The sequence below is a fragment of the Spectribacter acetivorans genome (assembly GCF_031846305.1).
Classification (GTDB): Bacteria; Pseudomonadota; Gammaproteobacteria; order Nevskiales; family Salinisphaeraceae; genus Spectribacter; species Spectribacter acetivorans.
This window is the reverse complement of the sequence record NZ_JAVRHY010000005.1, coordinates 227,200-281,464: the sequence shown is the minus strand read 5'-3', so window position 1 is coordinate 281,464 and position 54,265 is coordinate 227,200. Positions and strand designations below refer to the sequence as shown.

Genomic DNA, 54,265 nt, shown 5'->3' with positions numbered 1-54,265 from the left:
ATGTTTGTGAACCGTACCCCCGGACCGCTTGTCCCCCGGTCAGCGCCGCAGCGCTGACCGGGGGATTCCCGCCCGACCGCCGGGGCATGAATCGGGCCGTGCCGACAGGACGTCGTGTCCTGAACGGCACTAAACGGGCCATCCGTGGCCCGTTTACCCGATGCCCCGGCGATCGGGCGGCAAGCGCTAACGGGCGGGAAGAGGCGACCCCACCCGGCTATGGCACCTCTTCATTCCCGTCGGGACGAGCTGAGCACTGCAGGGCGGCGAGGTTCCCGGCCCGCCAGGGGCGCGCCCGGGACGGGCGCGCGGTTTTCGCCGGCACACGGAGGTGCCGTCGAAACACCCCCTCGCCGACCGAAGCGCACAGGGCATCCTGCCTCGAACCCCGTTCGAGGCAGGACTCGCCCGCCGGGAGCGTTTCTTTGGTGACTTTCTTGTCGCACAAGAAAGACACCCGGCCCGCGTCAGCGGGGCGGAATCTTCTTCTGTCCCAGAACCCTGGAAACGCCGCGTTACCGGCAAGCTCCGATGCCACCCAGAAGAAGTGCGACCATATCTCCATGCACATCGCTCTATACCAACCCGAAATCCCGCCCAACACCGGCAACGTCATCCGCTTGTGCGCCAATCTGGGCGCCACGCTGCACTTGATCGAGCCGCTGGGGTTCGAACTGGATGACGCCCGCCTGCGCCGGGCCGGCCTGGACTATCGGGAACTGGCCTGCCTGCGGACCTGGCCCGGCCTGGAAAGCCTGCGCACCGCCCTGCCGGACCACCGGTTGCTGGCCTGCTCGACCCGCGGCCGGCAGCGCTACGACCAGGTTCATTACGGGCCGGACGACCTTCTCCTGTTCGGGCCGGAAACCCGGGGGCTACCGGATACGCTGCTATCGACCATGCCACCGGCACAGGTTCTGCGCATTCCCATGCGGCCGGGCAATCGCAGTCTGAATCTGTCGAATGCGGTATCGGTGATCGCCTTCGAGGCCTGGCGGCAGGCCGATTTCGACGGTGCGGGTCTGACGCCTGATTGATTGCATTATCATCGTTCCATGAACGCGACACCGCAGACAGGTATCCGGGTATTGCTGGTCGACGACCACGCAGTGGTGCGGGCCGGCTACGGGCGGTTGCTCAAGAGCGCGCCGGATATCGTGGTCGCCGGCGAAACCGATACCGGCGAATCGGCCTATCAGCTGGTCAGTCAGACGCATTTCGACGTGGTGGTGATGGACCTGTCACTGCCAGGCATGAGCGGCATAGAGGCCTGTTCGCGCATCCGCAAGCGCCGTCCCGACACCCGGGTGCTGGTGTTTTCGGTGCACGAGGAAGAGATCTTCGTGAAACGGGCGCTGCAAGCCGGGGCGGATGGTTACCTCACCAAGCGCGCGGTGGCCGAGGTGCTGGTGGACGCGGTGCGCGAGGTTGCGGTCGGCAAGCGCTATCTCGACCCCAATCTCGCCATGGCCGGTGCCGGCGTCGATCCGCTGGCCTGCCTGTCGCGGCGGGAGTTCGAGATATTCCGGCTGCTGGCCGAGGGCCATGCGGTGCCGGACATCGCCAACGCGCTGTTCCTGAGTCCGAAGACTGTGTCCAACCACGCCAGCCGTATCCGCACTAAGCTGGATGCCGGTTCGGCGGCGGATCTGACCCGGCTGGCGATCCGTCGCGGCGTGATCGCCGCCTGACCGGTGGCTGCCGGCCGCCACGGACCGCGCCGATCGCCCCGGCTGGGTCTGCGGGCGCGGTTGATGCTGTTCATCACCCTGCTGCTGGCAATGGTCCTGCTGGCCGCTACCGCCCTGGTGATCCAGAACGCGCGCATCGCAGTCAGCGACGAAACCGAAGCCACCGTGTCGCTGGCCGCGGCACTGCTGGGGCGCACCCTGCCCCGGCATACCGACAGCAACAACCTGTTGCGCCAGTTCACCCCCGGGGAACAACTGCGTCACCTGTGTCTGCGGCTGATTCTGCCGCGCACCCCCGCCCCGACCTGCTCGGATACCACGCCGCCCGGCACGCCGGCCTGGTTCTCTGCGCTGACCCGCCCGGAACAGGCGGCCGAGACCGTGCTCGATATCGAGGGCCAGCCCGGGCGCATCCTGATTCATGCCGATCCGGCAGACGAGATTGCCGAAGCCTGGCGTGACGTGCGCGGCCTGCTGGTGCTGATTCTCCTGTTCTATGCGGTCTCGCTGGCAGCCGTATTCCGTTCGCTGGGCCGTATCACCCGACCGGTCGAGACCATTGGCGCCGCGCTGGCCGGGGTCGAGCACGGCGAGTTCGAGCGCCGCCTGCCGGCGTTCGACATGCCCGAGTTCGACCGTCTTGCCGCCCGTTTCAACCTGATGGTGGCCACGCTGGAACGCACCCGCGACGAGAACCAGCGCCTGCACCGCCATTCGCTGCGCATCCAGGAAACCGAGCGCCAGCGGCTGGCCCGTGAGCTGCACGACGAGCTGGGTCAAAGTCTCACCGCGATCCGCGCGGATGTGGGCGGTATTCTCGCCCGCGAGGACAGCCTGCCGGCGGACGTGGCGGAATCGGCCCGGGCGATCAGCGACGTGGCCGGCCGCATCTATGACCAGGCCCGCAGCATGATGCGCCGGTTGCGCCCGCCCGGTCTCGACGAACTGGGTCTGGCCCCGGCGCTGGAGGAAACCGTGGCCGGCTGGCAGCGACAGAATCCGGACATCACGTATCACCTGACACCCGCCAGCGACCTGTCCGGCCTGGACCCGGAGATCGCCATCCACGTGTTCCGTATCGTGCAGGAGGCGCTGACCAACGCCCACCGGCACGCCTCACCCGAAACCATCCGTATCCGGCTGGCGGGCGAGGCGGAACAGGTGACGGCCACCATCGAGGACGATGGCGACGGGTTCGACCCGGCGCGCATGTCCACCGGCGTGGGCATCTCCGGCATGCGTGAGCGGGCCGAACTGCTGGGCGGGCAGTTGCAGATCGACAGCCGGCCCGGACGCGGCACCCGGGTTCACGCCAGCCTGCCACGCACCCCACCGAAAAATCGGGAAGTATTCCCATTGAGCGACTAGCAGCCCCGGTCGACGATGCTCCCTCACGTCATACTCATAAATCGCCAAGGGGAGACATCCGGATGCCAAACGCCACACGGAGGCTGGCACTTGCGTCGGTACTGATTGCCGCGAGTGCCGGGGCGCAAGCGCAGAACAAGCAGGAGGAACTGGAGCAGGTCGACGTCATCAGCACCACCCCGTTCGAGGGCAGCGAAGTCGACGCCAACCGCTACCCGGCCAACGTGCAGTCCAGCACGGCCGAGGACATCGAACGCACCGACCCGGTCAACATGGTCGAGTTCCTGAACACCGAGCTGGGAAGCGTCCACATCAATGATGCCGTGAACAACCCGTTCCAGCCCGACCTCAAGTACCGCGGCTACGTCGCCTCGCCGCTGCTGGGACTGCCCCAGGGCATCTCCGTGTATCAGGACGGCGTGCGCGTCAATGAACCCTTCGGCGACACCGTCAACTTCGACCTGATTCCCCAGGCGGCGATCGCCGATATCGATCTGCTACCCGGCTCCAATCCACTGTTCGGCCTCAACACCCTGGGCGGTGCGCTCAACATCAAGACCAAGACGGGCTTTTCTCATCCCGGCCTGCAGGCCGAGGCCTACGGCGGCGACTTCGGGCGTTACGGCGGCCACGTCTCGGTGGGCGGCAACAGCGGCAACTTCGGCTGGCTGTTTCTGGTGCAGGGCATGGAAGAGGACGGCTGGCGCGACTTCTCGGATTCCGAGGTCCTGCAGCTGTTCTCCAAGCTCAGCCACATCGACGCAGGCGGGGAAACCCATCTGTCGATCACCGCTGCCGACAACACCCTGCGCGGCAACGGCGCCGTGCCGCGGCGGCTGGCCGAAGAGCGCGGCCGCGAGCAGGTCTTTACCTATCCGGATGAAACTTCGCCGGAAATGCTGATGGTCAACCTGCGCGGGGTGCGCGATCTCGACGACCGGATGTCGCTGGCCTGGGGCGGCTACTACCGCAAGAGCGACATCGACACCTTCAACGGTGACGGCAGCGAATTCGAGGACTGCGCCGAGGAACTCCCGGCCCAGGCCGGCAACCTCTGCGAAGAAGAAGAGGGCTCGGATGAACCGCCCGAGGTGGTGGAAGATCCCAACGGCGAGCCGATCCCGGCCGGCGCCGACACCCTGGGCGGCACCCAGAACACCTCCAGCAACGAGCAGGAGGGCTGGGGCGTGAACCTGCAGCTAAAGACACCGGGCCTGATCGGCGGCGAACTCACCACCGGCCTGACCTATGATGCCGGCGACAGCGACTTCGCGTCGCAGCAGGAAGTGGCCCGGCTGACCGCCGAGCGCGGCACCGTGGGCAGCGGCTTCTTCGTGGGCGAGTCATTCACCCGGGTCAACGTGGACAACAGCAATATCGGCGCCTTCTTCCTGCATCGCGCCCCGCTGACACCGGACCTGGAATGGACGCTGGGCGGCCGCTTCAACCGCACCGAGATCACGCTCAACGACCGGACCCCGGCGTTTGCCACCGAGCCCGGCAACAGCCTGGACGGCGACCACCACTTCTCCCGCCTGAACATGACCAGCGGTCTGGCCTGGGAAGTGTCGCGCCAGCTGACCTTCTTCGGCAGCGTGGGGCAGTCCTCACGGGCCCCGTCCCCGCTGGAACTGACCTGCGCCAATCCCGAGGCGCCGTGCCGCCTGCCCAACGGCTTCGTGGATGATCCGCCGCTGGAGCAGGTGGTGGCCACCACCATCGAGGTCGGTGCCCGCGGCGGCACTCGCAACCTGGCCTGGCGTACCGCGGCATTCCACGCCGTCAACGAGGACGACATCATCTTCATCTCGGCCGGCAACCGTTTCGAGGGCTTCTTCGACAACGTCGGCGACACCCGCCGGCAGGGCGTGGAGCTGGGCATGGAATGGCGGGTGATGCCCACCGTGCGGCTGAGTGCGGACTACACCTATCTCAATGCCGAATTCCGTGACAGCTTCCGCGTGAACTCCCCCAATCATCCCAACCGCGAGCCGAACCCCGCCGAGCCGGATGAAGGCCAGGCGGCTGAAAGTGCCCAGCAGGTCAACTCGGGCGACCGGCTGCCGCTGGTGCCCGAGCACATCTTCAAGCTGGGTGCCGACTGGGAAGCCAGCGACCGGCTACGGTTGGGCGTGGACGTGGTCGGCAACGGCGACCAGATCTTTCGCGGCGACGAATCCAATACCGACAGCGAGACCATCGACGGCTTCGCCATCGTCAACCTTCGCGGCGAGATATCGGTTACCAGTGCGGTTTCCCTGTTTGCCCGGGTCAACAACGTGTTCGACACCGATTACGAGACGTTCGGGGTGTACGGCGAATCGGATGAAGTCCTGGACGGGCCGCAGTTCGAGGACGCCTTCCGTTTCATCGGTCCCGGCGCGCCGCGTGGCATCTGGGGCGGCGTCCGGGTGGCGTTGTAATCACGCCTGGTGTCTCCCTGTCCTGTGTTGAAGCGCCCCGCCCCGGCGGGGTTGTTTCATGCCCGGCGCTCGGCCGGCGGCTGACTGGTCAGGTGCAGGATGGTCTGGCGGATATCCGGCCCGAGCAGTTGCAGGGCGTGTTCGGCCAGCACCCGCATTTGCGGGTCAATGCGCAGGGAACCACCGTTACCGGTGAGCAGTCCGTCGCGCTGCAGCGTTTGCAGATGATTGCGGAACAACCGCAGATCGAAGAACTCGGGGCTGTTACGGCCGGTGAGAATGGCCATGCGTTCGGCCATAAGCTGGCACTGGCGCTCGAAGGCGCCGCGCTCGATATGGCCGCTGTCGAGACTGTTGGCCAGCAGCACCGCGGTCATGCCGTAACGCTCCAGGGTTTCGCGCATGATGCGCGCCAGGCTGATCAGGGCCGCGAATTCGCGGGTCCCAACCGCCGGGCGCCGCAGGTCGCCGGTGTTTCCGTCCTCGGTCAACAAACCCACCGTGAGCATGCCGTCGAGCGCCGTATCCAGCGCCGGCGCCACCCCGTCCGCCGGCCAGCGCAGGAACAGCTCCGCGGCCAGTAGCGGATAGAGCGCTTCGGCGTCGCGCAACACGGCGGCCCGCGAACAGGTCTCGGAATGGGCGAAGAAATTGGCCAGCAACGACGGCAGCGCGAACAGATGCATCACGTTGTTGCGGGTATAGGTCAGCAGCACCGCGTCGCGATCAGCCAGTGTGAGCACATCGCCCCAGGCATGGGGGTGACGTTGCAATCGCACCAGCGGCTCGGCCTCGGCCAGCAGCGCCGCGCCGTCAGCCGACGGCAGGCGGACATCCGGGCTGTAGGGACAGGCCCGTGCCAGCGCCAGCAGCGCTTCCACCCCATGGATCAGCTCGTGTTCGGCCACGGCCTTCTGCGGGCTGCCCAGCAGGATCAGCGATACCAGCCCGGCCGCGTTGAGCGACGCCGTTGCATTGATTCGCACCATCACCGTTTCGGCCACGTCGTCAACGAAACCGGCCAGCCAGTCGGGGCGCGAGGGACCGGGCACCGTCGGGAGTTGGTCGCGCCAGCCGGGCCGGTGGCGGTCGGCCCACTGATCCAGGCGCAGCGGTTCGCCGAACGAGATGTGCGCCCGCCCGTATTTGCGGGACAACACCTTGCGGCTGCTGCGCAACAACCCGCGCACGGACTCCCCCTTCTTCGGGCGGGTGCCGCTGAGCTCCTCGAAGTAGCTGTTGACCTCCATCACCCGGTCATAGCCGATGTAGACCGGCACCAGCGCCACCGGACGCTCCGGATGATGCAGCAGGCCACCGGCCACCATCGCCAGCATGCCGGTCTTGGGCGGTAACAGCCGGCCGGTGCGACTGCGCCCGCCCTCGGGATAGAACTTCATCGGCTGCCCCCGGCCGATGAGCACGTCCACGTAGCTGCGGAAAACCGCGGTGTAGAGCTTGTCGCCCCGGAAACTGCGGCGCAGGTAGAACGCCCCGCAGCGCCGCAGCAGACCGCCGACCGGCCAGAAGTCCAGATTGATGCCGGCGGCAATCTGCGGCAGGGCGAACCCCTCCTGGTAGAGGATGTAGGACACCAGCAGATAGTCCATGTGGCTTCGGTGCGAGGGCAGATACACCAGCGAGGCATCATGGGCGGTATCGCGCAGCCGCTGCAGATGCGCCACCTCGACCCCGTCGTAGATGCGATGCCACAGCCAGGACAGCACCCGCAGCATGAAGCCGATGGCGATGTTGGAGTAGTCGGCGGCGATCTCGTCGGCGCAGGATCGTGCCCGGGCCCGGATGGCGGCGACGCTGACGTTCTCGGCCCGGGCGGTACGTTCGATCACGGCCCGCACTTCCGGGTCGGCCAGCACCGAATTGATCACCTGGCCGCGATGGGACAGTGCCGGGCCCAGCGTGGCCGCGCGCTGTCGCCGGAAATGCACCCGCAGCACCCGGGAGAGCTTGCGCACCGCCACCTCGGGGGCCACATCCCGGCCGGCGAAGGCGCTGTAATCCAGCGGCTGCCCGAAGTGCAGCAGCGTATTGCGCCCCTGGGCCAGGATGATCAGCAGCTTGCGCAGCCGGCCGGGGCGTTCCGTATCCGCAAACAGGATGCGGAACAGCGAGGTCTCCTTGACCGGGTTCTGTCCCCAGAAAATGGATACCGGCACGATCTGGACACCGGATGCCGGTGCCTCCATGCCCTGCTGGATCATCCGCTGCCAGACCGCCCGCCCGCGCCCGGCGGCTTCGGGCAGGGCCAGCACCACCGCCCGGTCATCCGCGGGCAGCCGGTGGCGGACCGGATGCGGCCGCGGCAGGCCGTGGCCGGCTACCGCCATCTCCAGCGCCAGCCAGTCGCTCAGGCCGGCGCCGGCCAGCACGTAACAGATGCGCCGCTGGTCATCCAGCGCCAACTCGTTCAGATCGGTAGGCGTCACCCGGGGGCGGACCCAGGCCCGCAGCGGCCAGCGCACCAGACCCACGAACAGCAACAGGACGCGACCGAAAAACGCGCGCATCTCTAACGCTCCGGCTGGCGCACGAGCAGCCGCACCAGGCGGCGAACACCGACGCCGATCGCCCGGGCAAAACGGGCGGGCCAACCCCGATGCTCGGCGCGACGGGTCTCCTCGGCAGTGGCCAGTTCCGGCGCCCAGCGCAGCTTGAGCTTGGCCAGGGCATTGCGATCAGCCTCGCAGAAGGCGCGAAAGATCGCATTCCAGGGCCGGTTCCAGGGCCGGCCGCGATGCACCCGGGCCACGAAATCCACCAGACAGGGCTGGCCGTCGGCACGCAGCAGGATATTGCCCGAGCCACGCAGATCGCCGTGCGCCACCCCCCGTGCATGGACGTCGGCCAGCAGCCTTTCCAGGCGCTCGTGCGCCGCGGGTGTGGGTTGCGACCGTGACCATTTGGGCGCCGGCAGATACTCGATCAGGATGCCGAGCCCGTCCACCCGGCGATAACACCGGGGAATGCCATCGAGCCCGGCCAGCCGCTGCAGGGCGGTAGCCTCGCGATACACGAACAGCGGCGCGAACCACCGCATCAGCCAGGCACTGTCGGCGTAATCCTTGAACACCGCCTCGGCCTCGCCGGCGACCACTCGGGTCACGCTGGGCTGGGTGCCGCCGCCATCGCGAAAGCGCTCCCGCGCGTGGGCCTGTAGCTGTTCACGATTGAACGCGACCAACCGGTCGAAATCCGATGCCGCGCGGTCGCTGCCCGCCACCGGATTCAGTTGCCCGGAACCTCGCGCGGCGGCTTGCCGTCCGCCACCTTGGCCTCGCGATTCTGCAGATAGGCGGTGCGCACGAAGGCATAGGGGTCAAAGGCATTGCGCACGGTCTGCTCGAACCCCAGCAGGCTGGCGCGCAGATTCAGCAGGTACAGAACCTGCAGTGTCAGCTGGGTGGCGGTTTCGTCGATGTGGTTGGTGGGGTCGAGGAACCAGTCCACCACGTTGCCGGACAGATCACGCCCGGTGCTCGGCCCGAGCAAGGGCAGCATCAGATAGGCGCCCTGCCCCACACCCCAGACGCCCAGGGTCTGGCCGAAATCCTCGTCGCGCTCCGGCAGCCCCAGGTCCGCGGCCACATCGAACAGCCCGCCAATACCCATGGTGCTGTTGATCAGGAAGCGGGCACCGCCCGACAATGCGTGATGCACCTTGCCCTGGAAACCGTCATTGGCGGCGGTAACCGGCACCTTGAGATTGCCCAGCGCATTGCCGATGCCGCGGCGTACCGGCCTCGGCGTAACGTCCCGGTAGGTTCGGGCCACCGGGCTCAGGGCGTAATAGTCGAGGGTGTCGTTGAAGGCATAGACCTGCCGGTTGACCGGCTCCAGCGGATCCCAGGGATCCTCGGGTGGCGAATGGGCGCAGCCAGCAGCCAGGCCCACGGCCAGCATCAGAAACACGCATCTTGTCCGGGCAGTCATAAGAATCTCTCGTTATGGCGTCGGCGCCGCCAGCCAGCGCCGCGCCTACCTGTTACCGCGGTAGAAAGTGAACAACTCGTCGAAGTCGCGAGCGGGCACGAAGTCGAACGTGCGCGCGAAGCGGCTGCCGTCGAGCACCACCGCATACTTGAAGAAATCGGTGAGATACGCCGGGAACGAAAACCGGCCCAGCAGACCAGCCAGGGTGCGCGGCAGCACCGGCGGCAGCGAGGGCAGGAACAACCGCCGGCAACCCGCCAGCTCCAGGGCATCCTGATAGGCAACGTAGTCGTCGGGTGCCACGTTGTACACACCCGGCCGATTGCCCTTGAGGGCGGCGACCACCGCGTCGGCCAGGTCCTCCACGTGGATGAACTGCATCAGCGGCGAGAACCCGCTCAGGCAGGGCGCCACCGACTGGCCCAGCAGCCGGCTGATGGCGTTGGAAACGCCCGGGCCCGCCACGTTGCAGGGCCGCAGCACCGTCATGTGCAGTTCCGGATGCTTGTAGAGATAGATGTTGGCGAGGTTTTCCAGCTCCACCGCGTCCACCAGTTCGCGGTGCAGATTGGCCGCCTGCAGCGGGAAATCCTCGTCGATCAGAGAGGGATTGTTCGGTTCTGCCCCGTAGACGTGATAGGTGGACAGCACCATCACCTGCTCCACCCCGTACTTGCGCGCGAAGCGGAACAGCCGCTCGGTACCCACCACGTTGGCCGAGAAGCGCCGGCCGGCGTTGAGCTGGCTGGACTGGATGCGGCCCAGATGCAGGATGGCGTCGAACTGGTGTTCGCGGAACACGTCCTCGAAGGTGCGCTTGTTGAAATCGACCTCGTAGTCCACCGACTCCGGGTGCATGGCGTGCAGGCCACGGAAATCCACCCCCACCACGTCGTAGTCCCCGCGCAGGCGGTCCATCACCTGCTTGGCCAGGGCACCCGCCGCGCCGGTGACCATCACCTTGCCCCGCCGGCCCGCGGCCGGAATCGGCCGGCTGGCGGCGGCCGGTTGGCGGCGGGCCGGGGCCTTGCGCCGGGCGCGGGTCGCTTTCTGCTTGCTGTCTGCCATGGCGGTTACCGCTGCTGACGGCGGGCGGCCAGCCCCTGCTCGAGCAGATCTCGGATGGCATCCTTGACCTGCTCGACGCGGCGTTCGACCTCGCCTTCATTGCGGGCATCGTTGGGAAATTCCATCGGCGCCCCGAAACTGAGCGTGATCTTGGCCGGCAGCGGCAGCAGCGGCGCCAGCGGGAAGTAGGGCACGTTGAGCATCTTCGCCAGGGGCTTGATATTGGTCAGCGAGGGCATGGTCTCCTCGGCGCCGACTACCGCCACCGGCACGATCGGCGTCTGGTGTTCCATCGCCAGGTGCATGAAACCGTGACCGAAACGCTGTAGCTGGTAGCGCAGCCGGTAGGGCTTGCCGGAGCCGCGGATGCCCTCGGGAAACACGATGATGGCTTCCTCGCGTTCCAGCATCTTGGCGCAGTTGACCGGATCGCCGACCACACCGCCGAGCTGATTGATCAGGTTACCGAGAAACGGCACCGTCGGGAACCAACGCTCGACCATGGTGCGCGGCAGCCGGGCCCCGTGTTCGTTGGTGGCGATGGCGTAGGCCATCATCACCCCGTCCAGGGGCAGTTGTCCGCTGTGATTGCCGATCAGCAGCAGACGGCCGTCGGCGGGAATGTTTTCCAGCCCGCGCGCCTCGACCCGGAAGTAATCCTCGTACAGCCAGCGAATCGCCGAAAAGGCGATCTTGGCGGTGTCCAGATTCAGGCCCCAGGGATCGTAGCCGCAGGAACCGACGTTCTGGCGCGGCAGCGCGTCGATCATGGCGTCGATCTCCGGCGACACCGCGCGCGGCTTGATGTAGTTGCGGAATCGCATCCGGGTTTCGTCCCCTGCTACTGACCACCCGGCCCGGCCGGGCGCAACTGCTATGATCGCCAACCGATCTGGCACTCGAGCTTAGCACGGCATGGCGCAGCCCCCGGAATCTCAGGCGGTCCGACGACTGGCCGTCGACATGATCCACCCGGGCACCTTTCAGGCCCGCCGCCGCTTCTCGGAAACGGCGCTGGCGGAGCTGGCCCACTCGATCGGCGAATCCGGCGTGGTGCAACCGGTGGTGGTGCGCACACGCGGGGATGACGGCTACGAACTGCTGGCCGGCGAGCGCCGCTGGCGGGCCGCGCAACTGGCCGGCCTGCACGACCTGCCGGCGGTGGTACGCGACGACCTCACCGACGCCGAAGCCGCCATCCTGGGGCTGATCGAGAACCTGCAGCGGGAGTCACTGGGGCCGATGGAAACCGCCCGCGGTCTGGAAAGCCTGTGCCGCGAACACGGCCTCACCCACGACGGCGCGGCCGACCGCATCGGCAAGTCCCGCGCCTACGTCACCAACTATCTGCGTCTGCTCAAGCTTGAAGCCAGTGTGCAGACCGCCATCGACGACGGCGAACTGACGCTGGGCCACGCCAAGATCCTGGCCGGCATCCCCCCGGCGGAACAGCCGGTGTTCGCCCGCCACGCGGTCCGCCGGCGGCTGTCGGTACGGGCGCTGGAAACCGCCTGGCGCCGCTCACAGGCCCGCGACGACCAGCAGGTGGCCGGAGATGCCGGTGCCAGCAGAGAAATGGCGGAACTGGAGCGGGCCCTGTCCGAGCACCTGGGTAATGCCGTGCACATCCGCTACGACCCGGACCGCCGCAAGGGCGAGGTGCGGGTGACCTTCCACGACCTGGATGAATTCGACGGGCTGCTGCAGCGTTGGGGCTTCGACAAGGACTGACGCCGGCGCCGTAAGCGCTCATTCACAGTACAGATTACCGTAGGTCATTTTTTGACGCTATTATCATCCATCCATAAGGCATTGCTTATGATCTGCAGTGGCATAAAAATAGATGCGCAAAGCCAAGTATTATTCCGTTACAGTCAAGCTCCCTTCTGGAAAGCATGCGGCTGTGTTTGGCCACCTCGGCGAGCCCTGTCCCACGCTGACAGAATTCGCCCGAATCAGTCAGCGCCACGTCACTCTAAGCTCCAGCAAGGTCTATCTCGCACACCTTCTCCGCTTCGCTAACTGGCTAGTAGAGTCAGAGAACCTCGACGTCGGCGCCTTAAGACCCTTACCAAAACAGCGTCTTCGACAATTAGTTGAAAATTTCTTGCGGGAAAGCTTTAGCTGCCGCATCCGGGATGGCCTTGGTGGCCGCAAGCTCGTGGTTTCGAGGGCATCCAACCAATCTGGCGTATCCACCGCTCTCGCCGCATTAAAACTGTTTTTCCGCTTGGGCTATAAGCAGGCGTGGGTTAGGTCAGACAACCCCCTCGGCCTAGTCACCATCGGGAACGATCAAAAAACAGCGATCTCCGACTACGAATGCATCCCTTCTTCAAAGGGAAGCATGCCCCAAAAGAGTGGCGTGGTGCCGCCACCGGTGAAACGACACACACTCACTGCCTCGTACTTGGTAGTTCAGGGCAAAGACTGGGTTCCGCAGATACTCGATGATGATGACTTTCCGTCTCGGATTTACTCTGCGGGCGAATCCTATGGGTGGAACTTGCGGGACCGACTGGTTACCCGTTTGCTGTTCGAAAGCGGCGCCCGAGTATCGGAAATTTGCTCACTCACGATAAGTGACTGGTCAATATCCGAATATCGGACTGAAGCCAGTTGCAAGAACAAAGGCTCTGGCAATGTTCGGGATAAGTGGATCCGCTTTAGCCATCAGACAGAGCGACTAATGACTAAATACATAAAGCAGGAACGCGCCTCGCTCTGCAATCAGGATGGCAGCCACCACTATAAGTTTTTAAAAACACTACCCTCTGAAGTTGCAAGAACAACACCGATATTTATAACTCGGCAAAAATCCGGATTAACGGCGGATACATATCGATCAACAACATGGTATCCCCTATGCCGCCATGCCGGCATCAAAGCACGAGTGCATCAAATCCGACATTGGTACGTTACTCGAGCAATCAATTTAATCTATCGAAGCAAGCTGAGCGAAACCGAAAGAGAAAGAAGGATTCAGCATTTAATTAGCTATATGGGCTGGCGTTCCGGCAAGAAAACCATGGAAGCGTATGAGCATTTTTTCAATGCAAGAGAGCATCATGAGTTGCAGGATGAATTGCATCGTGTGTTGAACGCCGTCCACTCAAGACCTGTTGAAGCACAAATTGGGAAGCCATCAAATACGACTGCGGGACTTCATTCCGACACTGAATGGGATTATCTAATGAAGCTAGCGGGTGAATAGACCCATGACAACACCCTTCACCCTTAGCGCGAAAAGAAATAATTACGACCTTGCCGACATGAACGGGCTATCTCCTTATATCTTTGAAGCGCCACAAACCGCTTTCGATTTAAGTCGCAGTAAGAAGTTACCGGGCCTTCACGCGAAGTCGATCACTTACTTGATCAAGCACATCAACGAGCAGCCCTGGGCGGACGCCTTGACGCTATGGGCACTGATTGTTTCCGCTCAGAACGTAGCACCCAGTAGTACCTACTCCACCCTTGGGCTGCTCAGCAAGCGTTTCCGGCTTTTTTTTGGTCACTCCCGATACTTGCCGCGACGGCTGACGTCTATGACAGATTTTCAGCCGGACGAGGTGCTTCCCGCATACGCGAGCGGATTGATCGGGCGGGACTCCGCCCGAACACGAACCGACTTTCTTTGGCGTTATCAAGCCGCCGCAACGAAAATGCACCGCTGGCATCAAGCTTTACCCTTCCACCTGAAACCCAATTACAGGCCGCTTTTACTACCTCTCGCCAACCTAACCTCTACCAAAATTTATTTAACTCAAAATAATCTAGACGCACATACAAGGCAGAAGCGCCGAGAGCACGTCGACGTTGTAATGCCTACATACTCAGAATTGAGGGCAGCAGCGTACCAGCGAACCAATGAGTTACAGCGCCTGCTGGGCATCTATCGCGACAACATTCATCTAGCAGAGAAATCTTTTTATAATTTCCCACCTTCTGTCGCATACGAAGAGCATGGCCGAACTATTCAATTACGCTTTTGGACGTGGCCGGCTTTCGTAATAAGACATAGCAATAAGTTCTCGGAAAAGATTCTTGATTTAGCTTGGGCGGCAGCTGCGGACAACGAATATGGGCAGCCGTTCGTCGAGGTATTACGTGACGAAGATCAGGCCGAGCCACCATTCTGGTTTTACGAACTCGCCGAAGCGGGATTGATCGGAGCTTCCAGAAACCCCAATTCAAATGCGGCCCGCAACCTTCTAAGAGATTGGGGCTATCCGGAGACGGCATTCACCACCACTCATAAGGGCCTCCTTTGCTTGAACAAGCCGACGCTACCCCAAGGAATAGCTGCCTCACGGCTAGCCAAGGCTGCCGACGGAGTATTGCTTGACCCGGAGAGTATGTATTTGAGCGCGCTCTTTGGGTTGTTAGCGCTAAATGTTGTCACGACCACAGGCGCGCGAATGTCGGAAGTTTTACAGGTAGCATTGGATCGAGACAGTCTTGTTCGGCTCAACTTTCGGGCGCCTACTGGCAAAAAAGGCACTACGAAAAAAGAGCGGTACATTCTACGTGTAACGCCCAAAGGCGCTAAGTCAGACGAGAAAGCCGATTACTTCATAGGGGACGATACAAAAAAATTGCTATACCGCGTTGCGAGAGCTTTAGCAGAAAATTATGAACTCCCAGCAGGGCAACCGTTGCCCGTAGTCCCTTTCTCAACATATTCCAGTCGATTTTCAGATTTTCTTCCAAGGCGCTATGTTTTCCAGCTACACGGCAGGCACTTGTCGCCGAGCACACTTCAATCTTGCTTGCGATTTATAACTCATGGATGCAGCGGCCGAGCCGTAGACGGCAGCGCAGTCAACATAACCGCCCACCTGCTTCGCCACGTTTTCGCGACTCATGCTGTACAGGTAGCTAAAATGCCTGTAGATGTCGTCGCGGAGCTACTCCACCAAAAAAATGTGGATGTGACCAAGTACTATTCAGGGCCCACGCGCTCGATGGTCGCGCAATCTGCCGACGAGTACTTGTCCAGTGTCGCCCTTGATCTGGATGTCGAAGAGAAGCTAACTCGCTCACCCGCTGAGCTTCAGGAATTGTATCAAGAAGCCCAGGGTAAAGCAGGCACCCTCAGCGAGGTCATCGGGGGAGTCTGTGTGAGCCACGGCTACTGCCAAACAAAGTTCGAGTGCATTGGTTGCGCAGGCAAAGTCCCCGACCCCACGAAGCGCTCGCAAGTCATTAGAAAACTGGACTGGGCAAAGGGTGAGGTCGGCTATGCTACCAACGAAGGCCTATTGCCGGAGGCAGCACGGATGCGACGCCTAGTAGAAGACTGCAAGCTAGAATTACGAGAGATGGATCTGATGGAGGAATGCGAATCGGATGAGAAAAATGAGCAACCTTCCATTAGCATCGATTATCGAACATGAAAGCCAGCAATACACAACAAAAGCCCTGGCTCACACCGATTTACCAGGCAAAGCGCGAGCGGACGGTTAGATTGGTCCGGCTCGCCATAGAGGAATTACAAAAGAAAAAACAACGCGTCACCCTGGCTGCGATCTGCTCGACATCAAAACATTTAGACAGTGAGCATAAAGGGATTAGTCAGTCAGCGATCATTACCAATGAAGATGCGCGACGTCTATTCGATCAAGCGAAGCACATTGGCCGCGTAAACAATCGTCGAGCGCGTAAAAGTGTATCTCGATCGAATCTGGCTCGCTTAGCAGTTGGACGAGATACCCCTGCCGCAAGGAGGCGGCTATTACGTCTGACGAAGAATGAGCTTGTGGATCGTTTAACGTTTATCGAATTAGAATATGCCGATTTACATGATCGCTACGCTCGACTAAGCCTAGGCTTGGTTGGAGAGCCAACACTTAGCGAAGACGGGTAGATAACGCCCTCCACAGGATCGGGGGACAAATTATGGGACAGGCTGTGGATAAATCCCGTCAGGCACAGCCGAGACGCCCCTCCGAGCCTAATTGGTCAGAAAATACACAGCATACTCCTGCCGTTCCTTGTGGATACGGAAGCCCGCAAGTGCAATCTGCTTATTTGTGAACGCAAATGGATTTGCGTAGTCTACCTTCGCAATGACTAGGGCCGTACGCCACTCTCGAAGCTATTTAAACGCTGTTCACTGGCTGGCAGCGTTCATGCTTGGCGTAAGCGCAATTGCTTGGGCTTGGCATGTGGACATACCGATTGCCACCGATGAAGCCGCGCAGGTTGCCAACGGCCATGCGCACGAAGATAACGGTGACGTGGTGGATCGCTGCGACCATTGCTGTCACGCCGGGGCCCATCTGGTGGCCTTGGCCCCCTCATTATTTGACGCCGATTTCGAGTCGACGACAGATCATCGTAGAACGAGCAATCCGGCGCTGACTACGCTCCAGACCGACCCGCCCTTCATACCTCCCATAGCCTGAGTCCCTTCGCGTCAATCGCGCGGGCTGATGCCTGCGCGCCTTTCCAAGCGATGAGGACTCGCAATGCGATTTTTCCTGTTGATCGGCGTGGCCGGACTCTGTCTGCCAGCCGGCGGCCATGCGGCTGAACGCGAACAACTGCCGCAGCCGTTAACCTTGAATCAGGCCCTGTCCTGGGCCGGCCAATACAACCCCACTTTGCGCGGTGCTCGCATCGAGCTTCGTCGCAGCGAGGGCGTGCTCGAGCACGCCGACGTGGCGGTGCCTTCCAATCCGCAACTGCAACTTGGCACAGCCGAGCGCGAAGGGCCCAGCGGCGCCACGTCGACGGACATCGATATCCGCCTATCCCAGACTTTCTGGATTGCAGGCCAGGGCGGTTTACGCGAGGACGCTGCGAAATCCCGCCTGTCGGGCGCGCAGTCGCGGCTGGATTTTCTCGGCAGCGCGACGTTCGCGCGGGTGCGCGCGGCTTTTTTACAGGCCTTGGTGGCCGAACGGGCGGTGGCTACCGCCGAGGACGTGCTGCAGGTCAACCGCGATCTGGAAAACTACGCTAAGCGTCGCCTGGAGGCCGGCAAGGCCACACGGCTGGAAGCCAACACCGCCCGCATCGGGCTGGGCCGCAGCCAAGCCCTGCTCGCGCAGGCCGAGAACCGACAGGCCCAGGCACGTCTGCAGTTGGCTGAGTTGCTCGCCGTCGACCCCGCAAAGTCGATTTCCCTGCAGGGCCGGCTAAACCCGGCGCCTCTAGAGCTGCCGAGTCAGGCGCAATTGCTGCAACGCGCGATTGCCAGACGTGGCGATCTGGCCGCTGCGGCAAGGGAAGTCAGCGCCTCGCAGGAGGAACTCAAGCTCGCGCATCGTCAGATCGTGCCCAACCTCACGGTGTTCGGCTTTTACGGTGAGGAGGAGACGAACGAGATAACCGGCGGCGGTGTGTCCTTCGAGCTGCCGCTACTGCACCGCTTTGGCGGCGAGCGCAAGCAGGCCCAGGCGGAGCTGGACGCCGCGCGTCTGGAGCGCGACGTCCTTCAACTGACCGTACGCAGCCAGGTGCTTTCCGCCGTAGCCGACTACGAGGCCGCGCGCCAGCGGGTCGCTGCACTGTCCGACGAAGTGGTCGATGCCGCCCGGCAGAACTTCGAACTGACTCAGCGTGCCTTCGAAGCCGGCGAACTCGGCGCCCCGGCCCTGACCGCCGCGCAGGACACACTGATCAACACCCGCCGCGACTATCTCGATGCACTGGAAGCGTTGGTTAACGCCGGCACCGATCTGGAACGTGCCACCGGAGGTCTGGTGGTGATGAGCAATACGAGCGCGGCCAATTCCGGCCCGCGGAAATAGACATCTCCCGGAGACTCAGATGCCAAACGTTCATTGGTTGAGAATTTTCTGCCTGCTCGCGGTAGCGACACCGCTTGCCGCCTGCAATCCGCTATCCGGTGACTCGGCAAATGCCGCCGACACCGGCAAGCAGCCGACATCCGATCATCAAGATGAAGGCCAGAATCACGGCAACTCGGAACACGAGGGCGAGCATGAAGGCGAACACACCGGGCAGACATCCGGCGATTCGCATGAGGAAGAGGGCGGTGGACACGACGAGCATGCCGGCGACAAGCGCCGCATCCATCTGACGTCGGATCAGCGCCAGCAGCTCGATCTGAAAATCAGTGCAGCCGGGGCCGGTTCGGCCACCGCCGTGGTGCAGGCGCCGGCTACCGCGCGCTTCGACGCCGACCGGGTCGCCCGGGTCGGTCCCCGCCTTGAGGCCAAGGTGGTCGAGGTCACGAAGGATCTCGGCGACACCGTTGCCGCCGGCGACACCGTCGCGATACTCGATTCGGTGGAACTCGGGCGAGCCAAGGCAAGCTACCTGACGGCACAAGCCCGTTTCGGCGCGGCACTCTCGGAATATCAGCGCGACAAGAAGCTGGCCGAGGACCAGATCACCAGCGAGGCCGAGCTGCTCGAATCGCGCGCCGACTACCAGCAGGCCAAGGCGGAACGCGATGCCGCCCGCGCCGAGCTGCGCCTGTACGGGCTCGACGACGGGGACATCGGCGCGATTTCAGTGGGCGGCGAACAGCCGCTGTCGCGTTATCAGCTGACCGCGCCCCTTGCCGGCACCATCCAGCGTCGGGACCTGGTGCCGGGGCAGACCGTATCCGCTCAGCAGACGCCTATCCACATCGTCAACAACGAAACCATGTGGGTAATGATCGAGGCGTTCGAGAAAGACCTGCCGCGGCTGGGCCTGGGCCAACAGGTGACACTGAGCGTGCGGGCGCTGCCCAACCAGACGTTTGAGGGCAAGACTGACTGGGTCTCACGCGAGCTGGACGAGCAATCACGCACGGTACGGGTACGCGCCGTGGTGCCCAACGACGACGGCAACCTGCGCGCCGGCATGTTCGGCACCGCCCGCATTCAGACCGATGCCGAGCAGCGCTTTGCGCTGGTGCCGGTCGACGCGGTCCAGACCGTCGAGGATGACTCGGTGGTATTCGTGCCCGGTGACGAGGATGGCGCTTTCAGGGCCGTCACGGTGACAACCGGTGACGAGGGCGGTGGTCAGGTGGAAATCCGCAGCGGACTCGCCGCGGGCGACCGGGTCGTTACCACCGGTGCCTTCGACCTCAAGTCCGCATTGACCGCCTCCGGCCGTAGCGCCGCGCACAGCCACTAATCTGGCAGGGAGCACATCATGATCGACGGACTCGTCCGTTACGCACTCAACAACCGCCTGCTGGTACTGGTCGCCGTCGCCGGCCTTGCCCTGGGCGGCTATCTGTCGCTCAAGCAACTGCCGGTGGATGCCTTCCCGGACGCTACGCCGACGCTGGTGCAGATCTATACCGCCAGCGAAGGCCTGTCGCCGGTGGATGTGGAGACGCTGATCTCCTATCCCATCGAGATCAGCATGTACGGCCTGCCGCAACTCGAGAAGGTGCAATCCACCTCGATATTCGGGCTGTCCCGGGTGGACGTTTATTTCGAGGACGGCACCGACATCTACTTTGCCCGGCGACTGGTGCTGGAGCGCCTGGCCGAGGCCCGCCGCGGTATTCCGCCGGGGTTGGGCGAGCCGCAACTCGGCCCGATCACCACCGGACTGGGCCGCATCATGCAGTACACCCTGGAAGGCGAGAACTACTCGCTGATGGAAAAGCGCACCTTTCAGGACTGGATAGTCAAGCCTCAGTTGCGCACGGTGCCGGGCGTGACCGGGGTGCTGTCCATCGGCGGATACGAGAAGCAATACCAGGTAAAGCTTGATCAGAATGCCCTGCTGGCGCGTGACCTGAGCGTGGCCGACGTGCGCGAGGCCCTGGCCGCCAACAACCGCAATGTGGGCGCATCGTTCATCAACCGCGGCGGCGAGGAGTACATCATCCGCGGCTACGGCTGGGTCGATTCCGGTGAGGCGGGGCTGGACGACCTGCGCGGCATCATCGTGGCCGAGCGCAACGGCAATCCGGTCTATGTTGGCGATATCGCGGAAGTGGGTTTCGGCGCCGCCATTCGGCGCGGCGCGCAGGTGGCCAACGGTGAAGAATCCGCCGGCGGCTATGTGTTCAAGTTGATCGACACCAATACGCAAAAAGTTCTCGCAGACGTCGAGGCGAAGGTCGCCGAAATCAATAAGTCTCTACCGGAAGGCTTACAAATATCGCCTTTCTATTCGCAGGGCAGTCTGGTTGAGCAAGCCATCGGCACGGTGCAGGGCGCTTTGTTAACAGGCTCACTGCTGGTGCTGGTGGTGTTGTACTTGTTCATGGGAAATCTGCGCTCGACCCTGATCGTGGTCGCGAGCCTGCCGCTCTCCGTTCTGGTCGCGTTCATTGCGATGAATATCGTCGGCCTATCCGCCAACCTGATGAGCCTCGGTGGCCTAGCCATTGCCATCGGCATGGTGGTAGACGGCTCGGTGGTCATTACCGAGAACATCTTTCGCCACCTAGAAACGCGATCCGCTCAAAACGTTTCCATGCTGCGCCTGGTCAGCGAGGCCTCGCGAGAGGTCGCACGGCCGATTGTGTTCGCGGTAAGCATCATCATCATCGTATTCCTGCCGCTGTTCACACTCCAGGGCGTGGAGGGAAAGCTCTTCTCGCCCATGGCCTACACCATCAGTTTTGCGTTGTTCGGCGCCTTGATTGTGGCGCTGACGCTGGCGCCGGTCATGGTCTCACTGTTGTTCAAAAAGGGGAGCGCGCACGGCGAGCCTAGGCTCGTGGGCTGGATCAAGGCAGGCTACCGGCCGATTCGCGATGCCGCGCTGCAATTTCCGGCGTTGGTGCTCGGCGTCACGGTGGTCCTGTTCAGCGCCAGCGTGCTGACCTTTCCAAGTTTGGGTACGGAATTCGTACCCACCCTGCGCGAGGGCACCATGATGGTTAGGTCCACCCTGCCAGCGGGTGCCAGTCTCGAGTCGGCCATTGAATACGGTAAGCGCATTCAGTCCGTAATCAAAGGCTTTCCCGAAGTAACCGGCACATACTCCCGGATCGGGCGCGCCGAGGTTGGCGGTGACCCCGAACCAGTCAACGTGGTCGCCACGGTCATTACTCTGAAACCCCTGGGCAAATGGAAATCAGGCCGAGATTACGAAGAACTGCAGTCGGCCATGGCCGAGCGGGTTTCGGCACAGATTCCGGGCTTAGCAAATAACTTCTCCCAGCCGATTCAGCTGCGCACCGACGAGCTTCTGTCCGGCGTACAAGCCCAGCTTGTCGCATCCATCTTTGGTGAAGACCTGGACAAGCTCTCCGAGGTGGGCGATCAGGTCGAAGCGCTGGCAAAGAACGTACCCGGTGCCACCGATGTGCGCAAGCAGCAGCAGGGTGGCAAGCGCCAGATAGTGGTCAAGCCGGACCGCGACGCTCTGTCACGCTACGGCATTTCCGTGGATAAGGTGATGGATACGCTTTCGGTAGGCGTCGGCGGCGATTCAGTCGGGCTGGTATTCGACGGCATTCGCCGCTTCGACATCTTCCTGCGGCTGCAGGAGGACCAGCGGGAGCGCCTGGATGTAATCCGGCAACTACCGTTGCAAACCACCGACGGTGCCACGATTCCGCTGTCGCGCGTGGCCGACGTGTCGATCTACACCGGGCCCAAGAAGATATCGCGCTCGAATGCCAGCCGCCGCATTTACGTGCAAATGAATGTGCGGGGACGTGACATGGGCGGCGTTGTCCAAGACTTACGTCAGCGCATTGCTGAAGAAATCGACATGCCGCCGGGCTATTTTGTTGAGTTCGGCGGCCAGTTCGAGAATCAGGAACGCGCGATGAAAAGGCTCACCCTGGTAGTGCCCACCACGCTGGGACTGATCTTTCTGCTGTTGTTTAGTGCTTTTAATAGTCTGCGCTACGCGACTCTAATTTTTCTCAACGTGCCTTTTGCAATAACCGGCGGCATCTTTGCACTCTGGATATCCGGACTCTATGTCTCGGTACCTGCAGCCGTTGGCTTCATCGCAGTATTCGGCGTAGCGGTGCTCAACGGCGTGGTTCTCGTCGAATACATCAACCAGCTTCGCAATGAGGGTATGGAGATGGAGGAGGCAGTTCGCACGGGCGCTGAACATCGCTTGCGGCCGGTATTGATGACTGCATTAACCAGCATTCTGGGCTTGCTGCCACTGCTCCTGGCCAATGGCATCGGCGCCAACGTGCAACGGCCGCTCGCCGCGGTGGTGGTTGGCGGACTCATTACATCCACTTTGCTGACATTGCTCGTGCTGCCGGCGGTTTATAAGTGGTTCGCCGAGCCGCGGCGTGAAGTCGAAATTTAAGGAGGGCAGGATCATGCAGGAAATTAAAGCTTATGTCCGGAAGAACATGCTTGATGCGGTACTTGACAGCCTCAACACGATCGAAGGTCTGCCGGGTATCGCGATCGTCGATGTCCAAGGCTTCGGGCACCACGCCGCAAAAGATGCCCCCCTGACCAAAACAGACATGGCCAAGCTGGAAATCGACGTGCCGGATGAGTTGGTCGCGCCCGTGGTAGAAACCATTCTTGCACAGGCCCGCACCGGGGAGGGCCATCCCGGCGACGGCAAGGTGTTCGTTACCGAGCTGCGCGAAGCCATCCGCATAGCTGACGGCGCGCGTGGCGATATGGCGGTACTGCGATGAGTGGAATCAATTACCGGTGGCACCTTCCGGCGTCGTTACTCAGCGCCATCTTCCGGCTGGCGGCGTGCTCGGTGGGGCAGGCGGCGCACATCTCCTTTCTGCCCATCCGGAAAGCAACTCTCTGCGGGCGATCCCAACGCCGCAAGAATGGAAGCAGCGGGGGAGTGGCGTGACGATACTGCCCCGCATTTCGGCAATGACCGCCAACATCACCTGTCACGTTATCGGCAAGTGTCGGTTTGGCCGCGACATAGATCAGTACAACGACGAACGCCTTGCTTTTCTTTGCAAAAATGATTGCGTCGTCGTAACCAGCTAATGCAGTTATCACCGAATACAAGGCAAAGCCTGGCTGGTCGTTTGGCGTATCCACTGCGCCAATTTGCTGCCTACGAGCCCTCCAGCGGTATCTTGTTGGTGGCGACCGCCATGGCAGCGCTTGCCTGGGCCAATGTCGAAGCCTTGCCCAGTTACGCCGGCTTCTGGAATACGGAACTGGCGATTCGTCTCGGCGACTGGTCCTTATCGTTGTCGGTGCATGATTGGATCGACGATGCGGTGATGACGGTCTTTTTCTTGCAGATCAGCCTGGAAGTTAAGCACGAGTTCGCCCGGGGGTCCCTGTCTTCTTGGCATACCGCGGTGCTGCCGCTGGCCGCGGCTGTGGGCGGCATGTTGGTGCCGGTAGCGATCTACTTGGCGTTCAACGCGAAGGGCGACGCGGCGACAGGCTGGGCGGTGCCTATGGCGACGGATGTGGCCTTCGCCATTGCGTTATTGAGTTTGTTGGGGCGGCGGGTGCCCGTCGGGCTGCGGGCACTTCTATTGGCATTGGCCGTGATCGACGATATCGGCACCATCCTCGTGATCGCGTTGTTCTACAGCAGCAAGATTGCTGCCGGCCCGTTGCTTGCCGCGGGCGGAGGTCTACTGCTGGTTTGGGGGATGCGATCGGCGGGGGTTCGGAGCTTCCTCCCGTACTGGCTAGCGGGCGCGGCAATCTGGCTGGCGATGGAAAAATCCGGCGTTCATCCCACGGTTGCGGGTGTACTGCTGGGTTTGATGACGCCGTTGTCGGTGCCTCGGCACAGGAAGGGACGAAGCCGAGAAGCGGCTGCGCGTATTCCGCACCTACTCCGCAGCCAGGATACGCCGAATTGGCGCCTGAAACGTGAGCTGGCAACCGCTGAGCGCGGGGCGTTGGCACCGTTGGATATCTTGCGTTACCAACTCGAGCCCTGGGTGCTCTACCTGATCATGCCGCTGTTCGCGCTGGCCAATGCCGGTGTTGAACTGGGAGCTGCCGATTTATCTGCTGATGGCAATTTCAGGATATTCGCCGGCGTCGCGCTCGGGTTGCTGGTGGGCAAACCGCTGGGAATCTTGGCCTTCGCCTGGCTGGCCAAGCAACTGGTTAATGCCAGCTTGCCGGCTGGCGTTTCCTGGCCGGCGATGGTTGGCCTGGGCTTGCTAGCAGGTGTCGGCTTCACGGTAGCCTTGTTCCTGACCAGCCTCGCATTTCCCGGGCAGTCGGCTGCTGTCGTGGCACGGCTTGGAATCCTGGCCGGCTCCCTTGCAGCAGCCGTTATCGGATTAGCTATTCTGTGGTGGACACTCCGCGTGCAAAGCCAGCCAGGTTCTGTCAGGGGCGATCGCACATCGACAACAGACTCCAATAACCATCGGAACGAGGAATTGGAGGCTTGAATTGGCATGGTCCAAAGTCGAATTTCGCACCCAGTACACCTGACTGTTCGTCGACAGGGCACGGTTTAGCGTGACCCGCCCGCCAACAGGATTCAGACGCCCGTATTTGCCGCAGCCCTGGAGTTGAACATGCGTAGTCGTATTCTTTCGCTGTTCGTTTGATACGTCGCAAGAAAGCTCGGCGGCAAGACCGTGATGGGCTCGTCCTCACGGGGCGGGGCCAGGGGTTTAAAAGGGTATCCGGAATACAGTGTGGGTTCGATGACAACTCCGCGTGTGACATGTAATCTGTAAAATAGAATGGTATGTGGGCAATCCCTGTGTGAGTGTCGGGTCGTAAACTGGAACACAGCGTGACGTTCAATTCTCCGTCACGGACACTTAAGAAACAGACCACAGTGTCTGAAAAGGACACCCATATCCCTAGCGAACAAGATACAGTCCCGACTTTATGCAAGAAGTCGTTGAGTTGTCCCGTCACGCAGATAGTAATGTGGCCCAGGCCGGATGGGATATCGGCATGCACCTCGATTTACTCAGCCGATGCCGTCGAGAGAGCGATGCACAGGACAAGCTCCGCCTTGAATAGAAGGTAATACCCGACTCTCCGCTGCCATGCCGCGGGAGGGCTCCAGGTTCACGGACGGCAGTCTCGGCATGCGTCAGACCAAAGACTTCAATTCGATATCGGGATCACTCAATGCCTCGGCATCGACGTCTCTGTGCTGGTAGACGAGCTTCTTCCCCACCATAAAAGCGATGGGCAGGTTTACCGCATCCACAGCGACAAGATGGCCTTCGCGCATATAGAACACCGCAAACGCCCCGTCCCTGGGGTTGCCCCGCACCACCCGCTCATCATGATCTTTGGACAGACCCACCATCTGCAGGCGTACGTCGTACTGGTTTGACCAGAACCATGGGACGGCATCGTAGGGCTTGTCGTCCCCCATCAGGGTGGCCGCCGCGGTACGGGCTTGATCGACCGCGTTGGCGACTGACTCCATCCGCTGGGGCTGCTCGAAGAAAACATTCCTGTGGCGGGTGCAGTCGCCAATCGCCAGGATGGCGGGATCGCCGCTGCGCACATACTCGTCGACGAGAATGCCGTCATCACAGGGCAGACCGGCGGATTCAGCCAGGGCGGTTTCCGGCGTGATGCCGACCGCGACGAGCACCACGTCGACCGGCACGGTGCTGCCGTCCGCCACCGCCACGCCGGCCACATGGCCGTCGTCGTCGGCTTCGAAGCCGATTACCGAGGTGTCCAGGCGCACTTCCTCGCCGGCATCACGGTGCTTGGCGAGAAAGAATGCCGAGATTTCAGGGCCTGTGACACGTTGCATGACGCGCCCGGCGGCTTCCAGCACCGTGACCTTGAGGCCACCCTTGACGGCGATGGCGGCCACCTCCAGGCCGATGTAGCCGCCGCCTACGATGACCAAGCGTTGCCCCGGGCTCAATTGACTACGCAGGGCATCCGTGTCTGCTATGTCGCGCAGATAATGAATGCCCTCCAAGTCGGCGCCGGGTGCGTTTAGGCGTCGAACGCGTGCGCCAGTGGCCAAGACAAGTCGATCGTACCCCAGGGTGCTCTGGTCCGACAGCTCAACGGTCTTGTTGACCCGGTCTATGCGCTCGACGCGCTCGCCGAGCCGCAGTCGGTGGCCTGCGTTCTCGTACATCGAGTGCGGCCTCAGGTACAGTGACTCACGTGCCGTTTTGCCCGCCAGGTAGTCCTTGGACAGGGGCGGACGCTGGTACGGCGGAAGGGGCTCGTCGCTTATGAGGACCGCCTCATGCGGCCATTGCTTCTGAATGAGGGTCGTCAGAAGCGTGCCTGCCGCCAACGATGACCGTCGCATCCTTCCCTTTGTTCGCCATGGCCTCTCTCTATTAACCGTGCCTGCGGTTGGCGGACGATCGCGCAGACACTTTCGCCGTGCTGGCGACGACCTCGCATTTACCCCGAAGGGTCATGCAGTAGCCACAATGGCCGCGAAACCCCGTTCGGATGGATCGATCAAGCAACTCTGCAAAACTACTGCGCTCGGCGATGTGCCGGCGGTTTGACGCTTACCCGGCCTACTGCGGATTCGCCGTTAGTTTCACCATCAACCTCGAATAGCCCCGCACGAAGTTGGACTGCACCCGCTCGGGCTCGTCGACGACCTCGATGTTCTCGAAGCGCTTGAGCAGCTCCTCCCAGAGGATGCGCAGTTGCAATTCGGCCAGGCGGTTGCCCATGCAGCGGTGGATGCCGTAGCCGAAGGAGAGATGGTTGCGTGCCCCCTTGCGATCGATGATCAATCGATCGGGATCCTCGAACTTGCGTTCGTCGCGATTGCCGGATGCGAACCACATCGCGACCTTGTCGCCCTTCCTGATGGTCTGGCCGCCCAGTTCCACATCCTGCGTGGCGACCCGTCGCATGTGTGCCAGCGGGGTCTGCCAGCGAATGATTTCCGAGACCATGCTCGGAATCAGCGCCGGGTTCGCCTTCAGCTTGGCGAATTCCTCCGGGAACTCGTTCAGGGCCAGAACACCGCCGCTCATGGAATTTCGCGTGGTGTCATTGCCACCGACGATCAGCAGGGCCAGATTGCCGATGAATTCCATCGGACGATTGATCATGTCCTTCGTGTCGTCGCTGCTCTGCAGCAGGCTGATCAGATCGAAGCTGGCCGGCTCCCCCGCCGCGCGACGGGCCTCCTTGTCGCGCCACAGCTGGGAGAAGGCCCAGGCCATCTCGGCGGCGGCTTCGAACATGTTCTCTTCATCATCGAATTCACCGCCGGTCGCTGCTGTCGTGCCGGCCATTCGATCGGACCAGTCGATCAGCTTGTGCCGTTGCTCGTACGGGAAATCCAGCAGCGTTGCCAGCATGCGCCCCGTCAGCTCCTTCGATACCACCGGCACCCAGTTGAAGGGCTCATCCAGGGGCAGGTTGTCGAGCACATCCCCGGTGCGCCTGCGGATCAGCCCTTCCATTTCCTTGAGGTTCTGCGGCGCCACCACGCCCTGGACCGACCGGCGCTGCACGTCATGCTTGGGCGGGTCCATCGCGATGAACATCTCCACGGGCATCCCTTCCGGGAAGTCCCCCAGCACGATGATCGGCTCGGAGGAAAACAGCTCGTGATGCTTGTCCACGAACAGGATGTCCTCGTAGCGCGTCACCGACCAGAACGGCCCGAAGGGACTGTTCTTCTGGTAGTGCACGGGCGCCTCGTCACGCAGCCGCTTGAAATAGGCGCGCCACTGGTCTTGCCGGTACAGGAAGGGGTTGCTGAGGTCGATGTCCTCGAGCGCCAGCGTGTTGACATCGGGAACGGGCGTTTCAACGAAGTGGACCGGGGGCCTGCGCGGGCCGAAGATCCTCTTCTTCGCCCTCACCAGCAACTTCAGTGCCTGGATCTGCAAATGCATCGGCACCACTCTGGATGTGGCGTTGACCAGCCGGGTCTGGGCTACATCGATTGTTTGCAATTGTGTTGACATGGCGCTCTCCACGCTTACATCTGGAACTCGGGCAGCTGAACGGTCATGCCGTCCATCGCCTCGGTGGTTTGAACCTGGCAGCCCAGCCGCGAGCTTTCTGCACGCTCCGGTGTCATGGACAGCATCTGCTCTTCGTCCGGACCGGGCGTGCCGGTCTTTGCGAACCACTCCTGCGCGAGGATGACGTGGCAGGTGCCACAGGCACACTCGCCCCCACAGTCCGCGTCGATGCCGGGAACGGCGTTATTCACGGCGACTTGCATCAGCGAGGCGCCCGCCTCGAATTCAACAACGTGTTCGGTGCCGTCGTGCTCGATAAAGGTGATCTTGCCCAATGCCCTTCTCCTGCAGTCCTGTCTACTTTGGATGATGGTTGCGTCACGGCATCCCGGCGAGGTCATTTTTTGACAATGCAGGGTCATTTGAAGACACTTGCCGCCAACGTGGAGGAACGCCCATGGCAACGACGCAGCCCGCGGCGGATTCGCAAACCGCCGAACCCGATATTCCGTCGAATTACTCTCGGCTGATCGCTCGTGAACTTGGCCTGTCGGCGCGCCAACTCCCCGAACTGTTGCGCGGCACCGGACTCGACGTTGCACAGTTGCTGAGCCAAGACAGCCTACTAACCGCGACCCAGCAGATCCGGATTCTGCGCAACGCGCTGGAACTGTCGGGCGAGCCGGAGTTCGGATTACGGCTGGGCGCGCGCCTGACGCCGGCAACCCATGGTGCGATGGGCTTTGTCGCCTATAGCAGCCCCGACCTGCTTACCGCGCTACAAGCGTTTCACGAATTCATGCCCACGCGCGCCAGCTTCATCCAGTTGCACCTGCAACAGGTTGAGGATCGCCTGGAATGCCTGGCGAATTTCCAGGTCCCGCTCGATGAGGCTATTGCGCGTTGCCTGGCGGATACAGTGGTGAAGGCATTTCTTGAAATTGGCGAATTCATCGTCGGTCGGCCGATGCATGAGGCCGAGGTCTGTTTCCCTCATTCGGCCCCTATCTACGAGGCTATCTACCCGGATTATTTACCGGGGCCATTTTACTTCTCCTGCGAGCAGTTGAAGGTCACATTCCCGGTGGCGTTGTGTCGGAAACCAAACGCCTCCGCCAACCACGAAAACTATCGCCTGGCCATGCAGCAATGCGAAGCCATGCTCGCGCGCCTCCGGACCAGTAACCCGGACTACCGAACCCGGCTCAAGCAGATGATGCTGTCCCACCCGCCCGGAACGCTCAGTGAAGACGAAGCAGCCGCCGCTTTGTTCATCAGCAAACGTAGCCTGGCTCGCAAGCTCAAACAGGAGTGCAGCGGCTATCGCCAGATCCGCGACGAGATCCTGTCCCAGCAGGCTACCCACTATTTGAGTGACAGCCGATTGTCCGTTGAGGCCATCGCAGCGCTGTTGAATTATCACGACACCGCGAATTTCAGGCGCGCGTTCAAGCGCTGGTTCGGGCAGCCGCCCGAGCAGTACAGGCAAGATGCCGGATTTCGAGGGGTGCATTCACCGGGCTCGTCACCCTAGCCAGACATACTGCCGACTCCCGTTGTCTTCAAATGACCCTTCGTTGTCAAAAAATGACCTTGCGGGTAATCCGCAATCTACCCGAGGCTCCATCGTCGACACGAATCACGCTGCGGTGATCCTGGACTCGGCCGCAGGCGCCACAGCCCTAGAGTGAATCACTGTTTTCATGAATGCAGACACCCACGATTATCTTGCGCCCGGCGAATTTATCGATAGCGATCACGACGACATCCAGGCCTTTGCCCGCAATCGCGCCGGGGATGGCAATGACAGACAGCGCGCCGTCCGGCTCTACTACGCGGTGCGCGATGAAATCCGCTACGACCCCTACAGATTCTCGCTCGACCCCGTCCACCTGCGCGCCAGCACCACCCTGGCCGCCGGCAGCGGCTATTGCGTGCCCAAGGCCGCGCTCCTGGCGGCCTGCGCCCGGGCCGCCGGCATTCCCGCGCGCATCGGTCTGGCGGATGTGAAAAACCACCTGGCCAGCCAACGCCTGCTGGCGCTGATGCAAACCGACATCTTCTATTACCACGGCTATACCGAGTTGTGGTTCGACGGGCGCTGGGTCAAGGCCACTCCGGCGTTCAACATCGAGCTATGCGAACGTTTCGGCGTCAAGGCGCTGGACTTCGACGGTCGCGAGAATGCGCTGATGCACGAGTTCGACACCGTGGGGCGGCGCCACATGGAGTATCTGGTCGATCACGGCCCCCGCGCCGACCTGCCTTTAGCCGAGCTGGAAGCCGTTTATCGCAAGCATTATCCGCGTCTGCTGGCGGCGCACGATGCGCTGAGCGGCGACATGGGGGCGGAGATGGAACAGGAACGGACGCGCAACTGATGGCCGGGGCAAGCGGCTCGCCAGACAATGCCCCCGTCGCTGTGGCGCGCCAATTCGGTGAGCAAGTCCCTCACAGCCGGGACCTGGGCATGCGGGTGGTTGCGGTGGAAGCCGACCAGGTCCGCATGCGTCTGGCCCCGCAGCTATGGCTGCTCGCCGATGACGATGCGGAGGAAATCTGCACCAGCGTGCTGTATTCGCTGGCGGATTCGGCCGCCGGGCTTGCGGTATTCGCCGCGTCTGGGGAGCTGACGCCCATCGCCACCCTGGATCTGCGCATGGATTATCTGCGGCCGGCCGCCAGCGACCGAGCCTTGCTGGCGCAGGCCCGCTGTCTGCATCTCACCGACGATGTCGCCTTCGTCCACTGTGACGTCCTCTCCGAAGGCCAGGAGCAGCCGGTGGCCACGGGCAAGGCGACCTTCATGCGCAATACCCGTGGCAAGCGCTTCCAGGCGGCCGGTGAAGGGGACAACGGCGCATGAGCGGCACCACCCCAGGGCAATCGATGCCACTCGAATATGGCACTGACACCAACACACGGGCCGCCTGGAGGACCCTGCTGGCGCGCATCCCCTATGCCCGCCATCTCGGGCTCGAAATCGGACAGCACCGCACCGGTATCGAACTGCACTTACCGTATCGCGAGGCCCTGATCGGCAATATCATGCTGCCCGCCCTGCACGGCGGCGTGCTGGGGGCGCTGATCGAGATCACCGCGCGTGTTGCCGCGCAAAGCCAGGACGCGGCAGGTCGTCGCCCGCGCATCCTGGACTGCGACATCGACTACCTGCGCTCCGCACGGGCGCAGTCCACCTTTGCCAGCGCCGAGATCGTTCGCCAGGGCCGCCGTACCAGTCTGGTGCAGGTGACCTGCCGGCAGGACGGTACCCGCGCGCCGATCGCCCGCGGCCGAGTGCAGTTACTGTTCGGTGCGCCGGTCGACAATCAAGAGATCGATAATGACGCATGAGCAGACAACCCCGGTGCTGGTCGGCGCCGGCCAGATCACCGCGCGCGAGCCGAATGCCGAGCGCACGCCCATCGGCTTGATCGCCGAGGCCGCTCGGGCCGCGGCCGCGGACTGCGGCGTGGCCGGCGTGCTGGGGCAGATCCAGTCATTGACCTGTCTCAACATACTGGCACCGGCCTATCCCGACGCCCCGGCCAGCCTGGCGCGGCGCCTGGGCATCGATGCCGGCGAGCGCTTCTACACCCCCATCGGCGGCAACATGGGTCAGTGGCTGGTGGGGTATTACGCCGACCGCATCGCCGCCGGCGAGCTCGATTGTGCCTTGATCGCGGGGGGGTGAGGCCCTTGCCACGCAGATGCGCGGCAAGGGCGCCGGCCTGTCCGGGGTGATCGACACCGATACCGGTGAGGGCCCGCGGCTGCTCGGTGACGACCGCGAGCCGACCAATGCGACGGAACAACGCCACGGGCTGGATCTGCCCATCCAGATCTATCCATTGTTCGAGCAGGCCCTGCGCGGCCGCTACGGCCATCGCCCGATCGAGCACCGGCAGATGCTGGGCGAATTGTATGCCCGGCTCAATGCCGTCGCGGTGAGCAATCCGCAGGCCTGGCGCCGCGAGCCGCTATCGGCGGCCGATATCGCCGAGCGCACACCGAAAAACCGCATGGTCGGTGCGCCCTACACCAAGCAGATGAACGCCATCATCGCGGTGGATCAGGCCGCCGCGCTGGTGATGATGTCGGCGGCAAAGGCCCGGCAGCTGGGTATCGACCCCGAGCGCTGGGTGTACCCCCTGGCCGCGGCCAACGCCCACGAGCGCTGGTTCGTGTCCGAGCGGGCGGATCTGTCCCGCTCGCCGGCGATCGCCGCCTGCGGCGAGCGGCTGGTCGCGGCCAGCGGACTCGCCATCGACGAGATCGATCACCTCGACCTGTACAGCTGTTTCCCCAGCGCGGTGCAGATGGCGCGCGACGCGCTGGGCATCGCCGCGCATGACCCCCGGCCGCTAACCGTCACGGGCGGACTGGCTTACCACGGCGGGCCCGGCAACAACTATTGCACCCACGCCATCGCCGAGACCATGAACCACATCCGCGCCGACCGAAGCGCCACCGGGCTGGTCAGCGGCGTGGGCTGGTATATGAGCAAGCATTCGCTGGGGCTCTACGGCGGACGGCCGCCCACCGGCGGTTGGCGGCCGATCGATGCGGCCGGTCTGCAAGCGGAGATCGACGCCGGCCCCGTCGTGGATACGCTGGAGCAGGCCGACGGCCAGGGCCGCATCGAGACCTACACCGTCATGCACGACCGTGCCGACCGGCCGGTTCAGGGCATCGTCCTAGGGCGGCTGGACGATGGCCGGCGCTTTGTCGCCAACACGCCCACCGATATCGACCTGCTCGATGCCATGACTAACGAGGAATTTCTCGATCGGGCGGGCCGTGTGCACAACGACGGCAAACGCAACCTGTTCGCCCCGAACGGCTGACTGCGAGGAGAAGATCATAATGAGCACTGCAACCGACATCGATTTCGACCAGGCCAGCGTCGCCGAGCGCATGCGCGATGTCCGCGAGGCCGCCCGCATCGTGAGCGAAGGCTTTTCCCGGGAATACATGCGCGAATGCATCGATAACCACCGCTTCCCGCAGGAGGCCTGGGAGGCGCTGGGCGAATACGGACTGCTTGGCATTACCATCCCCGAAGATCTGGGCGGCACGGGCGGCGGCCAGGTGGAACTGGTGGCGCTCATGGAAGCGCTGGCCGAGGCCGGATTGGTGCTGCCCATGCTGCTGCTCACCGGCTTTGCGCGGGTGCCGATCATCCGCCACGGCACGCCTGAGCAGTTCGAGCGTTTCGTCGAACCGACGATCAGCGGGGCCGAGAAATTGTGCTTCGCCATCACCGAGCCGGATGCCGGCACCAACAGCTTCGCGATGGCCTCACTGGCGACACGGGATGGCGACGGCTACCGACTGACCGGGCGCAAGGTATTCATTTCCGGCGCAGCGGACGCCGACCGTATGCTGGTCGTGGCCCGCACCCAGAAGGCCGGCGAGGTCGAGCGCCGCACCGAGGGTATGTCACTGTTCGTGGTGGATACCGATGCGCCCGGCGTGGAACTGCAGCCCCTGAATATCGACGTCGGTTGGCCGGAGCGGCAGTACCTGGTTTTCTTCGACGAGGTCGAGCTCGCCGCGGACCGCTTGATCGGCAAGCCGGGAGAGGGCCTGGCCGCCATGTTCGAGGCGCTGAACTCGGAACGCCTGCTCGTGACCGCCATGTCCGTGGGCCTGGGCAACTATGCGCTGAAAAAGGCCGTCGCCTACGCCAACGAACGCAAACCCTTCGGCGTCCCCATCGGCAGCTACCAAGCCCTGCAGCACCGGCTGGCCGAGGCCAAGGCCGAACTGGAGGCCGCACGGCTGATGATGATCCAGGCTGCCGCGACCTTCGACGCCGGCGGCAACGCCGGCGCCCACGCCAACATGGCGAAATTGCTGGGCTCGCGTGCCGCGGTCAAAGCCGTCGAGGCCGCGCTGCAGACCCACGGCGGCTACGGCTTCGACAGGGACTACGACATCATCACGCTATGGCCCTCGGCCCGGCTGATGGAGGTCGCACCCATCAACAACGAAATGCTGCTCAACTACATCGGTGAACATGTCCTCGGCCTGCCCAAGTCCTACTGAGACGCGCGACGTGATCGAGCGCGACGGCTTCACCGCCCCGGACGGCCGGGACATCGTGCAGTGGCGGTGGCCGCAATCGGACGGACGCCCTACTCTGCACTGGGCGCACGCGACAGGTTTCCATGGTCGACTGTACCGGCCGCTGCTCGACGAGCTGGCGGGCGATTGCAACGTGCTGGCCTGGGACATGCGCGGCCACGGGGCCAGCGCCGAGGCCGCGGATATCGCGAAGTTCCGTGGCTGGGAAACCTACTACCAGGATCTTACCGCCTGGTTGGAGGGCCTGGATGCGCCGGTCTGGCTGGCCGGCCATTCCATCGGTGCCACCACCAGCATCATGGCCGCGGCCCGACAGCCGGACAAGGTCCACGGGCTGCTACTGGCGGAGCCCGCGATCATGGATCGCTGGCAGGGCTGGCAGTTGTGGCTGGCCAAGCTGCTTCGCCGGTCGCACCGGTTCTCACTGGCCGCCGGCGCGGCACGCCGGCGCAGGGTATTCGACTCGCATGCCGCGGCGCTTGCCAACTTTCGTGGCCGCGGTGGCTTCAAGACCTGGCCCGAGGCATGGCTTGAAGCCTATGTCCAGCACGGCCTCGTGCAGCGTGGCGATCACGTTCGCTTGGCCTGTGCGCCCGAGTGGGAGAGCACCACCTTCGCCCATACCGAACACAACCCCTGGCCCGGCATCCGTCGGTTGCAGTGTCCGGTGATCGCGTTGGCCGCGGAACGCGCTTCAACGTTCTCGCCAAGGGCACGCCAGCGCCTGCACGCCTTACTGCCCTGCGCCGAAGTGAACGCCCTCCCCGGAACCACCCATTTCCTGCCTATGGAGCGACCCGACACGGTCCGCGAGGCCCTACGTCAGGCTATGGTACCCACGTACCACCCGAAGTGATGACCACCTGGGGGCTATGCACGCCGCGAGCTCGGTTGGAGAACCCAAGTTGGCGGCCACATAAGCCGCCACACCTGGGTCAGGTGTCTCGATAGCGCATTGCAATCAGGCAGCCGAGCGGCAAGAGAGGCGGAATGATGCTCCGAATTAGCGCCCCCATATCGGCTTAGCCTGCAGTTTCAGGTTGTCACCCGTCGCCCCTTGATACGTTCTGGTGGCAGTGAGCCAAGCACTATGCCGGTGAGCGTAGTCTGATCGACGTTATAGATGTGTGCGAACGAGCTGAGATACGGTCCTAAGGAGCCAGAATGATTCAGGACTTCTTGAACCTGCGGCCGCTCCGGGCCTTGGAAATCGATGACTTGGGCGATCATTACCGAGTGCTAGCAGATGGGCAGGCCGAGCCGCCCTGCTGCCCACAATGTCAACATGACGGCATGCAAGGGCACGGGCGCCAAACACAAAAATTCATCGACACACCGATGCATGGCAAGCGTGTCCTGATCGAGATCCAGCGGCGCCGCTATCGGTGCAAGCGCTGCGGGAAAACCACATTCAGTGGATTGCTCAATGTGGATTCGAAGCGTCAAGCGACCTCCCGCCTGATCGCTTACATCGAGCAACATTGCTTGCGCCGCACCTTCGCTGAGATTGCCCGCGATGTCGGCGTGGACGAGCGCACGATCCGGCACATCTTCGACGATTATGTCGAACGGCTCTCACGGGAAGTGAAATTCGAAACGCCCGATGTGCTTGGAATAGACGAACTAAAGATCATCGGCCAGTACCGGGCGATGATCACTAACGTCACCGAACTCGCCCTGTTCGATATGCTGCCGACGCGCAAGAAGGCGGATCTGCTCGCGTATTTTCAGCAGCTCCCGGATAAACATCGGGTGCGGGTCGTCACGATGGATCTGTGGAATGTATATAGACAGGTGATTGATGCGCAGCTACCGGGTCGATTGATCGTTGCTGATCGCTGGCATGTCGTTCGGATGGCAAACGATGCCGTGGAGAAGGTTCGCAAGCTCATCCGCAAGGGCTTGGATACGCGGACTCGCCTCAAGCTAAAGGATGACCGTTTTCTGCTGTTGGCGCGTAAGCGGGATCTTGACGAAGCTCAATGTGAGCTTCTCGATCGCTGGTTTGCACAGTTCCCAGCATTGGGGGCGGCCTATGAGGCGAAAGAGACGTTCCATCGCCTATACGAGCATGATTGTCGCCGGGAAGCTGAAAGAGCGGCCCAGGCGTGGTTAAACGGCATACCTGAGTTGGTGGCGCCTCAGTTCAAAGAGACTGCTACCGCCCTTCGCAATTGGTGGGAACCGGTATTCAATTACTACGAGCATCCCATCTCGAATGGCTATACTGAGTCCATCAACCGCCTCGCGAAGGACATGAATCGAATGGGCCGAGGTTATAGCTTCGATGTGATCCGTGCCCGGTTGGTATACGACGAGAAGGCCCGCCGCCCGAACCGCAAGCCCCTACGACAACGCGCCCGGTCGACCCCTGCGCTACCGGATACCTCCGCGACCGATTACCTGACATTCACTCGTGCTGCTGCTTCCACGACGACAGAGAGCCGGACAATCGAGTACGGCCCCCATATTCCTACCCTCTGTGGGCTTCTGGAAGCAGGTTACTTCGAATAGACGTTCCGAGAACCCACATCCTCGGGACCTGCCGTGACTTGGCACAAACCACGGAAATCCACAAACGTGAGAACGAACGAGTTACAGCGCGGCTTACCCCAGTCCACAGTAGATTCCGGATACCCGTTTAAAAGGCCTAATCCGCCTGTGCCGTGGCGGCCATAATGTATCCATAGCGGTCGATGGTCCCCGCGGTCCGCGCCATCAGGTCAAGCCGGGCGTGTTCCCAATTGCCCGTTTGAGCGGCGGCGTAATCGTGCCGGTTGGGATCGCCTGCAGCCATCGTCATGTCTTCAAGAATTCCTAGAACCGGGCCGTGTTGCCTTGGCCGTTTGCCAAGGTGGTCATATGTTTCGGCTAAGCGCAATGGGCGGATGCTGAGCGTGATCGGGACGCTGACAAGCTTGTTGCCGATAAATTGAAACGACAAAAGGATCTCGCAGCCGATAGTGCTGAAGCCGCATGTTTCGGGGCTTGGCAGCGCGATGAATGAAATCGGCGCGATCCTTCATAGACGTGATTCGCCGCGGTGCAGCTTGATTACACATGAAACTGCACCTGTACAACTGGTATCGAGCACGCCCTGGCGATCTCTGGTCCTCGCCGCGCTCATAGCCGGGCATCGAGGACGTCGTCGATATCTGCCTTGAACGTATCGGGGTCAAGCGCTGGTAGCCGCTGCCAGCGGGCCAGCAGCGTCGTAGCCGGCAATGGGGCGCGCGCCAGGGGGCTGAGTTGGGTGATCGGCTCGCCGTTGCGAGTGACGGTCAATACTTCGCCTTGACTGACTCGCGCCAACACCTGTCCGCCCTGGTTGCGCAACTCTCGAATGGTGACATCGCGGTTCATGCCTTGAATGCATCACTCGTGAGACGCACCGACAATACCGAGTCTTCGGGCGCGGCTCGAGCGCAGCACGCTTGATGCACTAAGGGATTGTCGAGCCGGCCACCAATTCGTGACCCATGCCGCGGGCACCGCTGGATTTCCAACGTGACGTGGATCAAGCTGGGTAGTGTCTCCTGCAAGCGGGCTCGGTAGTGCTCCGGGGTCTTCGGGTCATCCGCCACCAGGGCAACGATGGCGGCGTGGATACCAGGTCCGATGGACCAAACGTGCAGGTCGCTGATGCGTTCGTCGGCGCGGACGCGGTCCTGGCCGAAGGCATGGCCATGTTGCCAGGCTTCGATGTTTTGCCTATGCATGATTGCCCGCCCCGTTTTGTGTTGTCGGCCCGCCCTGCACAATGGCGCCGAAGCGCGAATACAGCGCCGGCACCACCAGCATGTTCAGTGCGGTGGAGGACAGCAGGCCGAACAGGATCACCAGAGCCATGGGCGCCTGGATTTCGCTGCCGGGCTTGCCTAGGCTCAGCGCCAGCGGCACCAGCGCCAAGCCCGTGGCCAGAGCGGTCATCAGGATCGGGGCTAGCCGCTCGTGGGCGCCGCGACGGATGGCGTCCAGCGGCGTGGTTTCCGCGCCGGAGGCATATAGCCGCTGGATATGATCGACCATGATCACACCGTTGCGGGTGGCGATACCGAACAGGGTAATAAAGCCGATGATGGCGGCGATGGAAACCACCCCGCCAGCTAGGTAAACGCCAACCACACCACCGATCAGCGCCAGCGGCAGGTTGAGCATGACCAGCAGCGCATCGCGCGCGGAGGCCAGCGCCACCATGAGCAGAAGGAAGATGCCCAGGATGACCACGATGCTCAGAACCAGCAGCGTGCGGGTAGCCTCCTCGGCGCTTTCGAACTGACCACCGTATTCGATGTGGTAACCGGTGGGCAGATTCAGTTCGGTCTCAAGCTTGGTGCGGATGTCACCCACCACGCTGACCAGGTCGCGGCCGGCCACGTTGGCCGCCACCACCCGCTGGCGTTGCACGTTTTCGCGACTGATGTTGTTGGCGCCACGCTCTTTGCGTATATCCGCCAACGCGTGTAGTGGCACCCGCGCGCCTGATTCGGTGGTAATCAGCGTGGCGCGGATGGCGTCCAGGTCCTGCTTGAAGCGTGGCGGGTAGCGCACCACCAGGTCGAACGCGGCCTGGCCTTCCAGGATTTGCGAGACCTCATTGCCATTGAAGGCAGTCTCCAGAAATTCACCCGCCTCACCGACAGTCAGGCCGTAGCGCGCCAGCGCCTGGCGATCCCAGGTCACGTTCAGGAACGGCACTTCGGCGCGGCTGGCCAGCGACACATCCACCGCGCCGGGCACCTGTTTGGTCAGGCTTTCTGCCTGCTTGGCCAGGCGGTCCAGCTCGGTCAGGTCGTCGCCGAATATCTTGATCGCGATATTCGCACGGGTACCCGAGAGCATGTGATCGATACGATGCGAGATCGGCTGGCCGATAATGATATTGGCCCCGGCGATGGCGCCGAGTTCGTCGCGTAACGCGGCCAGCATGGCCTCTTTGCCGCGTTCGGAGAGTTCAAGACTGACATCGATTTCCGACGCGTACACCGCTTGCGCATGCGGGTCGAGTTCGGCGCGCCCGGTGCGCCGCGCGGTGGCGACCACTTCCGGGGTGTCGAGCAATACCTGTTCGACCCGCTGCGCTACGGCATCGGACTTTTCCAGCGAGGTGCCGGGCAGGGTGACCACGCTCAGGGTTAGGCTGCCCTCGTTGAACTCCGGCAGAAAAGAGCGTCCGGACAGGCCGAGCGCAATGCCCGCGACGACCAGCAGCGCCAGTGCCGCGGCCGCGACCAGCCACCAGAAACGCAGCGCCGCTTCCAGCAAGGGATGATAGCCGCGCTTCAAGGCGGCGATGAGCCGGGTATCGTGGGCCCCGTCAACTGTTTTTGATCCCGGCAGCAGGCTCAGGCTGAGCACCGGTGTTACGGTCAGCGCCACCAGCAAAGAGGCGCCCAGCGCCAGCACATAGGCTAGCCCCAGCGGCGCCAGCAGCCGCCCTTCAACACCGGTCAGGAAAAACAGCGGCACGAACACCAGGATGATGATGAGCGTGGCGAACACGATGGAAGATTCAATCTCGCGCGTGGCTTCGAACACTACGCGGTGGTTGGGCTGGCGCTCGCCCGTATCCAAGGCTTGGTTCTCGCGCAGGCGGCGCACGATGTTTTCCACCACGATGATGGCGTCATCCACCAGCGCGCCCAGGGCGATGGCGATGCCGCCCAGGGTCATGGTGTTGATGGTCGAGCCGCTCGCGCGCAGGATCAGCAGGGTGGCGATGATCGACAGCGGCAGTGCCAGCAGCGTTATCGCGGTCGCGCGCCCGCTGAGCAAAAAGATAAATACGATGGCGACCACCAAGAGGGCGCCGTCGCGGATGGCCGCGGACAGGTTATCGATGGCCAGGCCGATGAAATCCGCCTGGCGGAAAGCGTCGGTTTCGATACGCATGCCGTCGGGCAACGAGGCTTCGATCTCGGCGATGGTCTCGTCCAAGCGTTTGGTCAGTTCCAGGGTATTGGCATTAGGCTGTTTTTGGATACCCAGAATCACCGCGTCCTGGCCGCGGTAGCTGCCGGTACCGCGCCGCGGCGCCGGGCCGATTTTCACCGAGCCCAGATCACTGACCTTGACCGGCACGCCGTCGCGCTGGGCCACCATGGTTTGCTCGATGTCCTCGACGCTGCCCACCCGGCCACGGCCGTGAATCAGGAATTCCTGGTCGTTTTCGGCGTAAAAGCCGCCGCCGGCGCTCTGGTTGGTGGCACCCACGGCGTCGATCACTTTTTGAACGGGGATCCGGTAGGCGGATAAACGTTCGGGCCGGAGCTGCACCTGGTATTGCTTGGTCAACCCGCCGGTGGGTATAACCTGCGCCACGCCCGGCACCGCCAGCAGGCGCCGACGCACTACCCAGTCGGCGGCGGTCTTGAGCGCCATCGGGTCGTGCTGGTCCGAGAGCAGTGCAATGAACATGATCTCGCCCATGATCGAGGTAATGGGCGCAAGCACCGGCGGCGGCACGTCCGGCGGCAATAGGCTGCGCGCGGTTTGCAGCTTTTCGGTGACGATCTGACGCGCCTTGTAGATATCGGTGTCCCAGCCGAACTCCACCGTGATCACGGCCAAACCTACAGTGGTGTTGGAACGCACCCGGCGTACCCCGGCGGCGCCGTTCATGGCGGTCTCTATGGGGAAGGTCACGAGCTTCTCGACTTCCTGCGGTGCCATGCCGTGGACTTCGGCGACGAGGGTGACCGCCGGTGCGGTCAGGTCGGGGAAGACGTCCACCGGCGTGCGCAACGCCCGCCAGCCGCCCCAGGCCAGCAGCAGGGCCGCGGCGGCCAGCACCAGCACGCGGTTGCCCAGCGAGGCGCCGATAATGCGGTCGATCACCAGCGACTCCCGGCGTTAATGGGCATGACCGTGCCCGGCCTCGGCCGGCGAGGCCGCGGCCAAACGCAGGTCGTAGGCGCCCGTGGTCACGACGCGTTCACCGGCCTGCAAGCCGCTCTCCACGGCTACATATTCGGCGCCCCGCAGGCCAAGCCGCACCGCGCGCCGGGTGAAGGTTTCACCGCCGGTCTGTACGTACACTACCGGCTGGCCGCCGTCGTCGATGATCGCCGAGCGCGGCACCGCCAGTGCCTCGATGGTTTCACCGGTATACACGCGCGCGTCCAGGCCCTGGTTGAGCAGCGGGATGGTATCGGCGTCGGTGAACTCGAAGATCACCGGCACCGTGCGGCTGACCGGGTCGATCACCCCGCCCGCGGTAATTAGCCGGGCGTTGTCGCCCACGCGCAGCACTCGGCGCTGGCCGCCGAGTTCGAACCACGCGCCGGTGGGCTGGCGTAGCCGGTCGGCGTCGGCTTCCGGAATGCGCGCTTCCAGCCAGCGCTGATCGCCGCTGGCAATTTGCATCAGTACCTGGTCGGGGGAGACGAATTCGCCCGGCGCCACCGCAACCGCGACGATACGTCCGGCGATCGGCGCGATCACGGGTACGCCGGCATCCTCGGCGCCGCCCTGGTACTGGTGCAGGCGCGCTCGCGCGGCGTCGTGTTCGGCGCGGGCCACGGCCGCGGCATTTTCCGCCTCGCGCACGCGATAGGCGGCTACCGCGCCGTCGTCCAGCAAGCCGCGCAGCCGCTCGAGGTTCTCCCGCGCCAGGTGGTATTCGGCCCGCGTGCGTTCCACCGCCAGCCGCAGGCTGGACAGGTCCACCCCACCGGCCAGGCGGGCGCGCAGCGTACCCAGGCGCTGGCCTTTAGCGACCTCGGCGCCCACCACCGGGAATTGTTCGCCGAAGGCCGCGAACAGGCCCTCCGCCGGGGCGCGCACCCGTGCGCTGCGGTCGCCCGGCGGGCGCAGCTCGGCGGTGGCGTAGACCGAGGCGCGTAGCCGGCGTTGGGTCACCGCCTCGGTACCGAATTCGGCCTGCCACTGCTGTTCTTTCAAATAGCTGATTTCGCCGCCGGCTTCTTCCGGGGCCGGCTCCACCGACTGGGCGTTGGCGTACACGATAACTTCGCCCAACTCGTGCGTTGCTTGAAGGTTGGGCGCATCGACCCGCAAGCTCAGCCGATAAACGCCCGGCTCGCGCGGGCGGATTACAGGGGTAAAAATGCCCGGCCGCGCCGGGGCCTCGACCACAAAGCGGGCGCGGATTTTGCCGTCCTGGGTCAATAGCACGCCGAGCCTGCCTTCGCGCACCGGGCTGTAATCGGCCAGCCGGGTGACGTGCGCCGCGAAACGCGAATCCCGGCCGGCCACCAGCGCGGGGAACTCCACGAACAATTCGCTTTGCTCGGTGTAGTGGGTAAATACCCGGGCGGGCCGCTCGTCGCCATGGTCGGCGTGCTCGCCACCGTCTTGCGACGCGGGGCCGCAAGCCGTCAGCGCCAGCAGCAAGGTCAAGCTGATGGCCGCAGACTTAATGGCTATGGCCATGGTCGCCGTCGTGCTGGTGGTCGGACGGGCTTTCGGCGGGCGCGTTGGCGGCGGCCGGTTTTTCTTCGTCTCCGTAATAGGCCTTCGTTTCGGGTACCTGCTGCTGCTCGCCGTGCGGCTCGTGCGACGAGCCCTCCGCGTGGTCGTGGCCGTGGTCTTCGCCCCGCGGGCTTTGGGCGTCGCTCCCGCAGGCGGATAGCGCCAACAGGGCAGTGACCAGGGCGATCGGTACTAGCTTGTGAGCATGTTTCATGGTTGCGGTACTCCGTGGGTGAGTGCTTGCAAATCGATATGGGCATCGCGCGCCTGCTTTTGCAGTTCCAGCACGCGCAGTTCCGCCTCCAGCGCACTTTCGTAGGCGTCGACCACTTCCAGCACGCCGATCTCGGCGCCGCGGTAGCCGGACTCAGCGGCGCGCAGCAGTTTCCGGGTGGAGGCGGCGTTGCTTTTCCGGTAGGCCTTGGCACTTTCCAGCAACGCCCGCTGTTGCAGCCAGCGGCCGCGGATGTCGCCGCGCAGCTCGGCCAGGGCCAGCCGGTACTCGGCCTCGCTGGCCCGGGCCGCGGCCCGGGCGCTGGCGCGCTTGCCCTGATTGCGGTCGAACAGCGGAATGCTCACGCCCAGGCTGATCAGGTTGCCGTCGAAGCTGCGCCCGAATTCCTCTTGTTCCTTGTAGCCCACGCCGAGGGTGAGGTCCGGGACCGCGGCGCGTCCCTCGGCCTTTGCCGTTAAGGCGCTGGCGCGGGCCTGGGCTTGCAGTTGCTGTATGCGGGGCAAGGTGTCAATGGAGTCGAGCAGGCTGTCCAGCGGCGCTGGCGGGGGCGGTACCAGTTCGCCCGCCAGCCGCTGGGACGGCAAATCGTCCGACGGGTCTCCAAGCAACGCGGCCAGGCGGGCCAGCGACCGCTCGCGCTCGGCCTTCAGAGCGGCCTCGCGGGCGCCGAGCGCGTCGGCGGCGCGTTCCAGCCGCGCCACGTCGTATTGCGCCGCCTGTCCGGCTTGTTCCTGCCGGCGGACCCGGTCGACTAGCTCGGCCAGGCGCTCGCGGCGGGCAGCGACGGCCTCGATTTGCCGCTGGCGGTACAGTTTATCGAAGAACAGCCGGCGCACGCGGGTGCGGATGTCCATGCGGGTGGCGCCGACGGCAAAACCGGTAGCCTCCAGCCGGGCCTGGGCCGCCTCGCGCCGCAGGCCTTGTTCGCCGGAGACGTCGAACTCCTGATACAGCCAGTAAAAACGCTCGCGCGAGGTGGTTTCGGCCAGATCAGTGCTTTCCTGGGACAGCTCGATCGTTGGGTTGGACCAGAGCCCTGCGGTGGTCAGCTCGCCTTGCGCTTGCTGCCGGCGGCTGTCGAGCAACCGGGCAACGTTGTCGCGCTCCAGCGCGCGTTTTTCGGCTTGTTCGAGGCTCAGCGTCCCGGCCGCGACGACCGGCGCCGCCATACTCAGCGCGAAAGCGGCTATCGCCAGCCGCTGTGCGCTGACGTGAATGGGTCTGGTAAAAATCATAAACCGGTGGCGGGGAGCAGATGCTCCATCCAGTGATGTACGGCCGGGCCGGCCAAGGCCAACGCGCCCAAAGCAACGCCGAATACACCCATCAGGGAAAGCGCCGGCGCGGGACCTGAACCGGCGGGCGGGTTGAGCAAGGCACGCACCCGCGCATCCAGTTGACCGACCACCAGATGACAGGCGGGGATCATCAAACGACGCTGGTGCTCTTTTTGCAGGCGCGCGACTCGAATCAGGCAGTCCGCTACGGCCAGCCCGTCTCCGATCTGCCGCGCGACGGACGCGTCGCAGCGCTGTTCCGCCGCAAGCTGCCAGGCCCGCCGGAGGGCGCCGCCGATCATTGGAACATGCAACCTGGACAGGCTGTTGATCAGCGCCGTGGCTAGCATATCGTGACGCCGCACATGGACTTCTTCATGGGCCAGGACGATAGCCAGACTGGATTCGTCCAGTTGCTGTTTGAGTCCCTTGCTGATGTACGTGTGCCCGCGGAATAGACCTGCCGCAAAAGCCAACGGCTCGTTTATGGGCAGGAGAAAATAACGGCCGTCGGCCTGCCCGTCGGCCAAGTGCTGCATCAAGCGCAATCGGTGCTGCGCAGCAATCAGGCGAGCGATCTTGTAGCTGCCGGCGAGCAGCACTGAACCGAGCAACAGCAAAACTGTCAACGTCAACCAGGCTGGTAACGCAATCTGCGGTGCGTGCCACTGACATAGCGCGCCGTGGGTCTCGGGGTGGGCGCTGCAATGGGCCAGCAGCTCGTTACCCGAAAACAGCGAAATAGGCGCTGACATGGATAGCATCAGTGCCAGCGTGGCAATGACGGGACAAAGCAGTAACGCGGTCAACCAGCGCTGCCGCGCCGCGGGCGGGCAGGCACCAATCCAACGCCGGCTGCCGAAATAAAGCAACGCAGCCAGCACAGCCCCGATAGCTATGCCGGCGCAAGCAAGCGCCGCATAGATCGCGATGCTCTCGACGCTGCCCGGTATCGCCAGATCATTCATCCTGGCCAGCCTCCGAGTCACGCTGGCGACGCTGAGCGTCTATCAGCTGTTGAAGGCGCTCCAGGTTGGCCGGGTCATCGCGTTCGGCCAACTCCACAAAAGAAGCCATCAATGCACCGCTATCGCGGGCGCCCAACGTGTCCGCGATCTGTCCCATGGTCTGCACCAGTAGCGCTTCGCGCCCGACGATTGGGCTGTAGATATAGGCACGGCTGCGTTTTTCGCGGCTGAGCAATTGTTTGCGGTAGAGTCGCTCTAGCGTGGACTGAACGGTATTCAAACTCCGCCGGCTGTCTTTACCCACCACCTCGTAAACGGCCTTCACTTCGGCCGGACCCGCGTCCCAGAGGCATTCCATGACCTCAAGTTCCAACTCGCCCAAAGGCAGATGAATTTCTTTGCTGCGCATCACGTTACCGATTTACATTGCGGCTCGCAGTGTGCTCATGCGAAAACCGACTGTCAATCGGATTTAGGGCTTGAGTCCATCCATTGCTTTGACGCGAAGCCGTGGTCTTGCGGTTGACCCGCCTGGGGATGATGGTTCATATGTGAACATATCTTCATATATTTATTGAGTCATGCCCGGCATTCATCTGGAACCCGATCAAGCCACCGAACTCGCTGAGGTGTTCCACCTGCTCGGCGAGCCCAACCGTCTGCGGCTGGTATGCAGCTGCCTCGATGAACCGGTCAGCGTGCATGACTTGGCCGAGCAACTGGGAATTTCATCGTCGCTGGTCAGCCACCACCTGCGGTTACTGAAAGCAGCGCGGTTGATGCGCGCGGAGAAACGGGGCCGGCAGGTGTTCTACCAGGCGGCCGATGAGCACGTGCGCCGCATGCTGCGCGATATGACAGATCACCTGGACGAAGAGTAGTCATGGCCTGGAGCAAAGCCGAATTCCGCGAGCAGTACAGCAAGCTGGCAAGCATCTACGACCCCGGCATGTGGCTGTATCGGGCCGTCGGCCTGCGCATCTCCGCCTACCGGCAGGCGGCGGTCGAGGCGTTGCGCTTGCAGCCGGGCGACACCGTGGTCGATCTGGGCTGCGGCACCGGCCTGAATTTACCGTACCTGCATGCGGCAGTGGGCGACTCCGGCCGCATCATCGGTGTCGATCTCACACCCGAGATGCTGGAACGGGCCGAGCACCGCGCACGCAAGGCCGGCTGGACAAACGTGGAATTGGTGGAAGCGGACATGTCCGCATACCGGTATCCGGCAGATGCGCAGGGCCTGCTGGCCACCCTCGCGCTGGCGACCGTGCCGGACTACGACGACATCCTGGCCCGGGCGGCATTGGAGCTGCCCGCCGGCGCGCGCATCGCCAACTTCGAGCTGCAATGGCCCGAACGCTGGCCGACCTGGCTGGCGCGATTCGCCGCATGGCTTAACCGGCCGGCCGGAGTCACCCCGGATATCGTGGATCGCCGGCCCGCCGACGCCATCGCGCGGCACTTCGTTGAGGTCGAGGCCCGAGAAGTCTATTTCGGCGCTGGGATCATTTGTTCGGGTACCGTGCCAAGGAGTTAAACATGTCTGAGCACAATCATAGCCACGGCAGCGGCAAGACGCTGGCGTTCGCACTGGTATTCACCACCGGCTTCGCCATTGTCGAACTGGTGGGCGGCCTGTGGTCGGGCTCCCTGGCGCTGCTCTCCGACGCCGGACACATGCTCACGGACTCCCTGTCCCTGGGCGTGGGCGCTTTCGCCGCCTGGCTGGCGACCAAGCCGGCCTCGCGCAAGCACTCCTTCGGCTTGCAGCGGGCCGAGGTGCTCGGGGCCTTGTTCAACGTCATCTTCATGTTCGCGGTAGTCGCGTATATCGTCTACGAGGCCATCCGCCGCATGGCCGATCCGCCCGAAGTGATCGGCGGCGCGGTATTGCTGATCGGCGGCCTCGGTCTGCTGGTGAACATCACCGTGGCCTGGCTGCTGATGCGCGGCGAGCAGACCATGAACGTGCGCGGTGCGCTGTTGCACGTGATGGGTGATTTGCTCGGTTCGGTCGCGGCGCTGGCCGCCGGTGCAATCATTTATTTGGGCGGACCGCTGATCGTCGACCCGTTGCTGTCGCTGTTCGTCAGCCTGCTGATTCTGGCCTCGGCCGGGCGTTTGCTGCGCGAAGTCACGCGCGTATTGATGGAGGGGGTGCCGCGGGATGTCGATGCCAGCGAGGTCGCCAGCGTACTGATCGAGGTGACGGGCGTGCGTGCCGTGCACGACATGCACATCTGGACCTTGTCATCCAAAACTTATGCGCTGGCCGCGCATGTCGATCTGGACGCCATGGCCGAGTGGCAACAGGCCCTGCCACAGTTGCAAATGTTGCTGCGGGAACGCTTCGATATTACGCATAGCACCTTGCAACCGGAGGACGAGTCGATTCGAAAGACCTGCGACGCAGCGATTAATTGCGGTGCTCCAAACTCAAAGTCGTCATGAATCAAGTTCGATCTGCGCAATATATCAGCGAATTCTCCGTCCCCAAGATGGATTGCCCCTCCGAGGAGGCCATGATCCGAATGGCACTGGATCGAATGACCGGCTTACGTGGCCTCGCATTCGATCTGGGCGAGCATCAGATCCAGGTGCTGCACGACGCGGGCTTGGGCGAAATTGCACCCAAACTCGAACCCTTGGGCCTGGGGGCGCGCCTGCTGCATACGCGAGATGCGGACGACGACGATCTACAAGCGATGCAACAGAGCGGCGAGGCGGATGCGCAGGAGTCCAGCACGCTGAAATTACTGTTAGCCATCAACGGCTTAATGTTCCTCGCCGAATTCGCACTCGGGTGGCTAGCTAAATCCGCCGGCCTGCTCGCCGATTCGCTGGACATGTTCGCCGATGCCTCAGTCTACGGCGTAGCCCTATATGCCGTGGGTCGGCGCATGCAACTGAAAAACCGCGCAGTGCACTTGGCCGGCTGCCTACAACTGCTAATGGCCTTGGGCGTGATCTTTGAGGTTGGCCGCCGATTTATATTCGGCAGCAATCCTGAATCCTTGTTGATGATCACGGTCGGTGCGGCCGCGCTGGCTGCCAACGTAACCTGCCTACTTCTGATTTACCGCCACCGCCACGGCGGCTCGCACATGAAGGCTAGTTGGATATTCTCGGCCAACGATGTGATCGCGAATCTTGGTCTGATGGTCGCCGCAGTGCTGGTGGCCTGGACCGGATCGCGTTATCCGGACTTATTTATCGGCACCATCATTGGTATCGTGGTGTTACATGGCGCCTGGCGGATACTGAAATTACGAAACTGATAACTATGGTCAAGAATAATCTTTACCCAGGCAATTCACGGACGCTTTTTCCTAAAGTGGATGAGTACAACGATAGCCGGCGTAGTCCTGCCGGCGGCGGTCTTCGCTGCCTGATTTGGTGGTGGCTTGCGCCGCGTGGGGCCTCAGCGTGTTTATCCTTTTATCAGCCCATCGGGTTCCGCGCTGAACTCAGTGCTTCAGCGTCTGCGTTGCGGCATAGGACGTAAGTACGGCTCCCTCACTAAACACGCCCGAAGCGGGCACGTAGCTGGTCCCTCTCAGCGTGCAATCCATGCTCTCTGTTTGCGCAAAAATTCACGGCCTTTGGGCCGAGTCTAACAAAAAGTGTGCAATACAAAACATCAATAAAATTATTTTGTTATAGTTCTTTTTCTGCTCTCGCTAAAAAATTCAACTGGATAAGCCTGTGGATAACCGGGCGGCATCCGCCGCCAGCCGCCATCGGGCCGGCCACGAGAGCAGGTTGGCCAGTCTTTAACCAGCGGCCGGGCGACAGCCCAGCAGGATGTCGCGGTGGCGCAGATCGACCAGGGTCGCCGCGCCGCCCTCGATCACCGCCTCTGGCTGTGGATGCTGCATCTCCCCGGCGATGGCGTTCAGATGCTCGCGCCCCGACCGCCCGGGATCGGACTCGATCAACTGCAGCAGGCGCGCGGTCACCGGATTGATCTTGAGGAAATGTACCCGCTCCTCGCGGGTCCGATCCCGGTAAACCACCAGGCAGGTGGGCTGGGCCGGCGGTTCGGTGGGCGGGTCAGCCGGGTCAATGGCGTGAACCGGGTACTGGTAGGCCAGGTTGTACACCAGCGGTGAGATCACCGGGGCACTTTCCAGCAGATCGCCGTTGGGATCGATCCCGGCCGTGTCCGGCTCCACATCCAGCACGTAGAGCATCATCTCCACCCACTCGTAGTGGGCCAGTTCCAGCAGGAACGGCGGATCCACCGGCCGCGGCTGGTGCTCGTTCTGCAGGAACGCCAGAAATTCCTCGGCGGCCTGGAAGAACTGCGGCTTGTGGCAGTGATGGTTGACAAAGAACTCGCGCACCATCGCGTGCCAGTCGGCATCCGCAAAACAGGCCCGCAGCACCGGAAAGGCCTTGCTGAAATAGCCTTCCAGATTGTTGTAGACCAGACGCTTGTACACCGCCATGCGTTCGGCCGCGACGTCATCCGGCGCCGGTACGGCGCTCGGATTGCGGATGTGGGCGGTAAAGTCGTACTGCAGCTGCTGGAAACGCGGCAGCGCGTCGGCTTCGTGAACTGCGCCGCTCATGCTGTTCAGGCCCCGATGGCGGCGGCGGCACGCGGCTGATGGCGCGCCTGGATGGCCTTGATATGGTCCACTTCACCAAGCAGTTCGGGCAGCGGCGGCAGGTTGAAGTCCCGCTCCAGCAGGGTCGGGAACACGCCGAACCGGGCATAGGCCTTGTCCAGCAGATCCCACACCGGGTCGATCACGTCGGCCCCGTGGGTGTCCACACACAGTCCCGGCCCCTCTTCGTGGTGGCCGGCGATGTGGCAGTAGGCGATCCGGTGTCCCGGAATGGCATCCAGGAACTCAACCGGGTCATAGCCGAAATTCACGCTGTTGACGTAGATGTTGTTGACGTCCAGCAGCAGTTCGCAGTCGGCGCGTTCCAGCACCGCACACACGAAATCGATTTCGCTCATCTGCGCCCCCGGAGTGGCGTAGCAGGACACGTTCTCCACCGCGATGCGCCGTCCCAGAATATCCTGGGCACGGGCGATGCGGGTGGACACGTAGTCCACTGCCTCCTCGGTGAACGGAATCGGCAACAGGTCGTAGAGCGTGCCGTCGTCGCCACAGTAGGACAGATGCTCGGAGTAGTAGCGCACGCCGTGGGTGTCGAGAAAATCCCGCACCTGATGCAGGAAGGTTTCGTCCAGCGGCGCCGGACCGCCCAGCGACAGGGACAGCCCGTGCGAGACGAACGGATAGCGTTCGGTGAACGCACGGAACTTCTTCGCCCGCGCACCGCCGATGCCGATCCAGTTCTCCGGAGCGACTTCGAGAAAGTCCAGTTGCGCCGGCGGCTGGTCCGCGAGCGGGCCCATCAGGGCCCGCCGCAGACCCAGACCGGCGCCATGAACGACGTAGTCTTGAGTCGTGGTCATGACGTCAGTCCTTTGGGCTATCAGCCCTTGGCGCCACCGCAGCTACCTTCGCCGCAGTTGCCTTCACCGTCTTTTTCACCGCAATTGCCTTCGCCATCCTTTTCGCCGCAATTGCCTTCACCACAGTTGCCCTCGGCAAGCTGGGTGTAGCTGCTCGGCGCCTTCAGCTCTTCCACCTGGAAGGGGTTGCTGTCAGCACTGGCAATGCCGGCGAACGAGGACGCCGCGAATGCGGTGCCAAGCGCGATGGCCAACGGTTTGCTATCAGTCTTCTTCGCCATGATGAGTTACCTCCTATGGGTTGGGGCCTTGCCCCGAGTGGTTCGACACCCGACAAGGGTGCCGTTATCGACATCGTCGTCAAACCATACGACCGCCAGGCGGCCGTTTCCATTACAGCGGCACCGCATCGGTTCAAATATTTGCGGATACCACATTACTACCGCCCCAGCCGTTCGGCCAACAGCGATTCAAACCCGGCCACGCTGAACTGCGGCCGCGAACAGCGCTGATCAGCGCAGAAAAATGCAGCGGATTGTTCGAGATCGGGATAGGTCACGTCCGGGTTGGGCAACGCCCCGCGCTCACGGTTCCACCATTCCACCCGGCGGTACCAGCCCGGGACTTCCAGCGCCCGACGGAAAAGGCCCCGGGCCTCGGTATTGTCCGTGCGCGACACCACGGTGACGTGCACCGGGTCGGTCCCCAGCTCGCGGTCGGCCAGCAGAATGCCGGGGTCGCTGATGCGCCGCGCCACCACATCGGAGGCGGCGAGATAGCGCATACCGTGGTCGGCCGCCTCGCGATAGCGCGAATCGCCTGTGTAATGGCTCAGCAGATTGAAAAAGCGCACCGTGGCGATGTTCTCGTCGATATCCGGTACCGGACGCAGCGGGCCGGTGCCCTCGGCGCCGCCGGCAAAACCCCCGGCGTCGTGCCGGAACGTGGCCGCGATGAAATCAGCGGTGGCGGCCGCCCGTCGCAGCCAGGTCGGTTCCCCGGTCACTCGGTGCAGTTCCAGCATCGCGCGGGCCATGAACAGATTGTCGGCCAGATAGGGGCCGTCGTCGGCCGCGGCGTGACCGAATCCGCCGGCCTCATTGCGGCGCACGGCCAGCGCCCAGTCGGCCGCCCGACGGGCCATGGCCAGGGCCTGCTCGTCCCCGGTGGCGGCAAACATCATTGCCAGCCCCTCGATCGCCTGGCCATTGGTCGATGCATACCGGTGCCGGTCGATAGCCGGCATACCCCGGGCGCGGCGGTCGGCGTCATCCAGGGCGAAATAATCGTGCGCCTTTTCCCCCTTGATCAGGTCCGCGTCCTGGCTGACGAAGAACACCCCATCGTCCGAGGAGAGAAACCGCGCCAGATAGTCCCGGATGTCGTTCAACGCCTGTTGGTAAGCCGGGTCGGGAGATTGCTGCTGCGCCAGCGAGAAAATCCGCAGATAGCGCGCCTGGGTGCGCATCAGCTTTTCGTAGTGGGGGTTGTCCCAGTTGCCGTGGACCGAATACTGATAGGCCCCGCCCCAGACCGGATCGATCAGCTTGATCGCCCCGGCGAGAGTCTGCGAGACCCGCTTGGCGGCTGCCGCATCGCCCTGACGTGCCAGCCACAGGTCGTAGGCCACGCTGTCGGCGTCGAGAAACTTCTTCTTGAGATCGAGACCGCCGTGCCCGGGGTCGTAGGCATCAAGGTGACGGGTTGTCAGCGCCTCGCGCTGGGCCGGATCGAGACCGTCGTCACCTGCGATTCGGGGCACCGCATTGGCCGGCTCGGCGTCGACGCTATCGGGATCGTCGGCAATGCGCTGCACCAGCGAACGGAACCGGTCCGGCGGCATGTAGCCCGAACGCTTGGCCAGTTCCCGGCCATCGGCGGTCAGCCAGATCTGCGCCGGCCAGCCCCAGGCCCGGTAGCGGTTGGCGAGATCGGGCATGGCGTCGTGGTCGACTCGCACTGCCACCACCTGTTCGTTGAGCAGATCCGCCACCGCGGGATTGCCGAAGGTCTCGCGCTGCATCACATGGCACCAGTGGCACCACACCGCTTCCAGATACAGGTAAACCGGCTTGTTCTGCGCCCGCGCCTGCTCGAACGCAGCATCGGACCAGACCTGCCAGTCGATTGCGTCCTTCGTCTGCGGTGCTGCCCAGGCCGTCGCGCCCAGCAGCATCATCGCCCCGCCTATTGCCCGCCCGATCGCCATTCCGGCTCCGTGGCATGTGGTTGGTTGATCTACGCGGAATCCGCGGTAGCGGATGCGGCAACCGCAGAGGCGGGTCGGGCGGGCGTTGTCAGTGACCGAAGCCGAAACGCAGGCCGGCGCCGAACACGGTCTGCTCCACCTTGGTGGTGGTACCGCCACCTTCGATTTCGGCATCGGTGTAGCGGCTGTGCAGTAGCAGCGCCACGGCCGGGGACAGGCGATAAAGCAGGTCGAGCGACCAGGACTGGCCGTCGAAATCGGCACCGTTGCCGTCAGTTGCAAACGCCTTCACCGCCGGGGCGATCTCGAAACCGGCCACGCGGTAGCGGGCGCCCAGCGTGGCGCCGGGGCCGTCGAAGACGCCGCCCAGGGTGATGCGCTCGTAGCTGGCCCGGCCGAACAGATCGAGCTCGCCGGCGCCTGCCGCGAACTGCCCGCGCAGCCCCGGTCCGACGCTATACCAGTCGCCGGCTGCATCCTCGGCCTGGCCGGTATTGTTCACGTGCAGCGTATCCACCCCGGCCTCGACGAAGGCGAACTCGCCCAGTGCGGCGGACCCGCGCACCCGCAGGCCGCGGTCGTTATCCGCCCGGGTTTCGATGCCGCCCTGGCGGGTCTCGATCTCGTCGCCGAACAGGTAGACGAACTCGACGAAATCGAACGGGTCCGCATCGGCCGCCTGCGCATCGTCGTCACCACGCGCGATCAGGCCGCGGGGATCGGTGCCGTAATTCCAGCGCACGCCCAGCAGCCAGCGGCGATACTCGATATCCGAACCGCCGGCGGTCAGTACCGCATCCTCATCCTCGATTTCGCCGGCCCGGTAGCCGGCGGTTAGCATCCACTCGGGCGTCAGCGCCAGCCGTGCCGCGACTTCGATCGAGCGATCCTCGAGGTGGGCTTCGCCGGTGCCGGGATTGGCGCGACCACCGACCCTGCCGGCCTCGCCGGTAACCGCCAGCTCCAGGCGATCGGCAAGCAGCCAGCGCAGGCCCGCCGCCGCGCCGTAACCGTCGAAGGTAAGCCCGGCGACACTGTCGCGCCGCAGGTTCAGACGGGCCCAGGGGGCGATCACGGTATTGCCGACCGCCCAGTCGGCCGTCAGCCCAGGACCGATGGCCAGCCGATCGTAGGCGGCGTCGGCCGCGCCGAGCTCGACGTCGGCGGCCTCGAATCCGGCCTGGAAGAAGATATTGTCGCCCAGCCCCAGCGACGCGTTGATGTCCAGACCATCCGCGTCGGCATCGGGCCCGAAATCGGGCTCCAACTCGCCGCCAACCAGGGCCTGCGTTTCCAGATAACTCCAGGCGGGACCGTCAGCCGCCACCGGGGCGGCGGCGAA

At 63.2% G+C, this 54,265-nt stretch carries 49 protein-coding genes (1 of these 49 cut by a window edge); 26 read left to right on the top strand and 23 right to left on the bottom strand.

Going from position 1 to position 54,265, the window contains the following annotated elements; all coding sequences use genetic code 11:
• The first annotated feature begins 563 nt into the window (after nucleotides 1-563).
• From RM531_RS07980 to RM531_RS07965, 4 genes are all read left to right on the top strand, one after another.
• The gene (locus RM531_RS07980; RefSeq protein WP_311658505.1) at nucleotides 564-1,037 is read left to right on the top strand and encodes a tRNA (cytidine(34)-2'-O)-methyltransferase; all 474 of its coding nucleotides are present in this window, start codon (nucleotides 564-566) and stop codon (nucleotides 1,035-1,037) included.
• An 18-nt stretch (nucleotides 1,038-1,055) separates the two neighbouring features.
• Nucleotides 1,056-1,691 (top strand): response regulator, encoded by a 636-nt coding sequence (locus RM531_RS07975; RefSeq protein WP_311658504.1) that lies wholly within the window; start codon nucleotides 1,056-1,058, stop codon nucleotides 1,689-1,691.
• A 63-nt stretch (nucleotides 1,692-1,754) separates the two neighbouring features.
• A complete protein-coding gene (locus tag RM531_RS07970; RefSeq protein ID WP_311658502.1) occupies nucleotides 1,755-3,059 on the top strand; it encodes a sensor histidine kinase in 1,305 nt (434 codons plus the stop codon).
• Between the two features lie 62 nt (nucleotides 3,060-3,121).
• A complete protein-coding gene (locus tag RM531_RS07965; RefSeq protein ID WP_311658501.1) occupies nucleotides 3,122-5,482 on the top strand; it encodes a TonB-dependent receptor in 2,361 nt (786 codons plus the stop codon).
• A 56-nt stretch (nucleotides 5,483-5,538) separates the two neighbouring features.
• Here the strand turns inward: RM531_RS07965 and plsB are convergent, their stop codons facing one another.
• The 5 genes from plsB to RM531_RS07940 form a co-directional block, all read right to left on the bottom strand.
• On the bottom strand, nucleotides 5,539-8,010 hold the full coding sequence (plsB, locus tag RM531_RS07960; RefSeq protein ID WP_311658499.1) for a glycerol-3-phosphate 1-O-acyltransferase PlsB: 2,472 nt from the start codon (nucleotides 8,008-8,010) through the stop codon (nucleotides 5,539-5,541).
• Nucleotides 8,011-8,012: 2 nt separating this feature from the next.
• Nucleotides 8,013-8,723 carry a protein kinase family protein gene (locus RM531_RS07955; RefSeq protein WP_311658498.1) on the bottom strand — a complete coding sequence of 237 codons (711 nt, stop codon included), beginning with the start codon at nucleotides 8,721-8,723 and terminating at the stop codon, nucleotides 8,013-8,015.
• A gap of 5 nt (nucleotides 8,724-8,728) precedes the next feature.
• The gene (locus RM531_RS07950; RefSeq protein WP_311658511.1) at nucleotides 8,729-9,403 is read right to left on the bottom strand and encodes an MlaA family lipoprotein; all 675 of its coding nucleotides are present in this window, start codon (nucleotides 9,401-9,403) and stop codon (nucleotides 8,729-8,731) included.
• Between the two features lie 75 nt (nucleotides 9,404-9,478).
• Complete coding sequence (locus tag RM531_RS07945; protein WP_311658496.1) at nucleotides 9,479-10,501, bottom strand: NAD-dependent epimerase/dehydratase family protein; 1,023 nt, start codon at nucleotides 10,499-10,501, stop codon at nucleotides 9,479-9,481.
• Between the two features lie 5 nt (nucleotides 10,502-10,506).
• Nucleotides 10,507-11,325: a lysophospholipid acyltransferase family protein gene (locus RM531_RS07940; protein WP_311658495.1), complete on the bottom strand. Its 819-nt coding sequence runs from the start codon at nucleotides 11,323-11,325 to the stop codon at nucleotides 10,507-10,509.
• Between the two features lie 91 nt (nucleotides 11,326-11,416).
• Here RM531_RS07940 and RM531_RS07935 point away from each other — a divergent pair, with 91 nt between their 5' ends.
• The 8 genes from RM531_RS07935 (at nucleotide 11,417) to RM531_RS07900 (ending at nucleotide 23,066) form a co-directional block, all read left to right on the top strand.
• Nucleotides 11,417-12,232 (top strand): ParB/RepB/Spo0J family partition protein, encoded by an 816-nt coding sequence (locus RM531_RS07935; protein ID WP_311658493.1) that lies wholly within the window; start codon nucleotides 11,417-11,419, stop codon nucleotides 12,230-12,232.
• 112 nt (nucleotides 12,233-12,344) lie between these two features.
• Nucleotides 12,345-13,715 (top strand): tyrosine-type recombinase/integrase, encoded by a 1,371-nt coding sequence (locus RM531_RS07930; protein WP_311653660.1) that lies wholly within the window; start codon nucleotides 12,345-12,347, stop codon nucleotides 13,713-13,715.
• Between the two features lie 4 nt (nucleotides 13,716-13,719).
• A complete protein-coding gene (locus RM531_RS07925) occupies nucleotides 13,720-15,900 on the top strand; it encodes a site-specific integrase (RefSeq protein ID WP_311653659.1) in 2,181 nt (726 codons plus the stop codon).
• Nucleotides 15,897-16,370 (top strand): hypothetical protein, encoded by a 474-nt coding sequence (locus RM531_RS07920; RefSeq protein ID WP_311653658.1) that lies wholly within the window; start codon nucleotides 15,897-15,899, stop codon nucleotides 16,368-16,370. The genes RM531_RS07925 and RM531_RS07920 overlap by 4 nt, the downstream gene beginning before the upstream one ends.
• Nucleotides 16,371-16,998: 628 nt before the next feature.
• Nucleotides 16,999-18,261, top strand: coding sequence for a TolC family protein (locus tag RM531_RS07915; RefSeq protein ID WP_311658509.1), 1,263 nt, complete (start codon nucleotides 16,999-17,001; stop codon nucleotides 18,259-18,261).
• Nucleotides 18,262-18,280: 19 nt separating this feature from the next.
• A complete protein-coding gene (locus RM531_RS07910; RefSeq protein ID WP_311653656.1) occupies nucleotides 18,281-19,606 on the top strand; it encodes an efflux RND transporter periplasmic adaptor subunit in 1,326 nt (441 codons plus the stop codon).
• 18 nt (nucleotides 19,607-19,624) lie between these two features.
• Nucleotides 19,625-22,720, top strand: a complete 3,096-nt coding sequence (locus RM531_RS07905; protein WP_311653655.1) for an efflux RND transporter permease subunit — start codon at nucleotides 19,625-19,627, stop codon at nucleotides 22,718-22,720.
• 13 nt (nucleotides 22,721-22,733) lie between these two features.
• The gene (locus tag RM531_RS07900) at nucleotides 22,734-23,066 is read left to right on the top strand and encodes a P-II family nitrogen regulator (RefSeq protein ID WP_311653654.1); all 333 of its coding nucleotides are present in this window, start codon (nucleotides 22,734-22,736) and stop codon (nucleotides 23,064-23,066) included.
• 10 nt (nucleotides 23,067-23,076) lie between these two features.
• On the opposite strand, the gene RM531_RS07895 is transcribed toward RM531_RS07900, so the two are convergent.
• Nucleotides 23,077-23,439, bottom strand: a complete 363-nt coding sequence (locus RM531_RS07895; RefSeq protein WP_311653718.1) for a hypothetical protein — start codon at nucleotides 23,437-23,439, stop codon at nucleotides 23,077-23,079.
• Here RM531_RS07895 and nhaA point away from each other — a divergent pair.
• A complete protein-coding gene (nhaA, locus tag RM531_RS07890; protein WP_311653653.1) occupies nucleotides 23,385-24,773 on the top strand; it encodes a Na+/H+ antiporter NhaA in 1,389 nt (462 codons plus the stop codon). The genes RM531_RS07895 and nhaA overlap by 55 nt on opposite strands.
• A gap of 662 nt (nucleotides 24,774-25,435) precedes the next feature.
• On the opposite strand, the gene RM531_RS07885 is transcribed toward nhaA, so the two are convergent.
• The 3 genes from RM531_RS07885 to RM531_RS07875 form a co-directional block, all read right to left on the bottom strand.
• The gene (locus RM531_RS07885) at nucleotides 25,436-26,638 is read right to left on the bottom strand and encodes an NAD(P)/FAD-dependent oxidoreductase (protein WP_240954416.1); all 1,203 of its coding nucleotides are present in this window, start codon (nucleotides 26,636-26,638) and stop codon (nucleotides 25,436-25,438) included.
• A 220-nt stretch (nucleotides 26,639-26,858) separates the two neighbouring features.
• The gene (locus RM531_RS07880) at nucleotides 26,859-28,202 is read right to left on the bottom strand and encodes a cytochrome P450 (RefSeq protein ID WP_432280506.1); all 1,344 of its coding nucleotides are present in this window, start codon (nucleotides 28,200-28,202) and stop codon (nucleotides 26,859-26,861) included.
• 86 nt (nucleotides 28,203-28,288) lie between these two features.
• Entirely contained in the window at nucleotides 28,289-28,609 is a 321-nt protein-coding gene (locus tag RM531_RS07875; RefSeq protein WP_311658491.1) for a 2Fe-2S iron-sulfur cluster-binding protein, read from the bottom strand.
• 122 nt (nucleotides 28,610-28,731) lie between these two features.
• Between RM531_RS07875 and cypR the strand changes: the two genes are divergently transcribed.
• From cypR to RM531_RS07830, 9 genes are all read left to right on the top strand, one after another.
• The gene (cypR, locus tag RM531_RS07870; protein WP_311658490.1) at nucleotides 28,732-29,808 is read left to right on the top strand and encodes a transcriptional regulator CypR; all 1,077 of its coding nucleotides are present in this window, start codon (nucleotides 28,732-28,734) and stop codon (nucleotides 29,806-29,808) included.
• A 169-nt stretch (nucleotides 29,809-29,977) separates the two neighbouring features.
• Nucleotides 29,978-30,655: a transglutaminase-like domain-containing protein gene (locus tag RM531_RS07865; protein WP_311658488.1), complete on the top strand. Its 678-nt coding sequence runs from the start codon at nucleotides 29,978-29,980 to the stop codon at nucleotides 30,653-30,655.
• Nucleotides 30,655-31,140, top strand: coding sequence for a PaaI family thioesterase (locus RM531_RS07860; protein WP_311658486.1), 486 nt, complete (start codon nucleotides 30,655-30,657; stop codon nucleotides 31,138-31,140). Before RM531_RS07865 ends, RM531_RS07860 begins: the two co-directional genes overlap by 1 nt.
• A 23-nt stretch (nucleotides 31,141-31,163) precedes the next feature.
• Nucleotides 31,164-31,628 (top strand): PaaI family thioesterase, encoded by a 465-nt coding sequence (locus tag RM531_RS07855; RefSeq protein WP_349255420.1) that lies wholly within the window; start codon nucleotides 31,164-31,166, stop codon nucleotides 31,626-31,628.
• Entirely contained in the window at nucleotides 31,618-31,968 is a 351-nt protein-coding gene (locus RM531_RS07850) for a hypothetical protein (protein WP_311658483.1), read from the top strand. Before RM531_RS07855 ends, RM531_RS07850 begins: the two co-directional genes overlap by 11 nt.
• A 16-nt stretch (nucleotides 31,969-31,984) precedes the next feature.
• A complete protein-coding gene (locus RM531_RS07845; protein WP_311658481.1) occupies nucleotides 31,985-33,121 on the top strand; it encodes an acetyl-CoA acetyltransferase in 1,137 nt (378 codons plus the stop codon).
• A gap of 19 nt (nucleotides 33,122-33,140) precedes the next feature.
• Nucleotides 33,141-34,325 (top strand): acyl-CoA dehydrogenase family protein, encoded by a 1,185-nt coding sequence (locus tag RM531_RS07840; RefSeq protein ID WP_311658479.1) that lies wholly within the window; start codon nucleotides 33,141-33,143, stop codon nucleotides 34,323-34,325.
• Nucleotides 34,297-35,220, top strand: a complete 924-nt coding sequence (locus tag RM531_RS07835) for an alpha/beta fold hydrolase (protein WP_168149715.1) — start codon at nucleotides 34,297-34,299, stop codon at nucleotides 35,218-35,220. Before RM531_RS07840 ends, RM531_RS07835 begins: the two co-directional genes overlap by 29 nt.
• Nucleotides 35,221-35,531: 311 nt before the next feature.
• On the top strand, nucleotides 35,532-36,878 hold the full coding sequence (locus RM531_RS07830) for an ISL3 family transposase (RefSeq protein WP_168149714.1): 1,347 nt from the start codon (nucleotides 35,532-35,534) through the stop codon (nucleotides 36,876-36,878).
• A 136-nt stretch (nucleotides 36,879-37,014) separates the two neighbouring features.
• On the opposite strand, the gene RM531_RS07825 is transcribed toward RM531_RS07830, so the two are convergent.
• The 9 genes from RM531_RS07825 to RM531_RS07785 form a co-directional block, all read right to left on the bottom strand.
• Nucleotides 37,015-37,308, bottom strand: a complete 294-nt coding sequence (locus tag RM531_RS07825; protein ID WP_311653652.1) for a hypothetical protein — start codon at nucleotides 37,306-37,308, stop codon at nucleotides 37,015-37,017.
• Between the two features lie 179 nt (nucleotides 37,309-37,487).
• Nucleotides 37,488-37,727, bottom strand: coding sequence for a type II toxin-antitoxin system Phd/YefM family antitoxin (locus RM531_RS07820; protein ID WP_311653651.1), 240 nt, complete (start codon nucleotides 37,725-37,727; stop codon nucleotides 37,488-37,490).
• A complete protein-coding gene (locus tag RM531_RS07815; RefSeq protein WP_311653650.1) occupies nucleotides 37,724-38,083 on the bottom strand; it encodes a hypothetical protein in 360 nt (119 codons plus the stop codon). Before RM531_RS07815 ends, RM531_RS07820 begins: the two co-directional genes overlap by 4 nt.
• Nucleotides 38,076-41,201 (bottom strand): efflux RND transporter permease subunit, encoded by a 3,126-nt coding sequence (locus tag RM531_RS07810; RefSeq protein WP_311658476.1) that lies wholly within the window; start codon nucleotides 41,199-41,201, stop codon nucleotides 38,076-38,078. Before RM531_RS07810 ends, RM531_RS07815 begins: the two co-directional genes overlap by 8 nt.
• A 15-nt stretch (nucleotides 41,202-41,216) precedes the next feature.
• On the bottom strand, nucleotides 41,217-42,758 hold the full coding sequence (locus RM531_RS07805) for an efflux RND transporter periplasmic adaptor subunit (RefSeq protein ID WP_311658474.1): 1,542 nt from the start codon (nucleotides 42,756-42,758) through the stop codon (nucleotides 41,217-41,219).
• Nucleotides 42,742-43,011 carry a hypothetical protein gene (locus RM531_RS07800; RefSeq protein ID WP_311658473.1) on the bottom strand — a complete coding sequence of 90 codons (270 nt, stop codon included), beginning with the start codon at nucleotides 43,009-43,011 and terminating at the stop codon, nucleotides 42,742-42,744. The genes RM531_RS07805 and RM531_RS07800 overlap by 17 nt, the downstream gene beginning before the upstream one ends.
• Nucleotides 43,008-44,267, bottom strand: coding sequence for a TolC family protein (locus RM531_RS07795; RefSeq protein WP_311658472.1), 1,260 nt, complete (start codon nucleotides 44,265-44,267; stop codon nucleotides 43,008-43,010). Before RM531_RS07795 ends, RM531_RS07800 begins: the two co-directional genes overlap by 4 nt.
• On the bottom strand, nucleotides 44,264-45,277 hold the full coding sequence (locus RM531_RS07790; RefSeq protein WP_311653645.1) for a M56 family metallopeptidase: 1,014 nt from the start codon (nucleotides 45,275-45,277) through the stop codon (nucleotides 44,264-44,266). The genes RM531_RS07795 and RM531_RS07790 overlap by 4 nt, the downstream gene beginning before the upstream one ends.
• On the bottom strand, nucleotides 45,270-45,686 hold the full coding sequence (locus RM531_RS07785) for a BlaI/MecI/CopY family transcriptional regulator (RefSeq protein WP_311653644.1): 417 nt from the start codon (nucleotides 45,684-45,686) through the stop codon (nucleotides 45,270-45,272). Before RM531_RS07785 ends, RM531_RS07790 begins: the two co-directional genes overlap by 8 nt.
• A 172-nt stretch (nucleotides 45,687-45,858) precedes the next feature.
• Here RM531_RS07785 and RM531_RS07780 point away from each other — a divergent pair, with 172 nt between their 5' ends.
• From RM531_RS07780 to RM531_RS07765, 4 genes are all read left to right on the top strand, one after another.
• The gene (locus RM531_RS07780) at nucleotides 45,859-46,158 is read left to right on the top strand and encodes an ArsR/SmtB family transcription factor (protein ID WP_311653643.1); all 300 of its coding nucleotides are present in this window, start codon (nucleotides 45,859-45,861) and stop codon (nucleotides 46,156-46,158) included.
• Nucleotides 46,159-46,160: 2 nt separating this feature from the next.
• Nucleotides 46,161-46,814, top strand: coding sequence for a class I SAM-dependent methyltransferase (locus tag RM531_RS07775; protein WP_311653642.1), 654 nt, complete (start codon nucleotides 46,161-46,163; stop codon nucleotides 46,812-46,814).
• Between the two features lie 2 nt (nucleotides 46,815-46,816).
• Nucleotides 46,817-47,728: a cation diffusion facilitator family transporter gene (locus RM531_RS07770; RefSeq protein ID WP_311658470.1), complete on the top strand. Its 912-nt coding sequence runs from the start codon at nucleotides 46,817-46,819 to the stop codon at nucleotides 47,726-47,728.
• Nucleotides 47,729-47,808: 80 nt separating this feature from the next.
• Complete coding sequence (locus RM531_RS07765) at nucleotides 47,809-48,555, top strand: cation efflux transmembrane domain-containing protein (RefSeq protein ID WP_311658469.1); 747 nt, start codon at nucleotides 47,809-47,811, stop codon at nucleotides 48,553-48,555.
• Nucleotides 48,556-49,050: 495 nt separating this feature from the next.
• On the opposite strand, the gene RM531_RS07760 is transcribed toward RM531_RS07765, so the two are convergent.
• The 5 genes from RM531_RS07760 to RM531_RS07740 form a co-directional block, all read right to left on the bottom strand.
• Nucleotides 49,051-49,851 (bottom strand): HvfC family RiPP maturation protein, encoded by an 801-nt coding sequence (locus RM531_RS07760; RefSeq protein ID WP_311658467.1) that lies wholly within the window; start codon nucleotides 49,849-49,851, stop codon nucleotides 49,051-49,053.
• 5 nt (nucleotides 49,852-49,856) lie between these two features.
• On the bottom strand, nucleotides 49,857-50,714 hold the full coding sequence (locus RM531_RS07755) for an HvfB family MNIO-type RiPP peptide maturase (protein ID WP_311658466.1): 858 nt from the start codon (nucleotides 50,712-50,714) through the stop codon (nucleotides 49,857-49,859).
• A 20-nt stretch (nucleotides 50,715-50,734) separates the two neighbouring features.
• Complete coding sequence (locus tag RM531_RS07750) at nucleotides 50,735-50,995, bottom strand: hypothetical protein (RefSeq protein ID WP_311658464.1); 261 nt, start codon at nucleotides 50,993-50,995, stop codon at nucleotides 50,735-50,737.
• A 158-nt stretch (nucleotides 50,996-51,153) separates the two neighbouring features.
• Nucleotides 51,154-52,923 (bottom strand): thioredoxin domain-containing protein, encoded by a 1,770-nt coding sequence (locus RM531_RS07745; RefSeq protein WP_311658462.1) that lies wholly within the window; start codon nucleotides 52,921-52,923, stop codon nucleotides 51,154-51,156.
• Nucleotides 52,924-53,011: 88 nt separating this feature from the next.
• A protein-coding gene (locus tag RM531_RS07740) for a hypothetical protein (RefSeq protein WP_311658461.1) crosses the window boundary here: on the bottom strand, nucleotides 53,012-54,265 show its 3' portion. Its footprint extends 33 nt past the window's final position; the window shows 1,254 of its 1,287 coding nt (coding positions 34-1,287); the start codon falls outside the window, past its right edge; its stop codon occupies nucleotides 53,012-53,014.

Bases quoted from the DNA above. Each gene is read 5' to 3' on its own strand.
- RM531_RS07980 (WP_311658505.1), top strand. From the start codon at position 564: ATGCACATCGCTCTATACCAACCCGAAATCCCGCCCAACACCGGCAAC.
- RM531_RS07975 (WP_311658504.1), top strand. From the start codon at position 1,056: ATGAACGCGACACCGCAGACAGGTATCCGGGTATTGCTGGTCGACGAC.
- RM531_RS07970 (WP_311658502.1), top strand. From the start codon at position 1,755: ATGCTGTTCATCACCCTGCTGCTGGCAATGGTCCTGCTGGCCGCTACC.
- RM531_RS07965 (WP_311658501.1), top strand. From the start codon at position 3,122: ATGCCAAACGCCACACGGAGGCTGGCACTTGCGTCGGTACTGATTGCC.
- plsB (WP_311658499.1), bottom strand. From the start codon at position 8,010: ATGCGCGCGTTTTTCGGTCGCGTCCTGTTGCTGTTCGTGGGTCTGGTG.
- RM531_RS07950 (WP_311658511.1), bottom strand. From the start codon at position 9,403: ATGCTGGCCGTGGGCCTGGCTGCTGGCTGCGCCCATTCGCCACCCGAG.
- RM531_RS07945 (WP_311658496.1), bottom strand. From the start codon at position 10,501: ATGGCAGACAGCAAGCAGAAAGCGACCCGCGCCCGGCGCAAGGCCCCG.
- RM531_RS07940 (WP_311658495.1), bottom strand. From the start codon at position 11,325: ATGCGATTCCGCAACTACATCAAGCCGCGCGCGGTGTCGCCGGAGATC.
- RM531_RS07935 (WP_311658493.1), top strand. From the start codon at position 11,417: ATGGCGCAGCCCCCGGAATCTCAGGCGGTCCGACGACTGGCCGTCGAC.
- RM531_RS07930 (WP_311653660.1), top strand. From the start codon at position 12,345: ATGCGCAAAGCCAAGTATTATTCCGTTACAGTCAAGCTCCCTTCTGGA.
- RM531_RS07925 (WP_311653659.1), top strand. From the start codon at position 13,720: ATGACAACACCCTTCACCCTTAGCGCGAAAAGAAATAATTACGACCTT.
- RM531_RS07920 (WP_311653658.1), top strand. From the start codon at position 15,897: ATGAAAGCCAGCAATACACAACAAAAGCCCTGGCTCACACCGATTTAC.
- RM531_RS07910 (WP_311653656.1), top strand. From the start codon at position 18,281: ATGCCAAACGTTCATTGGTTGAGAATTTTCTGCCTGCTCGCGGTAGCG.
- RM531_RS07905 (WP_311653655.1), top strand. From the start codon at position 19,625: ATGATCGACGGACTCGTCCGTTACGCACTCAACAACCGCCTGCTGGTA.
- RM531_RS07900 (WP_311653654.1), top strand. From the start codon at position 22,734: ATGCAGGAAATTAAAGCTTATGTCCGGAAGAACATGCTTGATGCGGTA.
- nhaA (WP_311653653.1), top strand. From the start codon at position 23,385: ATGCAGTTATCACCGAATACAAGGCAAAGCCTGGCTGGTCGTTTGGCG.
- RM531_RS07885 (WP_240954416.1), bottom strand. From the start codon at position 26,638: ATGCGACGGTCATCGTTGGCGGCAGGCACGCTTCTGACGACCCTCATT.
- RM531_RS07880 (WP_432280506.1), bottom strand. From the start codon at position 28,202: ATGCATTTGCAGATCCAGGCACTGAAGTTGCTGGTGAGGGCGAAGAAG.
- cypR (WP_311658490.1), top strand. From the start codon at position 28,732: ATGGCAACGACGCAGCCCGCGGCGGATTCGCAAACCGCCGAACCCGAT.
- RM531_RS07865 (WP_311658488.1), top strand. From the start codon at position 29,978: ATGAATGCAGACACCCACGATTATCTTGCGCCCGGCGAATTTATCGAT.
- RM531_RS07860 (WP_311658486.1), top strand. From the start codon at position 30,655: ATGGCCGGGGCAAGCGGCTCGCCAGACAATGCCCCCGTCGCTGTGGCG.
- RM531_RS07855 (WP_349255420.1), top strand. From the start codon at position 31,164: ATGCCACTCGAATATGGCACTGACACCAACACACGGGCCGCCTGGAGG.
- RM531_RS07850 (WP_311658483.1), top strand. From the start codon at position 31,618: ATGACGCATGAGCAGACAACCCCGGTGCTGGTCGGCGCCGGCCAGATC.
- RM531_RS07845 (WP_311658481.1), top strand. From the start codon at position 31,985: ATGCGCGGCAAGGGCGCCGGCCTGTCCGGGGTGATCGACACCGATACC.
- RM531_RS07840 (WP_311658479.1), top strand. From the start codon at position 33,141: ATGAGCACTGCAACCGACATCGATTTCGACCAGGCCAGCGTCGCCGAG.
- RM531_RS07835 (WP_168149715.1), top strand. From the start codon at position 34,297: ATGTCCTCGGCCTGCCCAAGTCCTACTGAGACGCGCGACGTGATCGAG.
- RM531_RS07820 (WP_311653651.1), bottom strand. From the start codon at position 37,727: ATGAACCGCGATGTCACCATTCGAGAGTTGCGCAACCAGGGCGGACAG.
- RM531_RS07815 (WP_311653650.1), bottom strand. From the start codon at position 38,083: ATGCATAGGCAAAACATCGAAGCCTGGCAACATGGCCATGCCTTCGGC.
- RM531_RS07805 (WP_311658474.1), bottom strand. From the start codon at position 42,758: ATGGCCATAGCCATTAAGTCTGCGGCCATCAGCTTGACCTTGCTGCTG.
- RM531_RS07800 (WP_311658473.1), bottom strand. From the start codon at position 43,011: ATGAAACATGCTCACAAGCTAGTACCGATCGCCCTGGTCACTGCCCTG.
- RM531_RS07795 (WP_311658472.1), bottom strand. From the start codon at position 44,267: ATGATTTTTACCAGACCCATTCACGTCAGCGCACAGCGGCTGGCGATA.
- RM531_RS07790 (WP_311653645.1), bottom strand. From the start codon at position 45,277: ATGAATGATCTGGCGATACCGGGCAGCGTCGAGAGCATCGCGATCTAT.
- RM531_RS07785 (WP_311653644.1), bottom strand. From the start codon at position 45,686: ATGCGCAGCAAAGAAATTCATCTGCCTTTGGGCGAGTTGGAACTTGAG.
- RM531_RS07780 (WP_311653643.1), top strand. From the start codon at position 45,859: ATGCCCGGCATTCATCTGGAACCCGATCAAGCCACCGAACTCGCTGAG.
- RM531_RS07775 (WP_311653642.1), top strand. From the start codon at position 46,161: ATGGCCTGGAGCAAAGCCGAATTCCGCGAGCAGTACAGCAAGCTGGCA.
- RM531_RS07770 (WP_311658470.1), top strand. From the start codon at position 46,817: ATGTCTGAGCACAATCATAGCCACGGCAGCGGCAAGACGCTGGCGTTC.
- RM531_RS07765 (WP_311658469.1), top strand. From the start codon at position 47,809: ATGGCACTGGATCGAATGACCGGCTTACGTGGCCTCGCATTCGATCTG.
- RM531_RS07760 (WP_311658467.1), bottom strand. From the start codon at position 49,851: ATGAGCGGCGCAGTTCACGAAGCCGACGCGCTGCCGCGTTTCCAGCAG.
- RM531_RS07755 (WP_311658466.1), bottom strand. From the start codon at position 50,714: ATGACCACGACTCAAGACTACGTCGTTCATGGCGCCGGTCTGGGTCTG.
- RM531_RS07750 (WP_311658464.1), bottom strand. From the start codon at position 50,995: ATGGCGAAGAAGACTGATAGCAAACCGTTGGCCATCGCGCTTGGCACC.
- RM531_RS07745 (WP_311658462.1), bottom strand. From the start codon at position 52,923: ATGGCGATCGGGCGGGCAATAGGCGGGGCGATGATGCTGCTGGGCGCG.